The sequence below is a fragment of the Erythrobacter sp. AP23 genome (assembly GCF_001542855.1).
In the GTDB taxonomy this organism is placed as follows: Bacteria; Pseudomonadota; Alphaproteobacteria; order Sphingomonadales; family Sphingomonadaceae; genus Qipengyuania.
In genome coordinates, this window is the sequence record NZ_LNBY01000017.1 from 1 (window position 1) to 57671 (window position 57671).

Consider the following 57671-nt stretch of genomic DNA (forward strand, 5'->3'; position numbering starts at 1 on the left):
CCCCCACCCGGCCACCCACGGCACGGTATTCTATGGGTGGCCGGGTGGGGGAGTGGGCTGGTGCCGCAAGCCTTCGACGGAGGTCGAAGGCGCATCCCGCAAAGACTCGGGCTGGTGCCGCAAGCCTTCGACGGAGGTCGAAGGCGCACCCCGCAAAAAAGGCCGCTCCCCTCGGTGGGTGGGAGCGGCCTTCGTATTTCACCCGGCAGTGGGCCGGGTAAACCGTTCGGTCTTAGTCGACCTTGATCTTGGCCTGGACGCCGTCTTCGCTGACGGTGGCATCGACATCGCCGCCGTCGATGGTCAGGCTCGAGCCTTCGGGAGTGTCGTCGTCCACGACGACCGTCTCGGTCTCGACCGGCTCGACCACGGTGGTCTCGGTCACTTCGGCGGTAGCGGTCTCGTCGGTAGCGGGCGCTTCGGCTTCGCCGCAGGCGGCGAGGGCGAACGCGGCAGCGAGCGCGGGAAGTGCAAGGGCTTTCATGCCAAATCTCCTTTGTGGCAACATTGTGGCGTCAATGCGCCGGAAATTAGGCGGTTCCCGTGAAGCTCATAAAAACTTGATCATCGCAATGCGGCGTTCGCGCGGGAGGCCGTGTTCGACCTCCTGTTCGATATCCGCCGCGAGCCGGGGATACACCTCGAGGTCCGAGATCGTTTCGAAGCCGTGCCGGGCGTAGAAGGGTCCGTTCCAGGGGACATCGCCGAATGTCGTCAGCGTAACGGCGCGAAATCCGCTATTGTGCGCATCTATGGCGACGGCGCGCAGCAGGACGCTCCCGATACCTCGGCCTTGAAAATCCGGATGGACCGAAAATTCGCGGATATGCAATTCGCGGCTGAAGGGTTCGGTCGAGAGGAAGCCGACGATCCTGCCCTCGCTCTCGGCCACCAGCGAGTGGCCCTTGCCGATCATTCTGCGCTGCTCGTCGGCAGGGATCGCGTGCATTCCGGCGAGTCCCGCCAGCCCTTCGACGGTCTCGAACAGCTTTCCCGCGGCGCGTTCGATCGCGGGCAGATGTTCGGCATCCTCGGGCCTTGCGAGCCTTATCGAGAAATCGCTCATTCCTCGGTTCGAATCAGCACCGTCTCGCCGATCAGCAGGAACAGCAGGAAGGGCGCCCATGCGGCGAGGAAAGGCGGGTAGCCGCCGAAGCTGCCCATGGCGAGCGCGGCGTTGTCGACCACGAAATAGGCGAAGCCGAGCGCCATGCCGATCACCGCGCGGAGAAACAACTGGCCGGACCGCGCGAGTCCGAAGGCGGCGACGGCGCCCAGCAGCGGCATCAGGAAAGCCGACAGGGGTCCGGAGATCTTGTGCCACCATTTGGCGCGCAATTCGTCGGTCCGTCGCCCCGCACGCTCGAATTCGGCGATCGATTGGGTCAGCGTCCAGAACGGTTCGGCATCGGGATCGATCTTGGCGAGGTCGATCCGGTCGGGCGTCAGCCCTTCGCCGACCACCATGGTCTCGGGCGCGTCGGTGACCGCATTCTGCACGCGGAACCGGGTGATCCCTTCGAGCCGCCAGCCGGGCCCCGCATAGCGAGCCGCGTCGGCTTCGACCTGCTCGACGATCATTCCCTCGTCGTTGCGGCTGTACCAGGTGACCTTTCGCATCGCGATCGCCTCGCCCTGGCCGGCGAGATAGCCGGCGGTGAGGATATTGCCGTCGTCGTTGAGATAGATGTTGGCCCGCACCCCGCTTTCGGTCGGAATCGGCCCGAACTCGACCGCCTCCCATGCCTTGAGCGTCTCGGTCGCGCGGGTGACCACGCGTTCGTTGAAGGCGAAGGTGAGAAGCGAGACGATGCCCGCAGTCAGCAGCAGCGGCGCGAGCACCTGATGGGCGGACAGGCCCGCCGCCTTCATCGCGATCACTTCGCTGTTCTGGTTCAGCGCAACCAGCGTGATCAGCGTCGCCAGCAGCACCGAATAGGGGAGGAAGCGCGATATCAGCTGCGGTATCCGCAAGGCCGCATAGGTCAGCAATTCGCCCTGGCCATTACCCTCGACGGCGAGGATTTCGCCGCTGCTGGACAGCAGGTCGAGCATCAGCAGCACGAGCACCAGGACGAACAGCATCGCCGCGATCCGCAGCGCGAACATCTTCGCCAGATACACCGTCAGCGTGCGCGAGGGAAAAAAGTCGAGCTGCATGGGATTCCGTCGTTATTCCGCCGCTGCGAGGTCGATCTTCAGCCGTCTGCGACCGAACAGCCGGCCGAGGCGCTTGGTCATCTTGCCGAACCAGATTTCGAGCGCGCCGATGGCTTGCCCGCCGGGCACATAGGCGACGCGCCAATACATCCACACGATCAGGGCAGCGAACAGGAAGAACGGTCCCCACAATGCGACAATCGGATCGAGCCGGCCAAGCGCGGCGATGTCCTCCCCGTATTGGTTCACCTTGTGATAGGCGACCACCATGATGATCGAAAGGAACACGCCCAGCGCGCTGGAAGATCGTTTGGGCGGCACGCCGAGCGCCACGGCCAGCAGCGGCATCAGCGCCATCATCACCACTTCGACCAATCTGAAATTGAAGCTCGCCTGGCTGGCATCGCGCTTGTCTTCAGGCTGTTCGTCGCTCCAACCGATCCGCAGCAGTTCGGGCAGGATGTATTCGCGCTCGGCATCGCCGCGGGCGCGGAATTGCTCGACCGCGGGCAGGTCGATCGGCAAATCGTGGCGGGTGAAGGTCAGCACGCGCGGGGTCTGGCTGCCGGTATCCTGCACGATGGTGCCGTCGGTCAGCCGCAGGATGATGGTGTCCGGATTGTCGGTGGTGGCGAGGAAAGCGCCTTCCTTGGCCGAGATCGACAGCACCTGGCCCTTGTCGTTCGCGACGCGGGCGAAAATGCCCATCAGCCGGCGCCCGTCATCCTCGCTCTGTTCGATCCGCAATGCCATGCGGTCGGCCAGCGTGGTGAACTCGCCGACCTTGATCGAGGCACCCAGCGCGCCCGAGCGCAGTTCGTATTCCATCTGTTCGTAATAATAGCGGCTGACCGGCTGGATGAAGAACACCAGCGCGACGTTGATCGCCATCAGCACCGCAGTGATCGCGAAGGGCACGCGCAGCAGCCGTCCGTAGCCGAGCCCGACCGCGCGGAACACGTCGAGCTCGCTGGTCGTGCCAAGCTTGCGAAAGGCGAGCAGTATTCCAAGAAGCAGGCCGAGCGGGATGGCGAGGCTGGCATATTCTGGTACCAGTGCCACCAGCATCTTGAAGACCACGCCCACCGGACCGCCTTCGACCGCTACGAAATCGAACAGGCGCAGCATCTTGTCGAGCACGAGCAGCGACGCAGCAATGGCGAATACGGAAAGCATCGGCACGATGACGAGCCGGAATATGTACCGATCGATGCTGGGCAGGAATGAAAGCACGGTGTCGCCGGTCAATTGTTTCCGAGGGATGCCCTAGCGCGCTTTTGGCCGCAGGTCATGCCCCAATGCGAAAAGCGCCGTCACCAGAAGCGGCTTCCGGCGACACCCTTGAAGGGACCGGCTTCGCGAGAGGTGATCCAGCCGCCGTAAAAGCCGCCGGGCTGGGGTGCCGCCCGTTCCCCGTCGACCAGGCAGGTATCGAAAGGTTCGGGATAGAAGGCGATGTGTCCGGCAATGCCGCTAAAGCCGGGAGTGGGATCAGGGTAGTCCCAGCCGACCGCTTCGAGTGTCTCGCCGGCGATCCGCACGTCCCAATAGCGCGCCTGCCCCTTCCATTCGCACAGCGAGCGCCGCGTATTGGTAGACAGCAGGTCCATCGCGATATCCGCCTGCGGCAGGTAATATGTCGGCGGATGGCTCGTTTCGAGCGTGCGCCAGGCCTTGCGCGTGTCGGCCAGCGTTACGTCCCGATGGCGGATGACGATGTGCCTGTCGGTCGGTTCTGCGATCGCGGGGCGCGGATAATCCCAGACACTCTCCTGGCCCTCGGCCACCGGATCGGGTTCGGGATGGTCAGAAAATGCGATCGGCTCAGGCCTTTTCCAGCGTGCACTGCAGCGGGTGCTGGTTCTGGCGCGCGAAATCCATCACCTGGTGGACCTTGGTCTCGGCGACTTCGTAGGGGAAGATGCCGCATACGCCGACACCCTTTTGATGGACGTGCAGCATCACCCGTGTCGCCTCCTCCATATCCATCTTGAAGAAACGCTTCAGCACGATGACGACGAATTCCATCGGCGTGTAATCGTCGTTGAGCAGCAGCACCTTGTACTGGCTCGGCTTCTTCGGCTTGGCGCGCGTCTTGGTGGCGATTCCGACCTGGCCGTCGCCTTCGTTGGCGTCGTCATCGCCATCGGCGGCGCGGATCGGGAAGGGGGGCAGGGCGTGGATCATTGTTGCAGCCATTATCGTAACGCTTCGCCAAATCGCAAGGCGTCAGCGCCGAGCAATCGCATGCGCGCGTCCCGAAAGCGCAGTTTGCCTCGGGGTCAGAACGAAAAAAGGGCCGGATGGCAAAAACCATCCGGCCCACGGTGTCCAATTCGCCGAGCGGGGGAGAGAGGAGAGAGTGCCCGGCGGATTGAAGCTCGTGCGTATCGCTTACGCGGCCTTGCCGACCTTCTCGGCGGCCAGGCTCATGCGGTTCGAAACCGGAGCGAAAGCGTCGTTGGCGAGCTTCAGCATGGCTTCGGTGTTCTTCGAAGTGGTCGAAACCAGCGCGTCGAAGTTGCGACGGGCGATTTCACCCTGCAGCTGGAACAGTTCGGTCGGCGACTTGACGGCGGCGAACTTCTTGACGTCTTCCTGGACGGTCTCGGCAGCCGACTTGGCTTCCTCGACATAGGTGCGGCCCATGTCCTGCATGCCCGAGGCAAGAATCTTGCCCGATTCGACGAGGGCTTCGAGGTTGCCCTTCTGGAATTCGGCGGCGTCCTTGGTCATTTCGGTGCCCTTGTCATAAGCGGCCTTGGCGCGGGTCTGCACGTCGGCAGCCAGTTCTTTCGCCTTGGCGGTGTAATCGGTGGTGGCAGTCTTCTTGGCAGTGGCCATGATGGTGTCCTTCAACTGGGAAATCGGGGTGGTCTTGGCGGGTTTCGCCTTGGCAGCGGCCTTCTTGGGGGCAGCCTTGGTCTTCTTGGCGGCGACGGGCTTCTTGGCCGGTGCAGCCTTCTTCTTGGCGACGGTTTTCTTCGGTGCGGCTTTCTTGGCCGACGCCTTCTTCTTCGGCGTTGCCTTCTTCGGTTCGGCCGCAACGGCCTTGGCGACAGCCTCGGCCTTTACCGGCGCCGTGGTGTCCGCGTCGACGGCCTGCTCGACCTTCTTGGCGTTCACCGCATCCGCGGTCTTCTTTTCCGCAGCCTCGGCAAAGGCCTTCTCGGCGGCGGCGTCTATTTTGCTCTGGCTCTCGGCCATGGGAAACCTCGCTTTGTTGCAGTGCACAAAATAGGCATTGCATGTGCGAAGTCAAGCATTTTTTGTGCAGTGCACAATCCGGCGCGATGGACCGTGTTTTCAGTGCGTTAGCGCGTGGCGACGTAGCGTCCGGGCGCGTCTTCGATCACTTTGTCGCCCTTTCCGCCGGGCTTGCGCTTGCCCTTTGCGGGGACGGTTTCCTCGTCCTGCTCGCGCAGCCAGTCGATCCAGTCGGGCCACCAGCTACCGGGATGCTCCTTGGCGCCCTCGCGGAATTCCGTCAGCGTGCGCGGCGTACCCTCGTTGGTCCAGTACTGGTACTTGCCCGCCTCGGGCGGATTAACGACGCCCGCGATGTGTCCCGAGCCGGCCAGCACGAATTTGAGCGGGCCCTTGAAGTGCTCGGTGATCTTCCAGACGCTTTCGGCCGGCGCGATATGATCTTCCTTGCCCGCCTGCACATAGGTCGGGGTCTCGACGATCCCGAGGTCGATCGGCGTGTTGTCGACGCTCAGCGCATCGGCCTCGACCAGCTTGTTGTCGCGGTAGAGGTCGCGCAGATATTGCTGGTGCCACTTGGCCGGCAGGTTGGTCACGTCGCCGTTCCAGTGGAGCAGGTCGAACGCCGGATAGTCCTCGCCCAGCAGGTAATTGTTGACGACGTAGTTCCAGATCAGGTCGGTGCCGCGCAGCAGGTTGAAGGTGGCGGCCATGTAACGCCCGTCGAGATAGCCGTCGGCGCTCATCGCCTTGACCATGCCCAGCTGCTGGTCGTCGACGAAATTGAGCAGCTCGCCCGCCTTCTCGAAATCGACCTGTGCAGTAAAGAATGTCGCGCTCTTGACCTTGCCCTGCTCGCCGCGGCGGTGGAGGAGGGCAAGCGTCGCCGCCAGCGTGGTGCCCGCGACGCAATAGCCGATCGTGTGGACGCTCGGCACGTCGAGCCGCTCGCGGATATGGTCGATCGCATCGATCTGTCCGCGCACGTAATCGTCCCAGATCACGTCCTTCATGCTGGCATCGGCCGATTTCCAGCTCACCATGAACACGGTCACGCCCTGTTCGACCGCCCAGCGCACGAAGCTCTTCTTCGCGTTGAGATCGAGGATGTAGAAGCGGTTGATCCACGGCGGGAAGATCACCAGCGGCACCTCCAGCACCTCTCCGGTCGAAGGCGAATACTGGATCAGCTGGTAGAGCGGGGTTTCGTGGACTACCTTGCCCGGCGTCACCGCGATATTTTCGCCGAGGGTGAAGGCGCTGGCGTCGGTGTGCGAGAGCTGCCCCCGGCGCAGGTCCGCCAGCAGATGCTCCATCCCCCTGACCAGATTGTCGCCGCGCGTCTCGAGCGTGCGCTCCATCACCACCGGGTTGAGCAGCGGGAAGTTCGACGGGCTCGCCGCTTCGGTGATCGCGCGGGTGGTGAAGCGCAATTGCTCGCGCCTGTCGTCGGACAGGCCCTCCATCCGGTCGACCATCTCCGCGACGCGTTCGGCGAGGAAGAGATAGGTCTGGTGGATCAGCGCATAGGCGGGATGCGCACGCCAGCGCGGGTCGGAAAAGCGGCGATCCTTGCGTGGCAGGTCTGGATCGCCCTCGGCCTCGGGCTGTCCGTCCGCGCCCAGGCCGTACTGCCCCAGCACCTGCTGCCACAGCGCCATGCCTTCCTGCATCAGCGCCTGCTGCTGCGCGGGGTCGGCGATCGGCATCTGCCGGTACCAGTCCTCCGCCATGCGCATCCAGCGCGAGGGATCGAAATAGGGCGCCAGCGCCTGCGGATTGGCCAGCTGTTCGGTCTGGTACTGCAGCCACAGCCCCTGCAGCTTGGTTCCCACCTCGGTCCAGTGTTGCATATCCTCCGCGCTCAGCGGCGCGCCCGAGGACGCCTCGGCCAGCGGCGCGAACAACGCGCGCGCGAATTTCGCCGGGGCTTCGAACATATTGGTGAAGGGATCGGGGCCGTCGTCGGTCATTCTCGCTCCTGCCTGGTGCCAAGCGCCTGTTGGGTAGGCCATAGGATATTGCGTGGCTTCATGCACCTAGGCCGATTGCACCTGCACCGTGAATAGGTAATCAGTGTGACTTAACCAATGCTCGAAAGAGGCCGAATGTCCGACGAATTCTACCGCATCAAACGCATGCCCCCCTATGTCATCGCCGAAGTCAACGCGATGCGGCATGCCGCGCGGCAGGCCGGGCGCGACATCATCGACCTCGGCATGGGCAATCCCGACCAGCCGCCGCCCCAGCATGTGATCGACAAATTGTGCGAGGTCGCGGCGAAACCCGATGCGCATGGCTATTCGCAGTCGAAGGGCATTCCCGGCCTCAGGCGCGCCCAGGCGAATTACTACCAGCGCCGCTTCGGGGTCGAGCTGAATCCGGAAACCGAGGTGGTCGTCACCATGGGCTCGAAAGAGGGCCTGTCGTCCATGGCGACTGCGATCAGCGCGCCGGGCGACGTCATCCTCGCGCCCAGCCCGGCCTATCCGATCCACACCTACGGCTTCATCATTGCCGGCGCCACGATCCGCAGCGTGCCGACGACGCCCGACGAACAGTACTGGAAGGCGCTCGACAATGCGATGGCCTATACCGTCCCGCGCCCGACGGTGCTGGTGGTCAACTATCCCAGCAATCCGACGGCCGAGACGGTCGACCTCGCCTTCTACGAGCGGCTGGTCGAATGGGCGCGCAAGAACGAGGTCTGGGTGCTGTCCGACCTCGCCTATTCGGAACTCTATTACGACGGCAAGCCGACCCGTTCGATCCTCGAGGTGCCCGGCGCGAAGGATGTGGCGGTGGAATTCACTTCCATGTCGAAAACCTATTCCATGGCCGGCTGGCGGATCGGCTTCTGCGTCGGCAATACGCAGCTCGTCGCCGCGCTGACGCGGGTGAAGAGCTATCTCGACTACGGCGCCTTCACCCCGGTCCAGGCCGCTGCCTGCGCCGCGCTGAACGGGCCGCAGGACGTGGTCGAGCAAAACCGCCTGCGTTACCAGCAGCGGCGCGATGTGATGGTCGAGAGCTTCACGCGCGCAGGCTGGGAAATCCCCTCGCCGCCCGCCAGCATGTTCACCTGGGCGAAGCTTCCGCCCGGTTTCGAGGACATGGGCAGCCTCGAATTCTCCAAGCAATTGCTCCAGCATGCGGAAGTGGCCGTGGCGGCCGGGGTCGGTTTCGGCGAGGAGGGCGAGGGCTATGTCCGCATCGCCATGGTCGAGAACGAGCAGCGCATTCGTCAGGCGGCGCGCAATGTAAAGCGCTTCCTCGCCGAACACGCGCGCGGATAGCGCCGAAGAAACATCCGAAACGGTAGTAGTTCTACGCTACCCCCGTTCCCAAATACATGCGTTGTCTTCACCTTCGGATTCATCCGGGGGCAAGGGGCGATTCGTGACTTTTCCGACACTCCAGTGGCTATCGCGCAGTCCTTCGGTGCCGGCGCGCTGGGACTTGCGGCTCGTGAACTGGACGATGGACCATGCAACGATCCGCGCGCGGGATTGCGAACGCCTGCTCGGCGTGCTCGACTGGCGGCCGGACAGCAGGCTGCCGCAATGGCGCGAGCTTGCCGGGCGTGCCTTCGTCGTCGCGGTCGGTGTCGACGATCCGGCCGAACGCGCCGGGCTGCTCGGCCAGGGATTCGGCGATGCGCTGGGAAACCGCATCGCCTTCGTCGAACTGGGCACGCGTCTGCTGGTACTCAAGGGCGCGAACGACGCCATGCCGCGGCGGCTGGCCGCAGGACCGGTCACGCTCGACCTGTTTCACCGCGACGGATGGGTCGGGGGGCGCTGGCTGGGGCTGCACCCGCGCGAATTCAAATTGCTCTGGCGGCTCGCCGAAACGCCCGGCACGCGGGTATCGAGCGCGCGCCTTCTGCGCGAAGTCTGGCGACTGGAACATTTGCCCGAAACCAATTCGCTCGCGGTTCATGTCTCGCGCCTGCGCGCCAAGCTCGCGATCGCGGGCTGCGACTGGCTGGTGCGAACGCATCCGGAGGGCGGATATCGCCTCGTGACCTCTCCCAAGGCGGAGGAAATGCGCGCGCATTGCGCCTGACTCGTGCCGTCCCGCTGGACTTTACGCTTACGTAAGGTACCAAGGGACCAAACGACATTTCCGACGAGAGGCAGAGCCATGAATTTCAGCGACCGCGTATCCATCGATCTGGCCGACAACGGCGTGGCGCAGGTGCGCTTCACCCGCGGCGACAAGATGAATGCGCTCGACCCCACGCAGTTCGAGGCGATCACCGAGGCGGGTAATGCATTGCGCGAGATGGCGGGCCTGCGCGTGGCGGTGCTCTCGGGCGAGGGGCGCGCCTTTTGCGCCGGGCTCGATACCTCCAGCTTCGGCGGGGATCCGACGGGGTCGGGCACGCTCGCAGAACGGACGCACGGCAATGCCAATCGCTCGCAGGAAGCCGCGATGACCTGGCGCAAGTGCCCCGTGCCGGTAATCGCCGCAGTCCACGGCGTGTGTTTCGGCGGCGGTCTGCAGATCGCCAGCGGCGCCGATATCCGCGTGGTTCATCCGGCGACGCGTATGGCGGTGATGGAAATGAAGTGGGGCCTCGTGCCCGACATGGGCGGTTTTGCCCTGTGGCGCGGCCTGGTGCGCGACGATGTGCTGCGCGAGCTGACCTATACCAACCGCGAATTTTCCGGTGCCGACGCGCTCGGCCTCGGCTTTGCCACCATGGTCGAGGACGATCCGCTCGCCCGCGCCACCGCCATCGCCGAAACCATCGCCAACAAGAACCCGCAGGCCATTCGCGGTGCCAAGCGCCTGTTCAAGGTGATGCAAGAGGAAGGGGAAGACGCGATCCTGCTCGCCGAAAGCGAGGAACAGGATCAGATCATCCGCACACCCAACCAGGTCGAGGCGGTCATGGCCGAAATGCAGAAGCGCGCCCCGTCCTTCACCGACGGGTGAGTGCGCGCCGATCCACTCGAAATTGCGCCCCCAGGGAAATGGGCGCTCCAGACCGGGGTGACGGGGAGAGTAGCGCTTGGCCACGACAAAACCTGGAAATCGCAAGCTATCGCCGCTGAAGGCCGCGCTCGCCATCCTCGGGCTGTTTGCAGCGGTATCGCTGCTGGGCGGAACGGCGATCTGGTAGGTGCTCGGGCTGGCGGACGATCTCGATATCGACGGACGCGCCGCACAGGTCCGCACGGTCGAGCCCGGCTTCGGCGCAGGCTGGGGCGCCTATGGCGGCGATGCGCTGGGATCGCGCTATTCGAACGCGGCGCAGATCACGCCCGAGAACGTCGGCGATCTGGAGATCGCCTGGCAGGTCTCCACCGGCGCGCTCGAGGGACGCGATTCGGCCCGGTCGCGCACTGCCTTCCAGACCACGCCGATCCTCGCGGAAGACCGGCTGGTCCTGTGCACCCAGTTCAACGAGGTAATCGCGCTCGCCCCCGATACGGGCGAAGAAATCTGGCGCCATGATCCGCAGATCCCGATCGACGGCCGGCCCGCCAACCAGTTCACCTGCCGCGGCGTCAGCTACTGGCAGGGCGAGGGGCCCGACGATGCGCCCTGTTCCTCGCGCATATTCACCGGCACGGTCGATGCGCGGCTGATCGCGCTCGATACGCGCACCGGCGAGCCCTGCGCCGAATTCGGCGTCGGTGGGTCTGTGCGGATCGAGCCGAGCATGTCGCTGCGCTGGCCCGGCGAGTTCCAGATCACCTCGGCCCCGGCGATCGTGGGCGACGTCGTCATCACCGGCTCGGCCATCGGCGACAATCTGCGGACCGATGCACCGGTCGGGATCGTCCACGCGTTCGACGTGCGCAGCGGCGAGCCTTTGTGGACCTTCAACCCGGTGCCACGCGATCCGGACGATCCGGCGCGGGAAAGCTGGGCGGGCAATTCGGCCGACACGACCGGTCATGCCAATGTCTGGTCGACGATTTCGGTGGATGCGCAGCGCGGCCTCGTCTTCCTCCCCACCTCCAGCCCCAGCCCCGATTATTTCGGCGGCAACCGCGTGGGCGATAATCGCTATGCCAATTCGGTCGTCGCACTCGATGGCCGGACGGGCGAGGTGGCATGGCATTTCCAGACAGTGCACCACGATCTGTGGGATTACGACGTGCCCGCGCAACCCGGGCTCTACCAGGTCTGGAAAGACGGCCGCGCGCATGATGTCGTCGCGCAGGTTACCAAGACGGGTCATGTCTTCGTGCTCGACCGCGAGACGGGCGAGCCCTTCCTCCCGGTCGTGGAGCGGCCGGTCCCGCAGGGCGGCGTGGAAGGCGAAGTGCTGTCACCCACCCAGCCGTTTCCCGTCCGCACACCGCCGCTGGTCCGCAACACGCTCGATCCCTGGGATGCCTTCGGGGTGACGCTGTGGGACCGCTGGGCCTGTGCCAATGCCATCTCCGACCTGCGCCGCGAAGGCCTCTACACGCCGCCGAGCGAGCGGGGCACGCTGGCCTATCCCTTCACCGGGGGCGGGGCGAACTGGGGCAGCGCTGCCTTCGATCCGGGCCGCAACCTGCTGGTGGTCAACATGAACAACGTCGCCGCCTTCGTGCGCCTGACCAGGCGTCCGGACGAAGGCGAGGAGGTCGATGCGATCGAGGATGGCGCCGAATTCGCCCCGATGGAGGGCTCGCCCTATGTCATGCACCGTGCACCGCTGCTCTCGCCGCTCGGCCTGCCGTGCTCGCCGCCGCCCTGGGGCGTGCTCGCGGCGGTGGACCTCGCAAGCGGCGAGATCGTCTGGCGGCGGACTCTCGGCACGACCGAGGACCTCGCGCCGGGTGGTATTGCGCTCGACATCGGGACGCCCAGCCTCGGCGGGCCGGTCGTGACTGCCTCCGGTCTCGTGTTCATCGGTGCGACGATGGACGATTACCTGCGCGCCTTCGACGTCGAGACGGGGCGCGAATTGTGGAAGGGCAGGCTGCCTGCGGGCGGGCAGGCGACGCCGATGACCTACCGATATGGCGGCAGGCAATATGTCGTCATCGCCGCGGGCGGGCACAGCACTGCCGGGACCCGCATCGGCGACAGCCTGGCCGCCTTCGCCTTGCCCGAATAGGCCGGCGTTCGGTCCGCCCGCTGGGTTTGGGCACTTTCCTACAGACTGCCATCCGCCCTAACATCGGGACGTTCTTTGAAGATCGTCTATCCGGCGTGTATCGCCGACCTCGCCCGCCCGCCGGAAAAGGTCACAGGTGCTGCAGAGCGTTTCGGCGCATATGTCTGTAATCGCAGCCGAATTGCGGAAGGTCACGGTTTCCGAAAGCCGCGTCGGCGGTCCAGGTTCAGCCGAACACCGCCACGCATTGCATCCCGTCGAGCACCTGCCGGCCGTCGGCGTTCCACAACCTCAGCCGTTCGCTGGAATAGCCGTGCGCGGCATGCTGGCTGGCATTCTCGCTCATCCACCAGCCGTCGCGCGTCTGCGGTGCCGGCTCGAGCAGGTTGAACGACCAGTTGATCGAGCTGATCGGCCCCTGCCGCTGCATCGCGCGCATTGCGCCGGGCGGGAGGACATCGCCGAGCAGGATCAGCTCGCTTATGGGGTCGAGCCCTTCGCGATCCGTCAGCCGTGCCCAGCGGCGCACCACGGGCTCGCCAGGGCCCTGCAGCTCCTGTGCACGGCGGATCTCGAAATTGTTCTGGATGAAGGCCGGGCCCTGGCCCTTCATCGCGATCTCCGCTTCCTCGGGCGGTCCGGGCCAGTCGGCAACCGGTGCGGCATCGTGCACTGCGTTCGCCTCGCGCTCGGTGCCGAACAGCCAGAAGGCGGTGAGCGTGCATTTGCCTTCCGACCACAGCTCGCTGCGCACCTGCGCGACATTGCGCCCCTGCCGCACGATTGCGCGCTTCAGCTCGACCTCCGGCCCGGTCGGCGCGACGAAGGCCACCTGCGCGGCGCGTAGCGGCGGCAGGTCGGGAAAGGCGCGGGTCGCCGCGGTGTAGGCGATCAGGGCCGAGGCACCGCCGTATAGCGTCCTCCCCTGCATCCAGTTGTCGAGGCCGGAAAAGCGGGTTTCCCCGCCCTTGGCGGTGATCGGATCGAGAAGGCTGGCAATGCTCATGAAGGCGGTCATTGCCTCTGTCGTGCCGTGCGTCCAGACTGACGTTACGTAAGGCATGAAGTGACGATTGCCTTTAGGGCAGAGAATCGCTAGTGCGCCGCTTCCTTCCCGAGAGGGTGGGCGAGGCCCGATGGCGGAGTGGTTACGCAGAGGACTGCAAATCCTTGCACGCCGGTTCGATTCCGGCTCGGGCCTCCACTTCTCGCTGGTCGGCGAAGAGTGCCGCTTTAGCTCAGTTGGTAGAGCACATCATTCGTAATGATGGGGTCACGTGTTCGAGTCACGTAAGCGGCACCATTTTCCCAAGTGTCCGGAATTTACATGACATTTCCGTCGCGGAAGTGTTACGCAGACCCCCTGCCATAGAGAAGAGGCCCGATTCCAAGGGTCCGTCGGATCGCTGAGAATTTCGGCTAGCGCGCCCCGCAGGCGCGCGGTTGGGGGGCGATCCAGATGGGCATTTGCCAGCACGACAACGACGAGATTGCGCGCGGTCCGAGGGCCGCCTTCCTTGGCATACAGGCCATGCTGCTGGCGGGGGGTGCGGCAGTTGCTGTACCATCGGTTGCATACGCGCAAGCGGTGCCGAGCCGGACCGAGCTGACCCCGCCGCAGGCACGCGAGCCGGTCCGACCGCCGACCACGCTGACGATCGATGGCGGCATGGAACGCTCTCCCTGCGCGCTCGACGCGCCCGATCTTGCGGACATCAAGGTCACGCTCAACTCGGTGCGCTTCGTCGGTGCGGAAAAGGCGCCCGATGTCGCGCTGGATGGGGCCTATCAGAGCTACCTTGGGCGCGAGCTGCCGATCTCCGTGCTGTGCGACGTGCGCGCGGCGGCCAACCAGCGATTGCAGCGGGCAGGCTATCTCGCGACGGTCGAGATTCCGGCGCAGCGCCTGTCGAATGGCGATGCCGAGATGCGCATCGTGTTCGGCCGCGTGACCGCGCTGCGCGTGCGCGGCGATGCCGGGCCGTCGGAACGGCTGGTCGCCGGCTATCTCGAGCCGATCACGCAGGATGCCGTGTTCAACACGAGGCGGGCCGAGCGCTACCTGCTGCTGGCCGACGACTTGCCCGGCGTCGACGTTCGCCTTTCGCTGCGTCCGGCGGCGGACGGTGCACCCGGCGACCTGGTGGGTGACATCGCGGTGATCCGGCGTCGCGGCACGCTCGACTTCAATGTGCAGAACTATGGCGCCAAATCGCTGGGGCGGTTCGGCGGGCTTCTGCGCGGCGAGGTTTACGACATCACCGGCCTCGGCGATCGCACCAGCGTCGCGCTGTTCTCGACCGCGGACTTCGAAGAACAGCAGACCGTCCAGCTCGGGCACGATTTCGCGATCGGCGGCGAAGGGCTGCGGATGTTCGGCCAGTTCACCTACAGCTGGACCGATCCCGATCTCGACCTGCCGGGCCTGGACGTCGAGTCCGAAACGCTCTTCGCCACGCTCGGTCTGGCCTATCCGCTCCAGCGCAGCCGCAGCGCCTCGCACGTGCTCAGTGGCGGGTTCGATTTCGTCGACCAGGACCTGACGGTGAACGATTTGCGCCTAACTCGCGACCGGGTGCGGACCGTCTTCCTGCGGCTCGACTCGTCCTATGTCGACGCCGACAGCATTTCGGGCACTAACGGGTACACGGCCTTCGAGCCCCGCCTCGGCGCTTTCGGTGCCGTGGAAGTGCGCCAGGGCATCGACGTGTTCGATGCCAGCCCCGACTGTCGCCCCAATCCCGGAGGCTGCATTGCGGCAGGCATCGCACCCAACCGGATCGAGGCCGACCCCACCCCGCTGATGGTGCGGGTCGAAGGCCAGGCCGACTATCGCCCGCTGCCGGCATTGCGCTTCTCGCTCGGAATGAGCGCGCAATTCACCGGCGACCCACTCCCGGCGTTCGAAGAATTTGCCGGTGGAACCTATTCGATCGGACGCGGCTATGACCCGGGCAGCATCCTGGGCGACAATGGCTACGCGCTCTCCTTCGAGATCGGCTACGGCTCGTTGGCACCGGCCGGTCCGCGCGCAGTGGCGTGGGAGGGCTATCTCTTCACCGACATGGCCTGGGTGTGGAACGAGGATCCGAGCCGCGCCCCGCTCAATCCCGACCGGCTGTGGTCCGCAGGGGCGGGCGTCCGCTTTGCCTATGGCAGCGCGATGCAGGCCGATGTGACGCTGGCCGTGCCGCTCGAAAAGCCGGACTTCGCCGCCGATCGCGGAGACGTTCGGCTGCTCTTCTCGCTCACCACCCGCCTGCTACCCTGGAGGTTCTGACATGGCCCGCTCTCCCCTTTGCCGCACTCCCCTGCTGCTTGGCGGGGCGGCGCTCGCCATGGCCACCGTGCTGGCCCTCCCGGCACCCGCCGGGGCCGATGCGTTCAACGCCTCGCCCGTCTTCGTGCGCGGCAGCGGCAATGTCGACCGTTCGGTCGCGAACACCGACACGATCACGATCACCTCTTCGACTGCCGTCCTCGACTGGACGCCCTTCGAGGACAATTCCGGCAATGCGCTGACCTTCCTGCCGAACGGGAACACGGCCTATTTCCAGGACGCGCCGGGGCAGGGCGGCTTTGCGTTGCTCAACCGGATCCTGCCGTCGACCAACGGCAATATCGTGGTGTTCGAAGGATCGGTGATCTCGCGCCTGCAGGATGCCAGCGGCGGATTCTCGAGCGGCGGGACGGTGGCATTCTACTCGCCGACCGGGATCCTCGTCGGGAGCACGGCGGTGTTCGATGTCGGGCAACTGCTCCTGACCACGCTCGACCCCGACCTCGACAGTTTCGAGAGCTATGTGGCTGGCGGTACGCTGAGACTGGCTGGCCCATCTGGCTCCACCGCCGCCGTCGACATTGCCGCGGGCGCTCAGTTTTCGGCGAGCGCCGAGGGCAGCTATCTAGCCGTCGCGGCACCGCAGATCATCATGCGGGGCACGGCCTATATCAACGGGTCGACAGCCTATGCGGCGGGCGAACAGGTTAATCTCACCTATAACAACGGGCTGTTCGACATCCAGATTCCCGTCGGTACGAGTGTCGGAACGCCGATCGATCACAGCGGAACCACCGGCGGGCCTTCGAGCATGGGCTCGGGCGACAATCACATGATCTACGCGGTCGCCAAGGCGCAGACCGATCCGATCTCCATGCTGCTGCGCGGTAATCTGGGGTTCGATGCCGCGACCACGGCCGGCATCGACAATGGCGATATCATCCTGTCGGCCGGCTATGACGTCTTCGGACGCAACGTCTTCACCGGGCCGGTGGCCAGCGCTGCGACCGCGGAGTCGATCTCTATCCTCGGTGGATCGAACCTGAGTTCCAGCGTGTTTGCAGGCGCCACGGGCGGCTTCAACGCGGATACGGGGGCAGGCACTATCGGTTTCGCCGACGATCTGACGATCCGCGCGGCCCGCTCCATTTCCCTCACGGCGCGAAACGGAAACGATCTTACCGTCGCCGGAAACTCAAGCTTTCAGGCCAAGGGTACAATCGCTCCTTCGGGCGATGTGACGGGGGGAGAGATCACGCTTACCGGGCGCGATGCGGCTACCCTTGCTTTCGCTGGCAATCTTTCGGCCTTCGCCACTCCGGACCAACGCGATGGGACATCGACCGGTGGCACGATCGCGCTGATCGCCGATGGCGGGACCGTCTCGGTCGGTGGAGATGTCGACCTGTTCGCACAGGCCAACAACCACTTCCCCAGCGGGACGCTTGGCGACGGGTTCGGCGGCACGACCCGTCTGCTTGCCCAAAACGATGGCCTGATCGACCTGCGTGGCGGCTTGCAGATGAATACCAACGCCTTCGGCAATGGCCTCGCTGGGCGAACCGCCACGGCGGGAACCAGCGAAATTTTGGCACGCAGCGGCGGTCGGATCGATGTGGCGGGTGATGCGCTGATGCAGGCATCGGGATTTGGCGGCGATGCGGACGGTTCGCTCGGTGTGATCGATGGCGGCGCCGGGATTGGTGGGCTGGTGCAGGTTCGGGCCGATGGAGGCAGCATCGCCTTTGGCGGCACTGTGTCCATGCAGGCAGAAGGATACGGCGGCGACGGCGCGAGTTTCTTTGGCGCGGGACCGGGCGATGGTGGCGGGATCGGCCGCGGAGGCCTGGTGCTGATCAACTCCATCGATGGGTCCATTACGATTGCGGACACGACCACGCTTCTCGCAAGTGGTCGCGGTGGCCGTGGCGGTTCCGGAGGCGCGGGCTTCGGGGGGCGCGCGCAGGTCCTTGCTAATGGCACCGGAAGGGTGAACCTGGTCGATCTCTCCGCCTCCGCGCATGGATTGGGCGGTGACGGTTCTGCGGAGGATGGTCGCGGGGGCGACGGCGAGGGTGGCCAGTCCGTAATCTTCACTGAGGGCGCGGGCGACATCCGCCTGAGCGGAAGTGCGAACCTTCAGGCCAACAGCTTCGGTGGCGATGGCCATGCAGGGGGAAATGCGACGGGCGGCAATGCAGGTCTCTACGCCGTAGCCGGCTCGATCGCCGTCGATGGCAATGCGTACGTTTCCACGCAGGCGTTCGGCGGCGACGCGACTATCGGTTTTGGTGGCAATGGCGGGGATGCGCTCGGAGGCACCTCCTACCTTCTGGCAGATGGATCACCGACGGAAAGTGCAAGCGTGACGATCGGCGGGAATGCCGACGTCTACGCTAGCGGTTACGGCGGCGATGGGGGAGCAGGCGATGGTTCGACGATAGCCGCAGGTAATGGCGGGACCGGAACCGGCGGTACTTATCAGGGGGCGCCGGGCACCGGCGGAGCCTTCGCTCTTGCCGGGCGTGACGGGGGCATCCTGAGCGTCGCGGGTACGACCTTTCTCCAGTCGTCCGGATACGGCGGTCGTGGCGGAGCGGGCGGGACCGGCCAGATGGGTGGTGCAGGTGGTTCGGGAATTGCCGGCACAACTCAGGCGGGCACCTATAGGGCATTTGGCGATGGCTCGCTCGGCGACGGGCAGGCCATTTTCGATGCACTCACCCTGACTGCCAGCGGTTTCGGTGGGCAAGGTGGAACAGGCGGATCAGGGCAGGGCATCGGCGGTATCGGCCGAGGCGGGTTCGCCGGCGTCTTTGCCGTGGATTCGTGGGTCGATGCCGCGCGCATCTCGACGACGGCAAGCGGATTCGGTGGCTTCGGCTCGACCGGCGGCGACGGCTTCGGTGGCAATGCCGGCGTGGCAGTAACCTCGGGCATGATGACCGCCGCCAGCCTTTTCGCCTCGGCCGGCGGCAGCGGTGGTGGAGCCACGACGGGACAGGGAGGTACCGGTACCGGTGGGGAAACCTCGATCGATACCGATGTGGACACGAATTCGATCCTGAATGTGACCGGCGACATCGATTACTCCGCATTCGGCTCGGGAGGATCCTCCGAATTGGGCAATGGCGGGATCGGGCGAGGCGGAACGGCCCGCCTTGCCAATGCCCGCACCGGAAGCCTTACGGTCGGCGGTCGCATCGCCTTGTCGGCGGGGAGTAGCGGTGGATCGGGGGTTGTCGGCGGCGATGCCTTTGCCGGAAATGCGCTGTTCGAGGTCGAGGAGAATTCCACGACAGATATCGGTTCGCTTGATCTGTTCGCAAACGCTTCCGGCGGTTCGGGCACCGTTACGGCTGGAATGGCCGTTGCGGGCGATGCACGCCTGTTTGTGAACGGCGGCGCGTTCACCGCGCAAGGCAATGTGGATATCTTCGCCGACGCCTTCGGCGGAACGGGCCTCGACGGGGCGAATGGCGGGGCTGCCTATGGCGGGATCGCGAGCATCCAGATCGATGGCGGCGATGCGACCATCGGCGATGGGCTGATCGTCTTTGCCGGAGGCTTCGGCGGCTCGGCGCAAGGGCCGGGCGGCGATGGAGGCGACGGCTTCGGCGGAGCGGCCCTGGTGTCCGTGGGGGGCAACGCCAACCAGTTGGGCAGTCTCACGGTCGATGGCACGCTCAGCATGCTCAGCGATGGCTATGGCGGTCGCGGGGGCGATGGCGACGGCACCATTGCGGCGGGCAAGGGCGGGCTTGGCCAGGGCGGTCGCGATGCCGTCGCCAGCCTGGTCGACGGCGAGCAGGGAACGGGTGCCTATGTCTTCGTCAGCTCCGACTATGGGCGCCTGTCCATCCCGGGCGGGGCGAACATAACCGCGCTCGGTCAAGGTGGAGAGGGTGGCAATGCGCCCGAAGGAAGCACCGGGGGGCGCGGCGGCGACGCGATCGGCGGCGACGTATTGGTCGGTCTCGTCGGACCAATGGCGGGCGGACCGCGACTTGGCTCTGCGGTATTCGGCACGCTGAATGTTGCCAGTCGGGCAGATGCCGGTTCGGGCGGAACGGACGACACGGGGCGCTACACCGGCGTGGGCGGCAATGCCTTTGGCGGCAACATCCTGGTCGCCAGCCGCGGATCGGGCCTGTCTGCCGGTTCGATCGGCATTTTCGACACCAGCGTAGGCGGAGCTGGAAGCACCGGCGGGAATGCTACCGGCGGCCAGGCCGGCATGGCGACGAGCGATGGCGGGACGATCGATGTGGGCGACTATCACGCCGCGTCGGTTGCCTATGGCGGTCTCGGACAATCCGGCCCGGGCGGCAATGCGATAGGCGGGATCGCCTTTCTCGGCTTCCAGGGTGGCACGACCAGTATCTCGGGATCGGCCACTGTCGACGCCAGCGGTTATGGCGGCGAGTCGATCGAGGGCGATGGCGGCGATGGGACGGGCGGCACGGCCGATATCGCCATCTTCAGTGCGAGTGTGGGCAGTGGCAGCGTGACCGGACCGGTCAACATTTCCGCCAACGGACTTGGTGGCAGCACGCAATCGACGAGCGGCGAAGGCGGGACAGGAACGGGTGGGCTCGCCTATGTGCGCAGCCAGGCAGGAGGAAGCATCAGCTTCGGCAGCGTCTCGCTTTCCGCCAACGGGACGGCCGGTGTCGATGCGGATGGTGCGCCCTCGGGCGATGCCATCGGCGGTCTGGTTCAGGTGCTCGCAGATGGCGGAGGTCTGTTCACCGCCGACTTCCTGCAGATCGATGCCAGCGGTACGGGCACCGCAGGATCGTTCCAGATTATCGCCAATGGCGGCACGATCGAGCTCGACGAAGTCGATGCCAGTGCCGTCGGCGCACAGGCCGGCGATGCTTCACTGATCCGCGCCGCTGGCGGGACGATCCCGATAAGCGGGTCGGCCCGGTTCACGCTGACGGGCGATTTCGACATCGTCACGGCAAACGGCGGATTGATCGGCGGCCCGAGCCTCGCTGCGCCTTCTGCCCGGATCGACATTTCCACCGAAGGTACCGTCACGATCGATGGCGACGATGACGACCGGATCAGCTTCGGCGGTGAGACGCTGGCCATCCGATCGCGCGAGCTCGATATCCTGTCGGGCGCGCGGATCGGGGCGCAATTGCTGCAATTGAACGTCGTCGGGAACGACCATCGGACGGTGATCGGGGGCAGCGGCGACACGGCGGGATACACGCTGACCCAGGACGAGCTCGGCCGCATCGATGCTGGCGCAACCACATTCGCAACATCCCTCGATGGCTCGGCATCCGATGACCTCCTGTTCCGCGACACGACGATTTCCGGTTCCCTCGACGAGGGGGTTTCCGAACTCGAGATCAGTGCCAGGGTGGTGCGCGTGGAAGGGATGGTGACCTATCGGGACGCCGCCGACACCGACTATCTCGGTATTTTCGCCGACCGGCTTGAAATCGTGACACCGGGCGGAATCCAGATCCTCGGTCCGAACGATCGATATACCGGCACGTTCGAATTCGAAGGCGGCAATTTCTGGATGGCCGACGCCGACACTATCGCGCTGCTGCAGGGAGATGTCGCCTTCGAGGGACGCAACGACCTGCTCGCGACATCGGCACCGGGCAGCGACGATCCGCTTGGCTATCTGAGGGCCGGTGACGTCGAGATCGATATCTGGGAATCCTTCCTCGTGCGCAACACCGGCTCCGCCGCAGAGCCCGGCGGCATCACCGTGACGGGATCGCTGACCGTCGATGGTGATGGCGACGAGTCCGAAGTCCCGCTCGATGTGTTTGCCTATGGACGTCGGCAGAATGAAGACGGGTCCTTCACGACCGGCGCCGACTTCTTTGCACTGGTCGATTTTGAAGGTGGGGAAGATGAGGAAGGCGAGATCAACTACTCCGATGATGCGCAATTCAACAATTGCGGCATCAATTCCGGAGAGTGCACGGTGGTCGAAGAGCCGGACGAGCGCGAGGAAGTGCTCGAAGAGGTCGAAGAAGAAGCGCCGGCTGCCGCCGTGACCACGACAGAGCCGGTCGCCTCCGCGCCGATCGAGCAAAGTGAGCAGGACAGCAATGTCGAGTTCGGTGCCGACTTCCCGGGTCTGCTCAGCGCGTCGTTCATCGCCGAACAGGATACGATCGACGACCCGGTGGCGAGTGGCGGAGACATCGCGCTCTACGGTTCCGGCGATGGGGGCGACGACGATGCCGAAGAAGACGGTGCTGCCGAGGAGGATACCGATGCGCAATAAGACCCGCTGCGCCCTCTGTGCCTTTGTAGCCGCCTCACTGGCCCTGTTCGATCCGGCCCATCCGGTATCGGGTCAGGAGAGGGAACGTGCGATCAGCTATAGCGATACCTTCCCGATCGGGGCCAACGGGCTGTGCGAGGCGCAGATCATGCCGCCGCAGGCCGATTCCGGCCTGTTCGACCGCAGCTATGCGATCGTCTGCCGCGACGCTGCGGCGCCGGTGGGTACGCTGTGGGTGATCCGCGATGCTGAGGGAAGCGATGTCGGGGCGCGCTTTCTCCCGTCGGCCGAATGCCTCGTGGGGGACGTCACGGCCGTGCCCGAGATACTCGCCGCAAGCGCAAGCTACGCCTGTACCGATAGCGATCTCGGAACCCGGCGGGTTCTCGTGGCCGGTGAGGCCGGCGGTAGGCTTTATGCGGGCGAGGCAATCGCGGCATATGCGGACGCGGTAAGGCTGGGGATCGCCACGCTGGTCAACGACCGGCCGGTGCAGGGGGATGTCGAGATTCCGCTCACCGAGACCGGCGATGCAGCAGCCTTTGCCCGGGCGCAGGCCCGCGCGCTCGCCTCGGATGCCGTCATCGTCGAGGCCTATCGCCGCAGCAACAGCGGCGATTTTGCCGAAGCGGCGGAGTTCTTCGCGCAAACCGCCGCCACCACTGAGGGGAGCGATGCGGCCGAAGCCCGCCTCAACGCGGCCCTGCTCCAGTCGAACCTCGGCAATTTCGCCGAAGCGGCGCGGGGATTTTCAATTGCGAGGGGGCAGGTCGCAGGCGATCCGGTGCTGTCGCGACTGCTGCGCAATTACGAGGCTATCGATGCGCTCAATGCTGGCGCGCCGCAGGTCGCGCTCGATATTCTCGAACGGCCCTTGCAGTCGGGTGCGACCTCTCGCGACGCGCTTGAATCGCTGGAGATCACCGACGCACTGGCGGCGCGCCTGTCGGCCGAGCAGGCGAGCGCGCTCGATTCCGTCGGTGGATTGACGGGGCTCGAACGGGCCGATCTGCTCGATGGTCAGACGGCCTATCTCAAAGCCACCGCGCTGCGGTTGATGGGACGCAGGGCCGAGGCGGAAAGCCATCTGACCGACGCCGACACGAGGCTCGCACGCGTGCGCAACGGGACGGTGCGTTCGATCCTCTGGTTGAGGGCGCAGGTCATGGGCGAATTGGCCGATCTGGCAGAGGAGAGAGGCGATAGCGCCGCTGCCGAGGCCTATCACGCAGAAGCGATCGGCGTGCTCGCGGCCAACTATCCCAATTCACGGGCCCTCCTCAGCAGCAAGGCGCAGTTCGCCGGATTTCTCGCCCGCAGCGGTCGGACCGGCGACGCGCTGGCGACTTATCGCGAGCTGGTCGACAAGGCGGAAGGCAAGCCCGCGCCCTCGTTGCGGCGCCTGCTCGTCCCCTATTTCAACCTGCTGACCGATGGCGGCGTGGCCGGCAGCGACGCGGCGGCCGACATCTTCCTCGCCAGCCAGCTGCTGCAACGCCCGGGCCTCGCCCAGACGCAGGCCGTACTCGCCCGTGAACTGTCGGGCGGGAGCGACGAGGCCTCGCAATTGTTCCGCAAGGCGGTCAATGTCGGGCGGTCGGTCGAACAGGCGCGCAATCGTGTCGCACTGCTCGAAGGCCGCGCCGCGAGCGATCCACTGGCTGCCGAACGCCTGGCCACCCAGCGCGCAACGCTCGAAAAGCTCGAGGCGCAGCAGCTGGCGATTCAGGACAGGCTGGGTGAATATCCCCGCTTTCGTGCGGTCTCGGATGGGCGCGTTACGTTGGACGAACTGCAGCAGACGCTCCAGCCCGGCGAAGCCTATCTCAAGCTGGCCACGCTGAACGGTGCGACCTTCGTCATCTACGCCACGCCCGACATGGCCCGCGCCTACCGTGCCGGGATCGATCCCGAAGCGCTGGAGGCCGAAGTCGACGAACTGCGCGCGACCATCGCCTATGTCGAGAATGGCCAGACGCTCACCTTCCCCTTCGACATCGAGAAATCGCGCGCGCTTTACGAGGCATTGCTCGAACCCATCGACGGAGAGCTAGGTTCGGTCGAGCATCTGATCTTCGAACCCGATGGTGCGATGCTGCGCCTGCCGGTCAATCTACTCGTGGCCGACGACCAAAGCGTCGAGCGTTACGCCGAGCGGATCGCGCGGGGCGGCGACGAATATGATTTCACCGGCACCAACTGGCTCGGCCGCAAGGTGCGGATCACCACCACCGTTTCGCCAAGCGCGTTTCGCGATGTGCGGCAGGCGCCGCGGTCATCGGCCTCGCGCGAATACATCGGCTTCGGCGAGAATACGCCCTTGGGCGAGGAGCGCGGCACGCTGGGGACGCGCTCGGCGCTGGCGGGCGGGTCGGACTGCCTCTGGGCTCCGGCAATCTGGGATTATCCGATCAAGGCCGACGAGCTCTACACCGCCTCGCGCAGCCTGGGCGCGAGCGCTGCCGAAGAGCGGATCGTCACCGGCGATACCTTTACTGATAGCGCAGTGTTGGGAATGGACGATCTGGACGAGTACCGGATCCTTCATTTCGCGACGCACGGCCTCGTCACGGCACCGCAGCCCGAATGTCCGCCCCGGCCCGCCCTGCTCACCTCCTTCGGGGGCGACCAGTCCGATGGGCTGCTGTCCTTCGCGGAGATTTTCGACCTCAGGATCGATGCCGATCTGGTGATCCTCTCCGCCTGCGACACGGCGGGCGCGGCCACACGCGGCGCATCGCGCGAGGCGGGCGTTTCGGGGGGAGGCTTCGCGCTCGATGGTCTGGTCCGCGCCTTCGTCGGCGCCGGCGGACGCACGGTGGTCGCCAGCCACTGGCCCGTGCCTGACGATTACGATGCCACCAATCGACTGATCGATGGGTTCTTCGCCGCCCCTGGGGGAACCCCGCTGGCCGAGGCCATGCGCCGCTCGCAGGGCGCCCTGATGGATCAGGCGGAAACCTCGCACCCGTTCTACTGGTCGGCCTTCGCGATCGTCGGCGATGGCGGCGCGCAGCTGCGCAACTAGGCCGGGATATCCGGCGCGCGCCGCCGACGCCTATTTGAGCGGGAGGATCTTACCGATGATGTATTCGGCGGCCTCCTCTGCGGTCATCTCGACCGTGTTGACGCGGATTTCGGGGTCCTCGGGCGCTTCATAGGGGCTGTCGATTCCGGTGAAGTTCTGCAGCTTGCCCTCGCGCGCCTTCTTGTAGAGGCCCTTGACGTCGCGCGCCTCGGCAACTTCCAGCGGCGTGTCGACGTGGATCTCGATGAACTCGCCACCATCGATCATGTCGCGCACCAGCTGGCGATCGGCGCGGAACGGGCTGATGAAGGCGGTCAGCACGATCAGCCCGGCATCGGTCATCAGCTTGGCGACCTCCCCGATCCGGCGGATATTCTCGATCCGGTCGCTTTCGGTGAAGCCCAGATCCTTGTTGAGCCCGTGGCGGACGTTGTCGCCGTCGAGCAGGAAGGTGTGCCGGTTCATCAGCGCCAGCTTCTTTTCGACCTCGTTGGCGATGGTCGATTTGCCCGAGCCCGACAGGCCGGTGAACCACAGCACGCGCGGCGTCTGGTTCTTCATCTCGGCATGGTGTTTGCGCGAGATATCGGTCGGCTGCCAGTGGACGTTCTGGCTGCGACGCAGGCTGAAATGCAGCATCCCCGCGCCAACCGTGTGATGGGTGATCTTGTCGATCAGGATGAACCCGCCGAGCACGCGATTGTCCTCATAGGGATCGAACACGATGCGCTTGTCGGTGGTAATCTCGCACACGCCGATCTGGTTGAGATGGAGCGTCTTGCAGGCGAGATGCGACCCCGAGCCCGCCGGATTGTTGACGTCGATCTCGTACTTGGGATGCGCCACGGTCACGCTGACGGTCTGCGTGCCGAGCTTGAGCCAGTAGGCGCGGCCCACGACCAGCGGCTCGTCGTCCATCCATACGATGGTGCTCTCGAACTGGTCGGCGACTTCGGGCGGGCTGTCGGCGGAGGCCAGCACGTCGCCGCGCGAGCAGTCGATCTCGTCCTCGAGCGTGATCGTCACCGACTGGCCGGCGACCGCTTCATCGAGGTCGCCATCCATCGTGACGACGGACCTGACTTTGCTGGTCTTGCCCGACGGCAGCGAGCGCAGCATGTCGCCCGGCTTGACGGTGCCGGTGGCGATCTGGCCCGCAAATCCGCGGAAGTCGAGATTAGGACGATTGACCCATTGCACCGGCATCCGGAAGGGCTTCGCCTGGTTGGCGGTGTTGTTGACCTCAATCGCTTCGAGATGGTCGATCAGCACCGGGCCGTCATACCAGCCGGTGTTGTCCGAACGCGTGGTGATGTTGTCGCCGGCAAGGCCCGACATCGGGATGGCGGTAAAGCTTTCGATGCCGATGCTCTTCGCGAAGGCCTCGTAATCGGCGACGATCGCGTCATATTTTTCCTGGTCGTAGTCGATCAGGTCCATCTTGTTCACGGCAAGCACCAGATTCGTGATGCCGAGCTGGTGGCACAGGAAACTGTGGCGCTTGGTCTGCACCAGCACGCCCTTGCGCGCATCGATCAGGATTACGGCGGCGTCCGCGGTCGAGGCACCGGTCACCATGTTGCGCGTATACTGCTCATGCCCTGGGCAGTCGGCGACGATGAACTTGCGCTTCTCGGTCGCGAAAAAGCGATAGGCGACGTCGATCGTTATGCCCTGTTCGCGCTCGGCGGCAAGGCCATCGACGAGGAGGGCGAAGTCGATTTCCTGCCCCTGCGTGCCAATCTTCTTGCTGTCGTTCTCGAGCGCAGCCAGCTGGTCCTCGAAGATCATCTTCGAATCGTAGAGCAGGCGGCCGATCAGCGTCGATTTGCCATCATCCACGCTGCCGCAGGTGATGAAGCGCAGCATCGACTTGTTCTGGTGCTGCTCGAGATAAGCCTCGATATCCTCGGCGATCAGGGCGTCGGTCTTGTAGATCGGGTCGGTCATCAGAAGTAGCCCTCCTGCTTCTTCTTCTCCATCGACGCGTCGCCCGCGTCCTTGTCGATCACGCGGCCCTGGCGCTCGCTGGTGGTGGTGAGTAGCATTTCCTGCACCACTTCCTGCAAGGTGGACGCCTCGCTTTCCACGGCGCCGGTCAGCGGGAAGCAGCCCAGCGTGCGGAAGCGGATCGAGCGGGTGGTGATCTCCGGGCGATAGCCCATGGCCTTCTCGAGCCGGTCGATATCGTCGGCCATGAAAAGGCCGCCATCGTGCTCGTAGGTCGGGCGCTTGGCGCTGAAATAGAGCGGCACGATCTCGATGTTCTCGGCCATGATGTACTGCCAGATGTCGAGCTCGGTCCAGTTGGACAGCGGGAAGACGCGGATGCTCTCACGCTTCTTCTTGCGCGCGTTGTAGAGGTTCCACAGCTCGGGACGCTGGTTCTTCGGGTCCCAGCCATGCGTGGCGGTGCGGAAGGAAAAGATGCGCTCCTTCGCGCGGCTCTTCTCCTCGTCGCGGCGTGCACCGCCGAAGGCCGCGTCGAACCCGTGCTTGTCGAGCGCCTGCTTGAGCCCCTCGGTCTTCCACATGTCGGTGTGCAGCGGGCCGTGGTCGAACGGGTTGATCCCGCGCTCGGCGGCTTCCGGGTTCTGATGGACGATCAGTTCCATCCCCGCATCTTCTGCGGCCTTGGCGCGCAGCTTGTACATTTCCTGGAACTTCCACGTCGTATCGACATGCATCAGCGGGAACGGCGGGGGCGAGGGGTAGAAGGCCTTTTTGGCAAGGTGCAGCATCACGGCGCTGTCCTTGCCGATCGAATAGAGCATCACCGGCTTGTCCGCCTCGGCGGCGACTTCGCGCATGATGTGGATGCTTTCGGCCTCGAGCCGCTGCAGATGGGTCAGGGTCCTGGCGTCGGTCATTGGGTGGCTCCGCTATTCTTCGCAATGAAATAGGTCGGCGTGGCGCATATGGACCTCCCAAATGGGAGGTGATAGAAAAAGTTGCATGCGTATTCCCAATCTCGGCGAGACCGATCTGCTGGTGCCGCTGCATTCGGGCGTGTTCGAACAACCCATGTGGCAGACCTTCCTGCGCCAGCTGAGGCGGGTGTGCGAGGCGCAAGGCGTGTCGATCCGGCTCGAAAGTGCGGGCGAAGGCGGCGACGTCACGCTGGCGGAGGGAAACACGTTCGCTCTTGCCAAGGCCGATATGCGCGAAGGGAGGGTCTATTCGGGCGAGGAATTGGGCACCGGGCATGTATCGCTGCGCGCCGTTCGGCTCGGGAACGAGGGCCTTGCGCTCACGCTGGTGGTCCTGTCTCCCGGCGCGCCCGGGGCCGAGATTGCCAGCCTGATTTCGGCGCTCGTGCCGCATCTGCGTGTCGCGTTGCAGGTGCTTGCCTCGCTCGAGCGCGAGCGCAGCCGCGCCTCGGTCAGCGCAGAGGCCTTTCGCCGAATGAATTTCGGCTGGATCGCACTCGACGAACGCTGCCGCATCGTCGATCTCGATGCGCAGGCCGAGCGGCTCCTCGCGCGCTCGGGCGCCTTGCGCCGCGGACCTTACGACCGGCTGGTCCCGGCCCTGCCCGCGATCGACCGCCAGCTGACCGCGCTCGTCAAGGCCATGGCGGGGGACCGGCGCCATCGCCCCCGCGCGATCAATCTCAGCCAGGATCCGTGGACCGACATCCTCGTTGCGCCCGTGCGGATCGAGGCGCTCGCCGGAAAGGATAAGGCGGTGGCAGTGGTCTATCTGCGTGGCGACCGCTCCTCTAGTGCCGACCGGCACGAACAATTGGTCGATGTCTTCGACCTGACGCCCGCCGAAGCGCGGCTCGCCTGGTCGCTCGCGCAGGGGCTCTCGATTGCGCAGGCGGCGAAAGCGCATGGGCTGACCGTGGAGACCGCGCGCTATTATTCGAAGAAAATCTACGCCAAGACTGGCGCGCGGGGACAGGTGGACCTGGTGCGCAATATCCTTACCGGGGTGCTGGCGCTGGCCTGACAATTATCAGGCATTGCGAGGAGCCGCAGGCGACGCGGCAATCTATGGCGCCGGGCGGGCTGCGGGCTCCGGTGATGGATTGCTTCGCGGCTTCGCCGCTCGCAATGACTTCGATCTAGTCGGTGCGGGCGGTCAAATCGGGCCAGAAATTGTCGGCGCCGCGTGCGATGACTCTGCTGCCGAGTTTCGCGCTCCAATAGGCGTCGTTGCCGTGTTCGGAGCGCCATTGCCACAGGCGGCGGGTGAGGTGTTGCAGGCTGTATTCCTGCGTGAAGCCGATGGCCCCGTGGACCTGGTGCGCGATCGCCGTGCCGACTTCGACCGCCCGGTTCGCGCGCAGCTTGGCGGCCGCAATCTCGAAATCGGCGGCTCCGCGATCGAGCGCCTGCGCGGCTCCCATCGCCGCACAATTGGCGGCAGCCGCCTCGCAGGCGAAAGTGGCAAGGCTCTGCTGCACCGCCTGGAACCTGCCCAACGGCCGACCGAACTGCTGGCGCTCGTTGACGTAACCGACCGACAGCGCGAGCGCCGCGTCGAGCGCTCCGGCTATCTGGCAAGAGCGTGCGAAAGCCATCGCAAGTTCGCGGTCAACGCCCTCGGCCCGCTGGATCACCAGCGCTGGGAGGTCGATGCCGAGCGCGTGATATCCGGAAAGCCGGAAGACGGTCAGTGCATCGAGCCAGTCGCCGCCGAAGCCGCCCTCGGCCTCGGACACCAGCAGCAGCGGCAGGCCGAGTTCCTCGAGGCGTGAAAGGTCGCGCTCCTCGCTTGCGTTCGGGCCGAGTTCTGCGAACAGCGGATCGGCCATTTCCGCCAGCATGCGGCGGGTGTCGCTCATCCCAAGGTCCGTCATCGAAGCCCCAGCCCCCTTGCGATGATGCCCTTGATGATCTCGCGCGTTCCCCCGCGCAGCGAAAAACTGGGGCTGACCTGGAGCAGGTAGAAGCAGACCGCGTGCAGAACCTCGGCTTCGGCATCGCCGAAATCGACCGCCGCCTGCACCAGCTGCGGGATCGCCTGCTCGTAGGAATTGCCGAGGTCCTTGACGATGGTCGCCTCCAGCGCCGGATCCTCTCCGCGCGCCAGCTTGGCCGCGACCGAGGCGCTCATCAGGCGCAGGGTCCATGCCTCCGCCGCCAGCCGCCCGACCAATTGCGCCAGTGCCGGATCGTCCTTCGCGCCGGCATAGCGCACCAGTTCGAGGAACAGCACCATGGAGGACAGGTATCGTTCCGGCCCCGAGCGTTCGAGCGAGAGTTCGGCCGTTGCCTGTTTCCATCCTTCGCTCTCCACGCCGAGCAGGGCGCTAGCCGGCAGGCGCACGTCCTCGAAGAACACCTCGTTGAATTCATGCGCGCCGGTAAGGTCGACGATCGGCTGCACGCTGACGCCGGGCGCATCCATAGGGATGACGAATTGCGAGAGGCCCGCCTGCCGCTCGCTTCCCTCTTCGCTGCGGACCAGCGCGATCATGAAATGGCTGACATGCGCGCCGGTGGTCCAGACCTTCTGACCATCGATGACCCACTCGTCCCCGTCGCGCCGCGCGGAGGTGCGCACCGAGGCGAGATCGGAGCCCGAGCCCGGTTCGCTGAGTCCGATGCAGGCATAGGCCTCGCCGCGCGCGATCGCGGGCACCCAGCGGCGCTTCAATTCCTCGTTGCCGAGCCGCAGCAACAAAGGCGCGCTCTGCCGGTCGGCGATCCAGTGCGCGCCGACCGGGGCACCCGCCGCCAGCAGTTCCTCGATCACCACGTAACGTTCCAGCTGGCTGCGTTGGTGCCCGCCGTACTCCTTGGGCCAGGTCATGCCGAGCAGTCCCGCTTCGCCCAGTTTACGGCTGAAAGCGGGGTCGGCCTTGGTCCAGCTGTTGGCGCGGCGGACGGGATCGCTCTCCCCGTGCTCCGCTACCAGCGTACGCACCTGCTCGCGCAGGGCAGGCGCAGTATCGGGCCAGTCGACCGTTTCGGTGACGAAGGTCTGCAAGGGCTCTCCTCTCTCGCGCACTGCTCTCGCCAATCTCACGCCGCAGCGCAAGACCCGTTGCATCGAGCAACGAATCCCGACAGTGTATGAGGCAAGAGACGAATCCCCAGATTTGCGCGAGGAGAGAGCAGATGACCGACTACAAGAACCTGATCGACGGCGAGATGGTCGATAATGGCGAATGGCTCGAGGTCCTGAACCCGGCCAACGAGCAGGTCGTCGGCCGCGTGCCCGCTTGCGGCAAGGACGAGCTCGACCGCGCAGTCGCCGCCGCCCGCCGCGCCTTCAAGGAGTGGAAGAAAACGAGCGCAGAGAAACGCCAGAAGGTCGTTCAGGGCATCGCCGCCGCGATCAAGGAGAACGCCGACGAGCTCTATCGCCTGCTCACCACCGAGCAGGGCAAGCCGCATGCACAGGCGCAGCAGGAGATTTACGGCGCTGCGGGCCTCGCCGCCGCGCAGTCGACGCTGACGCTCGACGATGTAGTCAATCAGGATGACGACACGCGCCTCTCGCGCACCCGCCGCGTGCCGGTGGGCGTGGTCGGCGGTATCGTGCCGTGGAACTTCCCGGTCATGATGGCGATCCAGAAGATCGTCCCTGCGCTGGTCGCGGGCTGCACCATCGTGCTCAAGCCCTCGCCCTTCACCCCGCTCACCACGCTGCGGATTGCAGAGTTGATCAAGGACGTCGTACCCGCCGGGACAGTCAATATCATTACCGGCGAGGACAGTCTCGGCCCGATGATTACCGAGCATCCGGATATCGACAAGATCACCTTCACCGGCTCGACCGCTACGGGGAAGAAGATCATGGAAGGCGCGAGCGGGGACCTGAAGCGCATCACGCTGGAACTCGGCGGTAATGATGCCTCGATCGTGCTGCCCGATGCCGATGTCGAGAAAGTGGCCGAACAGCTCTTCTGGTCGAGCTTCTCCAACGCCGGCCAGGTCTGCATCGCGGCCAAGCGCGTCTACATCCACAAGGACATTTACGACGATCTGTCGAAGGCGATCGCCGAATATGCCAAGACCGTGGTCGTGGGCGACGGTTCGCAGCAGGGCACGGGCGTCGGTCCGATCCAGAACAAGAAGCAATACGAGCGCGTGCTCGAGCTGATCCAGGACGCCAAGGACAATGGCTACAAGTTCCTGACCGGCGGGGACAAGGACCCCTCGGGCACGGGCTATTATGTGCCGATCACCATTCTCGACAATCCGCCCGAGGATGCGCGGATCGTGGCCGAGGAACAGTTCGGCCCGGTCATGCCGCTGCTCAAGTTCGACAGCGTTGATGAAGTCATAGAACGGGCGAACAATTCGGAATACGGCCTCGCGGGCGCGGTCTGGACCAAGGACACCGACAGGGGCGTCGAGATTGCCGAACAGCTCGAAACCGGAACGGTATGGATCAACGAATTCATGCATTTGTCGCCCTTTGCGCCCTTCGGCGGGCACAAGCAGTCGGGCTTCGGCGCCGAATACGGCTTGGATGGGTTGAAGGAATTCACCTATCCGCAGGTCATCACGGTCAAGCGCGACGCGGCCGTCTGATCACGCGTCCTGATCCGGGCGGGGCGGGCCGAAGCCCCCTCCGCCCGGGGTCAGGATCACGAAGGCATCGCCGGGCTGCATTTCGGCCGACCCTGTCGCGCTGATTTCCTCGCGCGTGCCATCTGCGCGTTCGACCCAGTTGCGACCAGGAGAGGCGTCCTCGCCTCCGCAGATACCGCGCGGTGCCACTTCACGCCGGTTGGCGAGCATGTTGGCGCGCATCGGCTCGAGGAAGGTGATCCGCCGCTCCACTCCGTCGCCGCCCGTGAAGGTGCCTTCGCCGCCAGAGCCGTGGCGAATGGCGAAGCGGTCGAGCCTGACGGGCAGCCGCGTTTCGAGGATTTCCGGATCGGTCAGCCGCGAATTGGTCATGTGCGTCTGCACCGCGCTGGTGCCGGGATGGTCGATCCCTGCGCCCGAACCGCCGCAGATCGTCTCGTAATACTGGTGCGCCGCGTTGCCGAAGGTGAAGTTGTTCATCGTCCCCTGCGCTGGCGCGAGGCGGCCGGTCGCTGCGAAGAGCGCGTCGGTCACCACCTGGCTGGTCTCGACATTGCCCGCGACCACCGCCGCGCCCGGGTAGGGATTGAGCATGGAGCCTTCGGGCACGACCAGCTCGACCGGGCGCAGGCAGCCGTCGTTCATCGGGATCGCATCGTCGATCAGCGTGCGCACGACATAGAGCGCGGCGGCGCGGGTGATCGATTTGGGCGCGTTGAAATTGCCGGGAAGCTGGTCGCTGGTGCCGGTAAAGTCGAACACTGCGGAGCGCGCCTCGCGGTCGATGCGGATGGCGACTTTCACAGTTGCGCCATTGTCCATCGGATAGGCGAAGCTGCCGTCGTCTAGCTTGCCGAGCAGCCGACGTACGCTTTCCTCCGCATTGGCGAGAACGTGGTCCATATATGCGCTGACGACCGCGGCCCCTTGGTCGCGCGCGGCGGCATGAAGCAATTCCTGCCCACGCGTGCAGGCTGCAAGCTGGGCGCGCAGGTCGGAGATATTGCGGTCGGGATTGCGCGCCGGGTAGGTGGCCGAGGCGAGAAGTTCGCGCATTTCTGCCTCGCGGAAGTGCCCCTCGTCCACTAGCAGCACATTATCGATGAGGACGCCTTCCTCCTCGATTGTGCGGCTTTCGGGCGGCATGGATCCGGGCGCAATCCCGCCGATGTCGGAATGGTGCCCGCGCGCGGCGACGAAGGCATCGGGCTCGCTAGCATTGTCGCCGAAGAACACAGGCACGATGACCGTGATGTCGGGGAGGTGCGTGCCGCCCCGGAAGGGATCGTTGAGGACATAGGCGTCGCCTCGCCGGAACCCGCGCCCGCCGCGCTGGTCGCCCCGCGCCTCGATCACTCGCGCGATGCTGTCGCCCATGCTGCCGAGGTGCACCGGGATATGCGGCGCATTGGCGATCAACGCGCCGCTCGCATCGAACAGCGCGCAGGAAAAATCGAGCCGCTCCTTGATGTTGACCGAGGTCGCGGTCGACTGGAGGACGACGCCCATCTCCTCGGCGATGGCCATGAAGAGATTGTTGAAGATCTCTAGCCTGACGGGATCGACTTCCGTCCCCGCCGCTCGTTCGCGGGTAAGCGGAACCGCTCGGGTGAGGACGAGGCCGCCGTCCTCGGCGAGCCGTCCCTGCCAGCCCTCCTCGACCACGGTGGTAGAGGAGGGGTCGATGATCAGCAGCGGTCCGTCGCGGGTTTCGCCTTGGGCCATCGCGGCACGTTCGAGCGTGGGCCAGTGGCCCGATGCTGTGCCGCTGGCGGCGATGGGTTCGGCCTCGAGCGCTCCTAGTCCGCCCGAAGTGCCGCTCGCCTCGACGCTCAGCGCCTCGACGATGATCGGTGCCTCGGCGTCGGAATAGCCGTAACGCTGGCGGTGGAGCGTCCGGAACTGGCGGTCCATTTCGGCCATGTCAGTGCAATGGATGGCAAGCAGGCTGTCGCTGCCCTCGAACCTTAGCCGGGCGCGGGCTTCGAGCGTGATGGCGTGTTGATCGATGCCCTGTTCGAGCAATGCTTCCCGCGCTTCGCTTTCGAGCGCGCCAAGCTCTTCCGAGAACCCGGCTTCGAGCCCCCGCACAATGCTCACCTCGCGGATCGCCTTCACCGGAGCGAGGCCGATCCCGTAGGCCGAGAGGATGCCCGCGAGCGGGTGGACGAGCACGGTCTCCATCCCCAGCGCATCGGCCACGCGGCAAGCGTGCTGACCTCCCGCGCCCCCGAAGCAGGCAAGCGCGTAGCTTGTAACATCGTGCCCGCGCGCAACGCTGATTTTGCGGATAGCGTTGGCCATGGAATCGACCGCGATTTCGAGAAAGCCCTCGGCGATTTCTTCGAGCGATTTGGACGCGTTCAGCGCTGCCGCGACCTCTTCCAGCCGCTTTCGTGAGCGGCCCGGGTCGAGCGGCTGGTCGCCGCTTGCCCCGAAGACGCTCGGGAAGAAGGCCGGGTCGATGCGGCCGAGGAACAGGTTGCAGTCGGTCACCGTCAGCGGGCCGCCCTTGCGGTAGCAGGCAGGTCCCGGATCGGCGCCTGCGCTTTCCGGCCCGACGCGGAAGCGTCCACCGTCATATTGGCAGATCGATCCGCCACCCGCCGCCACTGTGTGAATCTGCATCATCGGCGCCGCGACTCGCACGCCCGCCACCACGCTGTCGCCGGTCAGCTCGTATTCGCCCGCATAATGCGCGACGTCGGTGCTGGTCCCGCCCATATCAAAGCCGATCAGCTTGCGATGGCCCAGTGGCTCGCTCGCCGCGACCATCCCGACCACGCCGCCCGCCGGTCCGGACAGGATCGCATCTTTCCCTCGAAACGCGCCGACCTCGGCCAGCCCGCCGTTCGACTGCATGAAGCGCAGCGTGCCGACCTCGGGAAGACCCGCCTGCAGCCCGTCGGTGTAGCGCCGCAGCACGGGCGAGAGATAGGCATCGACCACCGTTGTATCGCCTCTCGGAACGAGGCGGATCAGCGGGGAGACTTCGTGGCTCACGCTGACCTGCGCGAAACCAAGCTCGCGGGCGATCGCGGCGAGCCGTTCTTCGTGCTCGCGGTATTTCCAGCCGTGCATGAGCACGATGGCGAGTGTGTCGAAGCCTTCGTCGCGCAGAGTGGAGAATGCCACGCGTGCCGCATCCTCGTCGAGCCGGAGCAGGACCTTTCCATCGGCGGAGACCCGCTCTTCGATCTCGATAACTCGCGAAGGGAGCTGCTCGGGCAGGACGATATGGCGCGCGAAAATCTCGGGCCGCGCCTGATTGCCGATCCGCAGCGCATCGCCGAAGCCACGGGTGATGGCGAGTGCCACGCGTTCGCCTTTGCGCTCTAGCAGCGCATTGGTGGCGACCGTGGTACCGATACGCATCTCGGCGATCGGTCCATCGCCATGGCTAGTCATCAGGCGCCGCACGGCCTCGCTTGCGGCGTCCCGGTAGTGGCCTGGATTTTCGGACAGCAGCTTGTCGGTCACGAGGCGACCCTCGGGTGTCACCGCGACGACGTCGGTGAATGTTCCGCCCCGATCGACGGCAAAGCGCCAAGCGCCCGTTCCAGCCCCATTATCCATGCCGACGCGCTTCGCACGCGCGGCGGGCAAGATCAAACCGATCATGAGGCTGGAGCGGCAATGCGCCCATCCGTTCTTGCTCCGACCAATTGCCAAATCGGCTGTTAACCATTTTTCGCTAGCCCCTTGGAGCGCGGCGGGAGGGGGTCTCGTCGCTGAACGGAATTGGGGTCGCTTATGCACCAACCGAACCGTCGGCCGCTCGAACAAGCTTCGAACCTGGCCAGTACTTCCGATTGGACGCGAGGCTATGTAGCGCCCGGTTTCGAGCCCGTGGCCCATGCTTTTGCCGCCGCCATCGAGGCTCAGGCCGCACTCGGGGCAGCCTGCTCCATCATCTATCGCGGTGACTGCGTGGTGGACCTGCAGGGTGGCTGGCGCTCGAAGAGCCGGACGCAAGAATGGCAGGGCGACGATATCGCGCTTGTCTATTCGCTCACCAAGGGGCTTACGGGAATGGCCTGCGCCGTCGCCGTGTCGCGCGGCCTGTTCGGCTACGAAGAGCGGGTGGTCGACATCTGGCCCGAATTCGGCACGCACGGGAAAAATGCGGTGACCGTCGGCGAGTCGTTGTCCGAACAGGCGGGCCTTGCCGCGATCGACTTCAAGCTCACACGCGGCAACATCGGCGACGAAGAGGCCATCTGCGCCGCAATCGCCGCGCAGAAGCCCAATTGGGCGCCCGGCACGCATAGCGGCAATCATGCCTATACGCTGGGCTGGATCGCGAGCGAGCTGATCCACCGGCGCGACCCGCGCGGCCGCCGCCTGCCGCAATTCTTCGCCGAAGAGATCGCTCGGCCGCTGGGAGCGGATGTCTATCTGGGTCTGCCGGAGGATTTCGATCGCAGCCGGATCGCCCGGATCAAAGGGTTCGGCATGGCGGATCTCTTCATTCACCACACCACCATGCCCTGGCCGCTGACGATCAAGATGTGCCTGCCGGGGACGTTGGCCTTCCGCACGCTCAACAACCCGCTGATCCTCGAAGGGCCGGGCGCGCTCGACTGCGAGGACTTCTGGCGTGTGGGTCAGGGTGCGGCAGGCGGGATGGCTTCCGCGCGGGGCTTGGCGACCCTGTACCAGGCCTTTGCCGAGGGTGGCGAAAAGCTCGGGATTTTGCCGCAGGTGATGGACGCCCTGCGGCAGGGCCATGCCTATCCTTCGAAGGGCCTGAAAGACCAGGTCCTGACCGCCGACATGTATTATTCGCACGGTTTCGAAAAGCCTTTCGCCGAGTGGGAATACGCCCGCACCCGCAGCGCTTTCGGCAGCTTCGCGGTGGGCGGCTCGCTCGCGTTCGCCGACCCTGAAGACGGCGTCGCCTACGCTTGGATCACCAACCAACTCGGCACCGGGAAATGGGACGATCCGCGCGAAAAGATCGTGCGCGACGCCTTCTACGCCTGCCTGGAGACAATCGCATGAGTATTGCCCAGATCGTCCTCTCGGACCTGCACCTCGGCGCGCGCGACAGCCTGCTGACGCATGTGAACGCCAGCGGCGAGATTGCCGAAGGTCCTTCGGAAGTACTGTCTGCCTTTGCCAATGGCCTGCGCGAAACCCTTGGCGATGGCGAGAAGCCGCAGCTGGTCCTGCTCGGCGATGCGCTCGACCTTGGCCTTTCGCCCTTCGGCGACGTCTCGCAGAGCTTCCTCCAGCTGGTCGACGCCTTTTTTCCCGAAGACGGGCGTGAGCTGTTCCGTCGCGACATCGTCTACATCGCGGGCAATCACGATCACCATTTGTGGCGCATGGCGCAGGATCATCAGTTCGTGATGGCTCTGCAATCGGGCCGCATTCCGCGCGATATCGAACAGATCACGCCGATCATGGGACAACCGACCATCGGCTGCCGCTTGATGGAATCACTTCTCGCGCATCGGCCTCATATGGCAGGCGCGACTGTCCGGATCGCCTATCCCAACTGGGGTCTCGCCGACGCCGCCACGGGCCGCGCGGTGATCATGCATCACGGGCACTATCTCGACGGCATGTATCGCGCGCTGTCGACGCTGCGCGGCTTTCTCGAGGATAGCGAGGCGCGTCCCGCGACCATGGAACAGCTCGAGGCGGAAAACGGGCCGTGGATCGACTTTCTCTGGTCCGATCTGGGCAGCGCAGGAGACATGGGCGACGAGGCCGGGTCGCTTTACGCGACGATGCTGAGCGCCGGAGCGAGTCACGATTTCGCCGAGAGCATCGCCCGGCGAGCCACCGGAGGGCTTAATTCGAAGCTGGGCATCAATCCGAAGATGCAGCTCAAATACGGCATCACGCTCGACAATCTGATCCGCGCCGGGGTCGATCTGTCCGCAGGCCGGGCCGCGGAACGGCAGCGCGATGGCTACGGCCATGTGCTCGGCGAGGAGGAGGTCGAAGACATCGGCTGGTATCTCTCCACCCCTGTGGCGTCGCAATTGCACGACGAACTGGGAGAACTGCCGCGCGAACTGAATTTCGTGTTCGGCCATACGCACAAGCCGTTTCAGGATGAGCTGACCGTCGATGGGTTCGAATTGCCCGTCGGCGTTTTCAATACCGGCGGGTGGGTGCTCGACGAGCCCACGCTGATGCCGGTGCAGGGCTGCGCCGCGATGCTCGTATCCGACGATCTGGAAGTCGCATCCCTGCGGCTTTTCAACGATCCGACCGACGGCACGATGGCGCCCGTGCGGGTCGAGGGCAGCGGGCGCGTCTCGCGCCTGGCCGAGGAAGCCGGCGCGGCGGTCGACAATGCGGCCAGCCACTGGGGCGATTTCTCGCGCACGGTTCATGCGCGCATCGTCGAGGAAGCGGATAAACGCGTGCGCCGCATGCTCGACCGATCCAACGAAGGCCATCGGGAGGCGGCGGAATGACCATGCAAAAGCGCATTGCGAAGGGACTCGACAAGGCCAAATCCCACTACACCGTGCTCGTCATCGGGTCGGGCTATGGCGCGGGCGTCGCCGCTTCGCGGCTGGCGCGCGCCGGGCAGGATGTCGCGGTTCTCGAGCGCGGTAAGGAGCTGTTGCCGGGCGAGTATCCAAACAAGATCTCCGAGGCTCAAGGAGCAATGCAGATCAACGCCGAGGGCGGCCGCATAGGCGAACCCGACGCGCTGTTCGAAGTGCATGTCAACGATGGTCAATATGCGCTCGTCGGCTGCGGGCTCGGCGGCACATCGCTGATCAATGCCAATGTCTCGCTGGAACTCGACAAGCGTCTACTCGATCAGGCGCACTGGCCTGCCGCCTTCCGGGGCAACCCGCCGGAAATCGACGCCTATTACGAGCGCGCGCGCGAAATGCTCGCACCCAATCCCTATCCCGACGGCCATCCCAAGCTGGGCAAGCTCGAGGCGCTGGAACATTCGGCCAAGGCGATGGGGCAACGCTTCTACAAGACGCCGATCAACGTCACCTTCGAAGACAAGACCAACCGGTTCGGCGTTCCGCAGCCCGCCTGTACCAATTGCGGCGACTGCGTTTCAGGGTGCAACGTGGGCGCCAAGAACACCACGCTGATGAATTATCTGCCCGACGCGGCGAACCACGGAGCGGACATTTTCACCCAGGCTAAAGTGCTGTGGGTCGAACGCGCTGGCGACAAATGGCGTGTCCATCTCGAACCCAATGGCAAGCACGCTGCCAAGGGGCCTGCCAGCATCACGGCAGACCATGTCATCCTGGGTGCGGGCGCGATCGGGTCGACCGAAATCCTGCTGCGCTCGCGCGAGAAGGGGCTCGATCTGTCCGACCGGTTGGGCGCGAATTTCTCGGGTAATGGCGATGCGCTGGGCTTTGCCTATGACAGCTATCTGAAGGCGGAAAAGCAGGGCGACGAGCTCACCGCCAAACCGCTCTACGCCATTGGGGTCGGCGCGTCCGATGTCGCGCAGGAGGCCTATCCCGGCCCCTGCATCACCGGCGTGATCGACATGCGTTCGAGCGACGATCCGACCGAGGGACTGGTGATCGAGGAAGGCGTCGCCCCCGGCATCATCGCCAGCGCCCTCGCGCCGGCCTTTTTCTTCGGCGAGGCGCTCGCCGATGGCTTCACGCGCTTCGGCATGGATCAGGTCAAGCCGCGCCTGATGGATGCCAAGGCGATCGGCGAAGCCGTGCAGACCGACCCCGGGAGCATTGCCGAATGGGCTTACAAGGGACCGATGGCGCGGACGCAGACCTACCTCGTGATGAGCGTCGACGATTCCGGGGGACGGCTGGCGCTCGACGATGACCGGATCGCGATTCACTGGAAGAGTGCGGGCGAACAGCGCACCTTCCGCCGCGACGACGATCGTATGCGCGAGGCGGCCCAGACGATCGATGCGCAGTATTTCTCCGACCCGCTGTGGGGTGATCCCTTCGGCAAGAAGCTCATCACCGTGCACCCGATCGGCGGCTGCGGCATGGGCAACGATGCCGTGAGCGGTGTGGTCGACGACAGTTGCCGCGTGTTCGCGGGGGCTGCCGGCAGCGATGTGCACGAGGGGCTCTATGTCTGCGACGGTGCGGCGCTGCCGGGTGCGGTGGGCGTCAATCCCCTGCTGACCATCACCGCTGTCGCTGAGCGCGCGATCGAAAAGCTGGCCGCAAGGCAGGGCTGGAGCATCGACTATACTCTGGGCGCGGAAGGTCCGCTGCCGGAACCGGTCGCCGAGGAAAAACCCGATGCCGAGCCTGCGCAGGTCCTCGCGCAGCGGGGCGATGCGCTCAAGCTGGGTGTCGCCAAATGGGTTGCGGGCCATGCCCTCGCACCCGTCGCGAACGGGATAGAGGAGGTTGCGGACCATTTCGAGAACGGAGCGATCGACAAGGCCAAGGCGGCCATACGCAAGCTGATCCGCGATCATCCCGAAGCGATGAGCCCGGGGCTGTCCTTCACCGAAACCATGGCCGGACATATCAGTGCGACCGGTTGCCATCACCGCCCGTGCGACCATGCCGAGCGTATTCGCGACGACTATGCCAATGGCGAGGCCTGGGGGCGCGTCGAGGATAGTGCCTGCAGTTTCCTGCTGACGGTGACGACCGACAACCTTCATCGCATGATCGAGGACAAGCAGCATCGTTCGCGCATCACCGGCGAGGTGACCCTGAGCGCCGTATCACCCGATCCGCTGCCGGTGCGCGAGGGCACCTTCCGCCTGCTGGTGGCCGATCCGGATGCCGCCGAAAGCTGGAAGATGCTTTACGACATGGTGCTCGACGGGTCCGACGGGCCGATCCACTTCCATGGGTTCAAGACGCTCGAGCAGCGCGGCAAATCCGATCCCTGGACCGACCTCACCACGCTTTTCGTCACCCTGCGCCACGGCGAGGACGAGAACGGGACGCTGATCGGTCGCGGCGTGCTCAAGCTCGGCATCGACGAATTCATGCGTCAGCTGACGACTATCGAAGTCCACGACAGCAATACGTTGATCGGCCACATCGTGAACCTGATTCCGCAGGCGAGGAAAGCGATCGAGACCTATTTCGTCGCCAAATATGCCGGATTCTTCGCAATGACGGTGTTCCGTGCCTATGGCGGAATGCTGGCGACGCTCAACGATTTCCCGGCCAAGGATGCCGATGACCTCGTCCCGCGCGAGATGCGTCTGCCGCCTGCGGAGCGGCATATCGTCCCGACCGCGGATGGCGCGAAGATCGGTCTCACCCGCTATCGCGGGGGACCGCGCGGGCCGCTGGTTCTCGCGCCCGGTTTTTCGGTTCGCGCGTCGAGCTTCGCTACCCCGACAGTGGAGGAAAACCTCGCCGAAAGCCTGGTCGCGCAAGGTTACGATGTGTGGCTGTTCGACTATCGCGCGAGCGCGGATTCGGGCAACGACACCCAGAATCCGCCGGCCTTCACCATCGACGATATCGCGCGGCACGACTGGCCCGCGGCCATCGCCAAGATCCGCGCCGTTTCGGGTGCCGAGAGCGTGCAGGCGATCGCGCATTGCGTCGGGTCGATGAGCCTTCTGATGGGTATCGGTGCGGGCTGGGTGTCGAGCGTGCGCTCGATGGTATCCTCGCAACTGACGCTGCATCCGGTGACCGACTGGCTCAACTACATGAAGGCCGATCTTGGCGTCGCAGGTGTGCTCGGGCAAGTATCGCTGCTCGACGGCCACCTCGATTTCGCCAGCCAGGGGACCGAGGCGGACTACGAGATCGATGCGATCGCGTATCAGATTCCCGTCCCCGAAGGGCAGGCCTGCAAGAACCCGACCTGCCGCCGCGTGTTCGGCGTGTTCGGACCAAGCTGGGACCACGCCCAGCTCGGCCACGAAACGCATGTCGCACTCGGCAGCATGTTCAGCCGCGTGCCTCTCAAACCGTTCGAGCAATTGCAGGAGATCATGCGCCGCGGGCTTGCCGTCGACACTGGCGGTCGGCCGATCTACACATCGGACGAAGCCGCGAAACGTCTAGCATTGCCGATCAGCTTCCTGTCGGGGGCGACCAATAAGATATTCTACCCTGAAAGCGGTCAGCGCACCCGCGTTTGGCTGCAGGACCGGAACGGCCGCGATCTTTACCGGCAGCACATCATCCCGGGCTACGGACACATGGACCTGTTCATCGGTCGCAATGCCCATCGCGACATATCTCCACTGATTCTGAAACAACTGGCATGGCTCGACGGCGCGGCGCTATCTGGCTCCGGCAATGAGTCGTCAGTCATTCGCCATGGAAGGATTTAGCAGGGCGGTGGCTATGGACGAGCGCGATGCGAATTTCCCGACACTCCATTGCGCGACAGGCCAAGTCATTCGGACGTCAGCAAGCGGCTTAAATGGGTATGAAGCGAATTGTCCCAGAGCTTCATGCCGACCTTTGCCGGTAAAGCGGGAAAGAACCGCTCTCATGCAAACTCAGGGTGACAGGGAGCGGCTCGATGTGTGTGCTCCACCATTAGATCACCAGATCCTTATTGCAGTAAGTAGTGTTTTGCATACTTATTGTGTCAGAGTTGTCGGTTTCTTGGGGGAATTATGGAAGCCCACTTAGATCAGCACGTCATCGATTCCATCGGGCATGGAGTGATATTTGCTGATACGACGGAGACGATCACATACGCCAACAGATATTTCCGTGAAATCACAGGATATTCGAACTCCGAGATAGTCGGAAGGAATTGCCGCTTCCTTCAGGGAGAGGACACCTGCCCCGAGGCCAAGAAGCGCATCAAGCAAGCCATTGAGAACGGCCAACAGTTCGATGGCCAGATACTCAATTACCGAAAGAATGGCGAAGCCTTCTGGAACGACTTGTCGATTACCCCGCAGTTCGATGCCGATCGCGAGTTGACCGGCTTCGTGGGAATAATGCGCGACGTTACCGAACGCCAGATGCACCGACAGCGCATAGAAAAACTAGAACAACACTTGCGACTGATTTTCGAGAAGATTCCGGCGGGAATGGTGGTCCACCGGGCGGACGGCACGATCGAAAGCGTCAATCCGGAAGGTCGCAGATTGCTCGACCTTCCGTCCTCCGGCGACATCGACGGGCTGAGGTTCGAGGATCTGAACCTCTTCGCAGAGGACGGGTCACGTCTCGGCGTTGACGATTGCCTCGCCAGCATGGTGGCAGCGACGGGTCAGGAGATGCGCGATCTGATCGCAAGCATCGTCCATAAGGCTTCAGGTCAAAAGATCTGGCTCAAGTGCAGCGTGTTTCCGACACATGAAGAATCTGGCGAGCTATCGGCCGTTGTGCTGAGCTTTAGCGATATCACGCATGAGTACGAATCCGAGCGCGAGCGCCAACGCTTCGAACTCGCAGCGCAGGTGACCAAGAGCATCGTTTTCGACTGGGATCTCCTTACCGGGGAATATTGGGCCAACCGTAACTTCAAAACCATTTTCGGGTTCGAGCCTCCAAAGGAAAGAAATCCGTCGGATCCGCCGCACTACGTGTTCGAGGAGGATAGGAACGACTATCAGCTAGCTTTGTCTCTCGCGTTGGAGCAGCAACGGTCTAGATTGGACCGGGAATTTCGTTTCGTGAAGCCGGACGGATCCTTGGGCGTCGTGCGCTCCGAATTGATGGTACATTATGACGACGATGGGCAAGCAGTCCGGATTATCGGATTGAAACGAGACCTGACCGAACTGCGACGGCAAGAGGAAAGGCTGGCCGAGTCCGAAGAGCGCATGCGCATCGTGGCCGAGTTGTCCAGCGACCTGCTGTGGGAACTCGATCCAGAAACAGATGTCGTCTGGAGGGCAAGGGACGGGGTGGAACGGCTCGGGCTCGATCCGGCGCTGGCGCCGTGTTCGGGGGGCGCGTGGTACGATCTCATTCTTCCCGAAGATCGCGAGCGTGTGGTGGCGAGCTTTCGCCAAGCGATCGAGAATGGCGCGGGCCGCTGGAGAGAGGAATACCGGATCGAAAGGGCGGATAAATCGGCCCTGCAGGTTGCGGACACCGCTGCCATCATCCGCGAGGAAGGCGGCAAGCCAACGAAAGTGGTCGGAGCCGTTCGCGACATCACCGAAAGCCGCCGCCTGGACGAGTTCCTCCGCGAGAAACAATCGCTTGAGTCGCTGGGCAAGCTGACGGGAGGGGTCGCGCACGATTTCAACAATATGCTCATGATAATCATGGGCAATACCGAGATCCTGATGGATAATGTCGAAGATCCAGAGACCCGTGAGCTTCTCGATCTCATTCAATCGGCCGCTCGCAGCGGGGCCGAACTAACCAGCCATCTCCTGGCCTTCGCCCGTCAACAGCCCCTGGCACCGCAGCATGTGGACATCGCCGATCAGATGGATCAGGTCGCCAAGTTGATTCGATACGGCCTGCCGGAGGACATCAGCCTCAAGATCGATCTGACCGAAGACAATCTCTATGTCGAAGCCGACCCCCATCAGCTCGATAATGCCCTCGTCAATTTGGCTGTAAATGCGCGCGATGCAATGCCCGATGGTGGAAGGCTGACCGTTGAAGTGTCCTCCCGTAGCGTCGACGCGGGCCCGCTCCATGCCGTTTTGGCACCGGGCGAATACGTCCGGATCACGATGAGCGATACGGGGCCGGGCATGACACCCGAAATCGCCTCACGCGTTTTCGAACCCTTCTTCACCACCAAGGAAAGGGGCGAGGGAACGGGTCTCGGACTGAGCATGGTCTATGGATTCGCCAAACAATCGGGGGGGCATGCGTTCATCGAAAGCTCACCCGGCGAAGGGACCTCGGCGAGTATCTTTCTGCCGCGGATATCCAAGGTCCGGTTCGATGCGGAAAGCGACCAGGACGACACCTCATTCCCGCTACCAGAGGGGAAAATCCTGATCGTCGAAGATGAAGAACAGGTCCGCCATTACGTGGAGCGAATCTTCGAGAGCGAGGGGCTAACCGTTCTCAGCGCATCCAACGCCATCGAGGCTCTTGAATTGCTGGAAGATCACCACGACGTGGACTTGCTCGTCACCGATATTGTCATGCCCGGCGGAATGAACGGGCTGCAACTGGCGGAAACGGCACGTCGGCGGCTACCGGGGCTCAAGGTGCTGCTGACTTCGGGGAATGCCAGCATGGGCACGCTTCGGGAAGGCTTCGATCGACTGAAGGATACTCTGTTGCCCAAGCCTTATACGCGCGAGGCGCTTGCCCGGGCGGTTTCCCGAGTAATGAGCAAGCCAGAGGCCCGCTGAGCACTTGAGCACAGCTACTGCGCCGGCTGGCTTTCTCGAATAGCAACGCAAACTCGACCGCGTTCCGCACGCCGAGCTTCTTGAAGATACTCGCTCTATGTGTCTCAACGGTGCGCGGGCTGATGTCCAGAATGCGCGCAATCTCCTTATTGCTATGACCATCGGCGATCTGGGCCGCGATATCCCTCTCTCGCGAAGTCAACGAGGCAATCTGCGATCTGATATGTTCGACTTCGTCGATCCTGCGGCGAAGCTCGGCGGATCGAGCGATATGTTCGCCGATCTTCCGAGCGAACCGCTTGATCGAGACCGGTTTCTCGACGAAATCGACGGCCCCGGCATTCATGGCGTCGACCGCAAGGCTGATTTCGCCGTGAGACGTCAAAATCACGACGGGAATTGCTTGCGCCGCGGGAGGAATCCTGTCGAGAACGCTCAGGCCATCCATCTCGGGCATGCGCATATCGAGGATGACGCAATCCGGCAGCTCGAACTCCAGACTTTCGAGGAAATCCGCACCGCTGCGAAATGGGCGGCAGGTAAACCCATGGCGTTCCAGACCCCGAACCAGAGTCTGCCTTACTCCCGATTCGTCATCGACGATCGCCACGCGAGGCTTGGATTGTGGCTCCTCGGAGGGGAGTTCCGGTTCTGAGGACGATCTTTCCTCCACCTGAGTGTCGCCGTCCTGTAAGGAAGAGGCAATCAATGCGGCCGCTTCGTCGGCAGGCATGGGGCGTCCGGTCCAGTACCCCTGCAATTGGTCGCATCCTGCCTCCTGCAAAATCTGGGCGACGGTTTCCGTTTCCACCCGTTCCGCGGTGCACACGATGTCCGTCCGTTTAGCCAACTTGACGACGGCGCGCACGATTTCGGCCGCCCGCGCCTCGTGCTCCATTCGCGCGACGAAGCTCCCGTCGATCTTGATTTCCGAGAACGGGTAATCGGACAGCTGTTTGAGTGAAGAGAAACCGATTCCGAAGTCGTCGATAGCGATACCATATCCTGCGACACGCAGTTTGGTGAAGGACTTCAAAACGGCCTCATCTTCGGGCAGGCCCGACCGTTCGGTAACTTCGAAAACGACCTGGGACGCCTCCAGGCCGTGCGCCTGGCGAAGTTGCTCGATCTTTTCGATCATGCCCGCCTGCTGGAAGAACTCCGGTTCGATATTGATCGAGATGATCTGATTGCCAGGCAGTTCCATCGATGCCCAGGCGAAGCCCAGCTCAATCACGGTCGCCGTGAATTCGTTGATTCTTCCGAGACTTTGCAGCCTGGCGATGCAGTGTTCGGTTGGCAGGATGTCTCCTGCCGCATTGCGGAATCGTGCGAGCACCTCGAACCCGGCCAAATCCCGCGATTGCGACCAGACTTTCGGCTGAAAGTAAGGTTCCAGTGTCGCTTCGATCTGGGCGAATTCTTCGCGCGAACAGGTCAATGCTTCGGACGGTTCCGAAATCGGATCGCCGTCCTTGGTAAATGCATCTGCCTTGAGCAGGCGTTCGAAATCGGCGTAGCTGAAGGGCTTCGGGAGGAGGCCGCCAATCCTGGCCCCGCTGTTGCCGAGCAACTTCCCCGCCGCTTCGAGGACCGGCGCATCGGCGCCGCTGGTGAGAAAAACGCGACCGTCGAACCGCAGGCTCTGCAATTCCTCGACGATGTCGATACCCCCGATGTCGGGCATGTGCAGATCGAGCAGAACGTCGGGAGACGACGCCATGTCCTTCAGTTCGGAAAAGAAGGCGCGGGGCTCGGCGAAGCCGTGAGCTTGAAATCCAGCCCTCACTGCGAACCGCTCGAACAGCGCAACCGCCTGAGGATTGTCGTCTAGAATGAATAATTGACGCACATCACCTTCCGCAAGGGTGACCGCGCCGCTATCACTCTTGCAGCTATAACGCAATCGCCGCTTGGCCGCCTGAGCGTGCATAACCTCATGGGAATTGGGACACCTTTTGCAGGGACCGGTGTCGTCGCTTACCTAGATCGTAGTTATTTGCGGCGTGTTCCAGTCGAGGCCGCCGGCGAACTTCAGGTACTATTCGTCAGCGATGCGAGAGTGGGAATGGACATCGGCTTGTCGAGGGCGAAGCCCGCCTGATCGCCGTCCGTCCAGCGAACGGTTGCGTTTTCGAAAACCGCTCCGCCAATTTCGAGTGTCGAGAGGCAGCCCGTGGGGACGGGTTCGGGCGTGGTGATGCAGAACCCCTTTTGCGCAATGTTTCTGGCGCTTCCGACGATACACCGCCCGCCGAAGTATACGGCTGCGGTTTCTTCGAACGGAATGCGAACCGAACGATACGGGAAAGCGTCGGACGGGGCGATCTCGCAGGGCAATTCATTCTCCAGACCAAAGCGCGTCCCATCGACCCAGACGACGTTTGCCGTGACAAACGGACGGCTGCCCCAGCGATATCGAACGGTCTCGCCTTTCGTAATCGGAATTTCGCCATCGAAGCCGCACCCGTAATCCGAGCAGTCCTTCATCGTCGCAGCGTAGGCCTTCCCCGCGATCTCGATGCAGGCGGGCCTGAAAGTTCGGATACTACGCTCGATCCGCCGCCGATCATGCTGCGGATAGCATTGCAATTGCGATTGGTCCTGCATGTGTGAACTCCCCTTACTGCCCAGCACAATGGTCAGCCTGATTACTGTGGGGGGATTAAGCAAAACCCAAATTGGTCGGTGGATTAACTCTATCGGTAGAGAAGGGAAACATTAACCATGACCAGACGACAAAGGGGCGGCCGCATCGCGCAGGCCGGGTAAGCCTAGCAAGGCAACCCGCCGGTCGGCTCGGACCGGACACCCCTCAATTGCTCGCTCGAAAATGCGTGACCAGCAGATCCGCGATCTTCGGCAGAAGCTGCTTCGGCAGCGCATGTCCGAGTTCGCCGATCTCCACGTGACGCGCTGTCGGGATCAGGTCGGCTATGTGCTGCCCATGCGGTGGCGGATTGAGCGGGTCCTGCCCGCCCTGGATCACGAGCGTCGGAACGTCGACCTGCGACAATTCGGCACCGCGGTGAAGCGGAACCGGCTCTGCGCGTGCGTGGGCAGTCGCGGGGGCCACCGTATCCGCATGGCGGATGGCTGCGCGTTCGCGGCGAGCGAAATCATCGGCATCGAAGCCTGCGATCTCCCCGTTCAGGGTGCGCCAGACCTCGACCCGCCGGGCGACCTCTTCCGCCTCGGTCTCGCCCGGCGTGAACATGGCAGCCAGCTGCCGGACGACGTCCGGTGCCGGCCCGGGTAGCGGGCCTGGCGACGTCTCCCCGTTCATGGCCCGCATGTAAGCGTCGGCGAAATCGACATCGAGTGCTGCCGTCAGCATCAGCGTGAGCGAGCGCAGCCGCTCGGGCGCTTCGATCGCGAGAAGCTGGCCGATCGTGCCGCCCAACGACAGCCCGACCACATGCGCCCGGTCGATGCCATGCGCATCGAGGACGGTAAGCGCGTCGTCGGCAAGGTCCGCAATGGCATAAGGCGCCTCATCGAAGTCGCGAGTGGTCGAGCGCCCGGTGTCACGATGATCGTAGCGAATGACCCCAAAGCCGCCTTGGACAAGGCGCGAGACTAGTGCGTCCGGCCACATGGATCCGGGCGCATTGGCCCCGGCCACCAGCAGAACGGCATGATCGCCGATCTCGCCGAATGCTTCGCTCCACAGTTCGATGTTGCCATTTTGCGCAGTCTTGGTGCTGGGTTTCATGGGTCCCTCGTCCTCTCGCTTCTCTGGATTGGGGCGTATCTTCTCGAGGCCTTGCCGATGAGGCGAATGGCCATCAGCCGGTCTGCATTTCCCGTCCTGCGCGGCTGGTGATCGAGAAGTATTCGGGCAACAATTCGGCGAGTTTGGCCCTGCCAGCATCGAGCAGAACCGCCTCGAGCGCGCGCGCATCATCTTCCACTGCGCCGATCCCGATGTACCCTTCGCGTTTCAGGCCCTTCAGCGTCGTCGTCAATACCGGGCGCGATATGTCGATCCTTTCGCGGATTTCGGGGCCGGTCAATCGTCCACCTTCGCGCTCCAGCACGATGAGGATGAGAAACCGGGTCTGCGACAGGCCGTGCCGCGAGAAGAGCTGTTCCAGATCGCGCAGCAGAAAGCTGGCGTGTTGCAGCGTTTCAAGCGCGCGCCGCGTGGCCGGCTTGTCCATTTCGGGATAGCGGCTGGCATAGGCCGACATGATCGCATCGCTGGGCAATTCTTTCAGAAGGAACATCGCCAGCGCTCACCCTTGAGTCCCCGCCATCATGGCGATGAGGGTATCGCTGCTGATGCCCGCGCCGAAATGGTGCAGCACATGCTCCTCGAAATAGGCGTTCTGGTGGTCCTCGAAGGCGCCCACCCCATCGGTCACGACATAGGCGTTGTAGCCGAGATCATGCGCTTGGCGCAGCGAGGATTCGACGCAGACATGCGTCGCGAAGCCAAGGAAAACGACCGTGTTGATGTCGTTATTGCGCAGAAAGGCATCGAGCGTGGAATTGGTGAGCACGCTCGCCCCGCTGCGGCCGACGGTCACGAATTCGTCGGTTCGGGGCGTGAAGGCGACCGGGAAATTCGAACCGTCGCCGGTCCAGGTGCCGGCATTCTGGATCGCCCGACGCAGGCCGAGGGCATCTTCGACCGGGCCGAAGATCCGGTAGGCGCGATCACCGCGCAGATCGAGGGGGGCGTGAGCAACCGTCCAGCGCGCCTCGCGTGCGGCCTGGAGCACGCGCGCGCCATTTTCGATTGCCGATTGAAACTGCGCTTCGTCCCTGACCAGCAATTCCCTCAGCGTACCGTCGGGTGCGACCCACTCGTTCTGGAATTCGATGAAGACGAGCGCTGTCCGCTCCTTGTCTAGCGATGGCGGATTTGCGGGCGCTTCGGCAACTGCGGACACGGCGAAACCTCCAAGAGAGATGATAAACAGGAACGAGCGAACGGAACGAAGAAGGGTCATCGGTTGCTCCCTTTATGTTAGCTACCTAACGATAAATTCAGGGGTGGGTTCCTGTCAACCGCGCTTTGAGACCATAGGGAAAGGATCGCTAAATCAGGGGGGAAGGCGGTCCGTGGTGTCAATGCGACGCTAGAAGGATCGCCATCAATCGACATTCGCACCAGGCGGTCCGGCCTTCCATCGCTCTACCAGAAAATCGATGAACGCCCGCGTCTTGCGCGCAAGGATCGGCCGGTCGGGGAAGACGATCCAAACGTGCGCAGGCTGGGGTCTAAACGCCGGCAAGACCTCGACCAGCCGTTCGCTCCTCAAATCCTCGTCGACCAGAAACCCGGCGAGCAGCGCGATCCCGGCACCATCCAGCGCGGCTTGGCGCAGCATCACGGCGTTGTCGGCGGCGAGCTTGGGGCGGACGGGAATCTCGACCTCGCGGGACGATTCCGACAATTTCCAGACCGGACCCGCCGCCAGGGGACTGAAATGCAGGAGGTCGTGCTTTGCCAAGTCCGACGGGACATTCACTTCAGGGGCGCGGGCCAGATATTCGGGAGCCGCACACAAGTACCTTGGGATCTCGGCCAGGCGACGCGCTTTCAGGCCAGCCCCGCTCGCGAACACACCGATGCGGATCGCGGCATCGAACCGGTCTTCGACCAGGTCGATGTAATCGTCCGATACGCTCAATTCCAATTCGATACCCGGATGCGCGCGCCTGAAATCGGCCAGCAACGGTCCGATCGCGATCTGACCGAACGAAGTCGGCAGGGCCAGGCGCAAGACGCCCGTGGGCTCGGCCGAAAATCGCGCGACCATGGCCTCCGCGTCGGCCAGGCGCGACAGCAGATCCTGCGCATGCGGCAAGAGCGCGGCGCCCGCCTCGGTGAGCGTCACCGATCTGGTGTGCCTGTGAAACAGGGGAGTGCCAAGCGAGGCCTCGAGCGCCTTTATCCGTCGACTGAGGACCGAGGGGTGCAATTGCAGCGCCTCCGCGGCGCGCGCGAAGCTCAGGTTCGCCGCAACGGCACAAAACTCCGTCAGGGCTTGGGTGGAAAGCGAGGAGGGCATTGATGCCTCTTATGCAATTATTGGTGCCCAAACACCACTTTATTTCCACAATGGCACCCATCCATATTGGAGGCAGCCATTCACGCAAGGACCGAAGCATGCGCAATTCAGCTCCGATGGATCGTCCCGCCAAGCGACTCGACCCGTCCGCCCGACGTGCTCTCACAGCTTGTCTTCCCGCAGCGCTGTTCATGCTGGCGGCGCCACCAAGTGCTCATGCACGCGATGGTTCCTCGCCTGATTACGGCGCAAATACCGGCACGGCTTTCGCCGCCATGGAGCATTCCCTGCGTGCCGCGATCGACACAAAACATACCATCACGCTCCCGCCCCGGGTCGAATGGCCCAATGGCATCGCTTTCGATGGCGAGGGTCGCTTGCTCGTCGGCGCAATCACCGCGCCGGTCATCGCCCGGTTCGAGAGCGGCGCCTGGACGGAGATAGACGTGGCGGCTCCCGGCATCTTCTCGGTGACGAGCCTGACCCATGATCCCCGACGCAATCTCGTCTGGGGCACTTCGCCGGCATTTCTCGACGAAGATTCCGACCAGCAGCACGGCCTATATGCGCTTGAGGGCGAGGAGCTCGGGCTGGTCAGGTTTCTGCGACTGCCCGACGACGGTTTCGCCAATGACACCGAAATGGCCTTCGATGGCCGGTTGCTCGTGACCGACAGCGTGAACGGCCGAATTCTGGCCTATGATTGGGAGCGCGATGCCTTCGAGGTCCTGGTGGAGGACGAGCGTCTGAAGCCGCTCAACCGTGTTGGCGCGGCGGGGGTCGCCGTGGATCCGCAAGGGCGCGTCTATGTGGCCAATTTCGAGACGGGAGCATTGCTCATTCTGGCCGACGGTGCGCTGCGCCCGATCGCACTGGCCCGCCCACTCGAGAACCCGGACGGGCTTGCGCTGACAGAGGACGGCGCCCTGCTGGTGGCGGAAGGCGCAGTGCAAAGCGGCAATGGGCGACTACTGCGCATTCCCGAGCCATCCGCGCCGGGGCCCCGCCCGGTCGAAACGGCAAGCGAGCGTATCGAATCGCCGGTGAATCTGGCGGTTGGCCCGGACGGTGTGGCCTATGTCACCGAATCCCGCATCCGGCGGAAGATCGGACCCGATCCGACCGAGGCAAGGCCGTATGATTTTCGCGTCATCGTGAGCGAGCTGGCGGCGGACGCCGGGCAAAGCTCCGAGTGATCGCTCGAACGAGCGAAGCCTGCTCTTATCGCCGGGACCGAGCCGCCGACAAATGCTCCCTCGCCGCCTGCCATAGATTTTCGACCAGGTCGCCGGCCGGACCTTCGCCCGCCAATCCGCCCGACTGGCCTGACCATGCCTGCATACGATCGATATCGTCATCGTCGCGTGCTGCGGCGGTCATGGGCTGGGTCAGGAGGCGTTGCCAGGGATAGGCTGCCGGTTGCGGCGCATCGGGCCGAGCGGCAGTGCGGGCGAAGGCCGTATCGATGGCGCGCCCGGCCCGGCCCGTAAAGGCTCGCGTGAGGATCGTTTCCTCGGGCAATGCCCGGCCGATCGCATCCTTCCAGGAAGAAGGGATGGCGCTTTCGGTGCAGCGCAGAAAGCCGGTGCCGATCTGGACGGCGGACGCGCCGAGCATGAAGGCGGCGGCAATTCCGCGACCATCGGCAATGCCGCCGGTTGCCACGACCGGCACGTCCACAGCATCGACGATACTGGGCAGGAGCGACGACAGGCCCACCTGGGTCGCCTCTGCCGCGCTTTGATCGAAAGTGCCGCGATGGCCACCGGCCTCCATCCCTTGCGCCACTATGACGTCGGCGCCCGCCTGCGCCGCTTCTTTCGCTTCGGCGACCGTCGTCACGCTTGCCATCCAGGGAATGCCGGCCGCCTTCAACTTCGCTACGAATTCGGCAGGAAAGACGCCCATGATCGAAGAGATTGCCGCGGGCCGTCCCGCGAGCATGGCTTCGCATTGCGCAGCGAAGTCTGGCAGCGGTGACGGCAGAGGGTCCGGTGCAGGCGTATCGCACCAGCGCGACAGAAAATGGCGCCATTCCGCTTCGCGATCCGGTTCCGGGCGCGGCGCCGTTTCCGGGATCCAGACATTGAGCTGGAAGGCGCTGCCAGCCGCCGAGCGCACTTCATCGGCCCATGCCGCGATCTGCTCGGGCTGCATCATGAGGCATCCGGCTGCGCCCCATCCGCCCGCCTTCATGATCGCGATCGACAAGGCGGGCGGACATGCGCCGGCCATCGGGGCCAGCATTACCGGGAACTGGCCACCGAAACGTTCGCAAAAGCGATTGCCGCGTGTGATGGGATCGACATCCATGAGGGCAGATGCGCGGATCGTCGGCCCGTCGTCAACCGCGCTGCCCGGGAATGGTGTACCCGCCGTCGACCAGGATCGCCTGACCGGTGATATTCGACGCTCGGTCGGAAAGCAGGAAGGCGGCCAATTGCGCGGCTTCCTCCGGCGTTCCCATCCGGCCGATGGGGTGGGCCTTGCCGAAGGCGTCCAGCACCGCCTCGTCATGGTCGAAGGCAATGCGCGTCATCTCGGTATCGATGCCGCCGGGATTGATGTTGTTTATCCGGATCCCGAGCGGTGCGAGCTCCAGTGCGGCGGCGCGCAGCAACCCGTCCATGCCGGCTTTGCTCGCGGAGTATACGGTAGATCCGGGCAGCGCGCCGAAGGCGAGCCATGACGAGGTGTTGACGATCGCGCCGCCGCCCTGGTCTTTCATTGTCCGAGCCTGCGCGCGCATCGACATCCAGATGGATTTCAGGTTGGTGTCGAGCGTGGAGTCCCAGTCCGCTTCGGACTGCTCCAGCATCGGTGAAAAATTGCCGATCGTCCCCGCATTATTGAAGGCGAAATCGAAGCGCCCGAAAGCGTTCGCAGTTTCCGTCACGATCCGCTCGTGATCTTCGGATCGTGTCACATCGGCGATCACGGCGATGGCTTCGCCGCCCGCGTCCTCGATACTCTCGACCAATTCCTCGAGCCGGTCCCTGCGCCGCGCAACCAGTGCCACCTTCGCGCCTTCGCGGGCGAACAGCTTGCCTGCTGCCGCACCGATGCCGGAGCTGGCACCGATGATTGCCCCGCACTTGTTCTCTAGTAACGCCATCGCTCTATCGTCCCTTTGCTGATGATGGCTTGGACATATTGCGCAATGGAGGCTTGATTAGGGGCCGAGACTGCATTGCCTGTTTCCGGCATGGCAATATTGCGATCCACGCTCGCTTCTGGACGGACCAGCGAGGTCTCGAGAAACCGGGCGGGCCCCGATTGTCCCGACAGACTTGCGACCGGCTCAGCGGCCCGGATTCGCGCGAGCCAAGCGAGGCGCTCTACACTGGCTTGGAAGGCCGCGAACGGGGCTTATTGGCTCACTCGGCTACGTTCGAACCGGCGGCGCATTCGGGAAGCACTTCCGGGGACCGCCTATCCAGTTGGGCGATAACCTCCTCATATCCGTATCGGGGCGACCAGTTCAGCTCTCGCCGGGCCTTGCCGGACGAGTAGACCCGGTCGATGGATCGGGGCAGAGGCCAGTTGCGGGCCTCGAACTCCGCATGGAGCGTTGGCATGCGCTGCCTGATGACTTCCTGTGCGTCGCGTTTCAGTGCGTCGCAGTCGTCCTTGTGAAAAGGCGTATCGCCCGAGACGTTGAACACCTCGAAATTTCGGCCTCGATGGTTCGCCGCCGTGACATGGGCCGATGCTACGTCTCGCGCGTCCACCCCGCGGTGCAGCCGGTATGCGGCCATGACCGGGGCCGGTTCCGGAAAGCACCGTGACATCCTGATCACGCGGACATCGAAGTTCTTGCCGGCCTGCGATCTCGCGACCCCCTCGGCCTGGAGCTTCGTACGATGATAGATCGTGCGGGGCAGGGGGTCTGTTTCCTCCGTCACCCAGACCGCGCTTTGGTCGTCTTGCGAGGCATGGCCGTACAAGGCAGTGGTGCTGGTGAGAATGAAGGTCCGCACCCCGGATGATCTCGCGATGTCGAGCGCCATGAGCGTTCCTTCGACGTTGATCCGCTCGAATTCACGGTCCGCAACTAGGCCGACATGGGGCGCGTGAAGCGCCGCGACATGGAACACCGCCGCGGCCCCGTCGAAGCCTTTCTTCAGGGCATCCTCGTCCAGCAGATCCGCCACGATCGTCGTCGCGGAACTGGGGCTGCGATCGATACTTGCGACGTCGTCGCCCGTTTCGCAAACCAGCCTATGAATGGCCCGGCCGATGCGCCCGCTGCTTCCGGTGATGGCAAATTTCGGCATCTGGAGGGTTCCCAATTTGCATCGAAGTCCAATCCGCCAAGCGGATAAGCGAATGCCGACGATTGCAAAACCTTGATGATCGACGCCCTTGCCCAAGAGAGGGTTCTGTTGCGCGAGGCGCTTTCTTCCTTCGGCCCGGCCTTGTCTGCCATGCGCACGGATCACCCCTGCACGCCGATCAATCGGGCCATAGCGGGCGCAGCGCCTCCGGAATGGCCGCTCGTATGCGCGCCGCCCGTTCGGGCCCAAGCTTACTTTCCCAGAGCCAGAATACGTCCGAGACGAGAGACGGAACCCGGAAATGATGCGCCTTTACACGTTGGTAAACGCGTTCCTGAAAGATCTCGGCATCGACCACGTCCTTCGGCTCTGCGGCAAGCGACCACCCTTCGAGGAAGATGCCTCGCTCGAGCGCCGGGAACTGGTTGGCGATCTCCACCACATCTTCTGCGGGCAGGCATTTGCGCAGTTCATGCATTACCGCTTTCATCTGCGGCCCGGATTGATGCGTGGTGCGCACTCCCATGCGTTCGGCCAGATCGCGGCACCATTCGACATGAAGGTCGCTGGCGCGTTCGACATCGTAGGGGTGGGCCAAGACTTTTCCTCTTCCCGATAGTTGCAGCCAGTCCAGGCGAGGGCCGGGTCAGCGCATGCGCTCGGTCGCGGTCTGTGGGCGACACAATCGCGGCCCGCCGCCACGCATGCGCGGGCGAAGAGCCGGTCGCAATACGCGCTTTCACGTCCGATCCCCAGCCCATTCGCGCATGCCTTCGAACCGGCGCGCAAGCGCCCGCAACGCTTCCACGTGGGCCAGGGGATTCTCGTCGGGTGCGAACGACACGGAAAGGTGGCCGCGCGGAAGATCGACGATCAGCCGGTTGGAATGTTCGTATCCGACCAGCACGAAGCGCGTCCCGCCTTGGTCCGGATTGGCGCGCGATCCGGCCAGCGTCAGCAGCGACGGATTGACGAAAAGCTCTTCGTATCGATCGCTGCTCGCACAGGATGCATTGCCCGGTTCTTTTCGCTCGAGCGAGTGCAAATCCTCATCCTCGAGAATGGCGACACACCTAATACCGGGACTGACATCGAAAAATTCGGAGAACACCTTCGCGGATAGGGCATGGGAGGGCGAGGCGGAGCGATCTTGCCGCAACGGCTTCGGCTCCGGCGAACCGGTCGGCACGACACGGCACGGATAGTGGCGGAGATAATGATCGCCGACATAGAGCGTGGCAAGATAGTGTAACGCCGATCGCGCGCCATTGCGGATAGTCTGCAGCAGGCCTTTCGGGGATTCCCAGCTCATGAGCGATCGGTGATCGTTGCGATCACTCCGTCCCGGAAGGAGAAATCCGTGGTCCCGCCGAGGGCGATCTTTTCCCCGGCCCGAGGGCCTCCGGGCAGGTCGCGCGCGAGGGTGCCGCGATAGGAAATCGTCGCCCGCAGGCCTGTCGTTTCGTCGTCCCTGAATTCGCTCAGGCTCCGCAGCGTCTGGTGACGCTCCGCGAACATGGCTGCACCGGCCTCCGCGAGTTTGCGAAACGCCTCCAACCCGGTCGCGCGATGCGTGGTCTGCCCTCCGGCGATGTTCCTGAATTCTACGTCGACATGCAGTGGCTTCAGCATCGCCCCGACGTCGAACGCGTT

39 protein-coding genes, 2 tRNA genes and 1 pseudogene (1 of these 42 running past the window's edge) are annotated in these 57671 nt (G+C 64.2%); 16 read left to right on the forward strand and 26 right to left on the reverse strand.

What is annotated here, in order from left to right; translation table 11 throughout:
* Nucleotides 1-232 precede the first annotated feature (232 nt).
* The 8 genes from ASS64_RS09960 to ASS64_RS09995 all read right to left on the reverse strand — a co-directional run bounded on the left by ASS64_RS09960 (nucleotide 233) and on the right by ASS64_RS09995 (nucleotide 7340).
* Nucleotides 233-484: a hypothetical protein gene (locus tag ASS64_RS09960; protein WP_067693644.1), complete on the reverse strand. Its 252-nt coding sequence runs from the start codon at nucleotides 482-484 to the stop codon at nucleotides 233-235.
* A 66-nt stretch (nucleotides 485-550) separates the two neighbouring features.
* On the reverse strand, nucleotides 551-1066 hold the full coding sequence (locus ASS64_RS09965) for a GNAT family N-acetyltransferase (protein ID WP_067693647.1): 516 nt from the start codon (nucleotides 1064-1066) through the stop codon (nucleotides 551-553).
* Nucleotides 1063-2160, reverse strand: a complete 1098-nt coding sequence (lptG, locus tag ASS64_RS09970; protein ID WP_067693650.1) for an LPS export ABC transporter permease LptG — start codon at nucleotides 2158-2160, stop codon at nucleotides 1063-1065. Before lptG ends, ASS64_RS09965 begins: the two co-directional genes overlap by 4 nt.
* A 12-nt stretch (nucleotides 2161-2172) precedes the next feature.
* Nucleotides 2173-3393 (reverse strand): LptF/LptG family permease, encoded by a 1221-nt coding sequence (locus ASS64_RS09975; RefSeq protein WP_083508355.1) that lies wholly within the window; start codon nucleotides 3391-3393, stop codon nucleotides 2173-2175.
* A gap of 80 nt (nucleotides 3394-3473) precedes the next feature.
* On the reverse strand, nucleotides 3474-3947 hold the full coding sequence (locus ASS64_RS09980) for a DUF427 domain-containing protein (protein ID WP_083508293.1): 474 nt from the start codon (nucleotides 3945-3947) through the stop codon (nucleotides 3474-3476).
* A 37-nt stretch (nucleotides 3948-3984) separates the two neighbouring features.
* Nucleotides 3985-4359: an ATP-dependent Clp protease adapter ClpS gene (gene clpS, locus ASS64_RS09985; RefSeq protein ID WP_234002376.1), complete on the reverse strand. Its 375-nt coding sequence runs from the start codon at nucleotides 4357-4359 to the stop codon at nucleotides 3985-3987.
* A 195-nt stretch (nucleotides 4360-4554) separates the two neighbouring features.
* A complete protein-coding gene (locus tag ASS64_RS09990; protein WP_067693656.1) occupies nucleotides 4555-5367 on the reverse strand; it encodes a phasin family protein in 813 nt (270 codons plus the stop codon).
* 107 nt (nucleotides 5368-5474) lie between these two features.
* Entirely contained in the window at nucleotides 5475-7340 is a 1866-nt protein-coding gene (locus ASS64_RS09995; protein WP_067693659.1) for an alpha/beta hydrolase, read from the reverse strand.
* Nucleotides 7341-7475: 135 nt separating this feature from the next.
* Between ASS64_RS09995 and ASS64_RS10000 the strand changes: the two genes are divergently transcribed.
* From ASS64_RS10000 to ASS64_RS10015, 4 genes are all read left to right on the forward strand, one after another.
* Entirely contained in the window at nucleotides 7476-8663 is a 1188-nt protein-coding gene (locus ASS64_RS10000; RefSeq protein WP_067693662.1) for an LL-diaminopimelate aminotransferase, read from the forward strand.
* 103 nt (nucleotides 8664-8766) lie between these two features.
* Nucleotides 8767-9435, forward strand: coding sequence for a winged helix-turn-helix domain-containing protein (locus ASS64_RS10005; protein WP_157075157.1), 669 nt, complete (start codon nucleotides 8767-8769; stop codon nucleotides 9433-9435).
* 78 nt (nucleotides 9436-9513) lie between these two features.
* Nucleotides 9514-10311 (forward strand): crotonase/enoyl-CoA hydratase family protein, encoded by a 798-nt coding sequence (locus tag ASS64_RS10010; RefSeq protein WP_067693668.1) that lies wholly within the window; start codon nucleotides 9514-9516, stop codon nucleotides 10309-10311.
* Nucleotides 10312-10498: 187 nt separating this feature from the next.
* A complete protein-coding gene (locus ASS64_RS10015; protein WP_198147692.1) occupies nucleotides 10499-12436 on the forward strand; it encodes a pyrroloquinoline quinone-dependent dehydrogenase in 1938 nt (645 codons plus the stop codon).
* 226 nt (nucleotides 12437-12662) lie between these two features.
* Here ASS64_RS10015 and ASS64_RS10020 read toward each other — a convergent pair whose 3' ends face one another.
* Nucleotides 12663-13499, reverse strand: a complete 837-nt coding sequence (locus ASS64_RS10020) for an acyl-CoA thioesterase (RefSeq protein WP_369815369.1) — start codon at nucleotides 13497-13499, stop codon at nucleotides 12663-12665.
* Between the two features lie 67 nt (nucleotides 13500-13566).
* Between ASS64_RS10020 and ASS64_RS10025 the strand changes: the two genes are divergently transcribed.
* The 5 genes from ASS64_RS10025 (at nucleotide 13567) to ASS64_RS10045 (ending at nucleotide 25009) form a co-directional block, all read left to right on the forward strand.
* Nucleotides 13567-13640: transfer RNA gene (locus tag ASS64_RS10025), tRNA-Cys, on the forward strand.
* 23 nt (nucleotides 13641-13663) lie between these two features.
* Nucleotides 13664-13739, forward strand: a tRNA-Thr gene (locus tag ASS64_RS10030).
* 156 nt (nucleotides 13740-13895) lie between these two features.
* Entirely contained in the window at nucleotides 13896-15716 is a 1821-nt protein-coding gene (locus ASS64_RS10035; RefSeq protein ID WP_067693675.1) for a ShlB/FhaC/HecB family hemolysin secretion/activation protein, read from the forward strand.
* A 1-nt stretch (nucleotide 15717) separates the two neighbouring features.
* The gene (locus ASS64_RS17085; protein WP_157075158.1) at nucleotides 15718-21981 is read left to right on the forward strand and encodes a hypothetical protein; all 6264 of its coding nucleotides are present in this window, start codon (nucleotides 15718-15720) and stop codon (nucleotides 21979-21981) included.
* Nucleotides 21971-25009: a CHAT domain-containing protein gene (locus ASS64_RS10045; RefSeq protein ID WP_067695159.1), complete on the forward strand. Its 3039-nt coding sequence runs from the start codon at nucleotides 21971-21973 to the stop codon at nucleotides 25007-25009. The genes ASS64_RS17085 and ASS64_RS10045 overlap by 11 nt, the downstream gene beginning before the upstream one ends.
* Before the next feature lie 30 nt (nucleotides 25010-25039).
* Here ASS64_RS10045 and cysN read toward each other — a convergent pair whose 3' ends face one another.
* Nucleotides 25040-26959: a sulfate adenylyltransferase subunit CysN gene (gene cysN, locus ASS64_RS10050; RefSeq protein WP_067693681.1), complete on the reverse strand. Its 1920-nt coding sequence runs from the start codon at nucleotides 26957-26959 to the stop codon at nucleotides 25040-25042.
* Nucleotides 26959-27879: a sulfate adenylyltransferase subunit CysD gene (gene cysD, locus ASS64_RS10055; RefSeq protein ID WP_067693683.1), complete on the reverse strand. Its 921-nt coding sequence runs from the start codon at nucleotides 27877-27879 to the stop codon at nucleotides 26959-26961. The genes cysN and cysD overlap by 1 nt, the downstream gene beginning before the upstream one ends.
* Nucleotides 27880-27964: 85 nt before the next feature.
* Between cysD and ASS64_RS10060 the strand changes: the two genes are divergently transcribed.
* Entirely contained in the window at nucleotides 27965-28963 is a 999-nt protein-coding gene (locus ASS64_RS10060) for a helix-turn-helix transcriptional regulator (RefSeq protein WP_067693687.1), read from the forward strand.
* Between the two features lie 115 nt (nucleotides 28964-29078).
* Here the strand turns inward: ASS64_RS10060 and ASS64_RS10065 are convergent, their stop codons facing one another.
* Nucleotides 29079-29801: an acyl-CoA dehydrogenase family protein gene (locus ASS64_RS10065; RefSeq protein ID WP_067693690.1), complete on the reverse strand. Its 723-nt coding sequence runs from the start codon at nucleotides 29799-29801 to the stop codon at nucleotides 29079-29081.
* An 11-nt stretch (nucleotides 29802-29812) separates the two neighbouring features.
* Nucleotides 29813-30949, reverse strand: coding sequence for an acyl-CoA dehydrogenase family protein (locus ASS64_RS10070; protein WP_067693693.1), 1137 nt, complete (start codon nucleotides 30947-30949; stop codon nucleotides 29813-29815).
* Between the two features lie 131 nt (nucleotides 30950-31080).
* On the opposite strand from ASS64_RS10070, the gene ASS64_RS10075 reads away from it, so the two are divergent.
* The gene (locus ASS64_RS10075; RefSeq protein WP_067693695.1) at nucleotides 31081-32502 is read left to right on the forward strand and encodes an aldehyde dehydrogenase family protein; all 1422 of its coding nucleotides are present in this window, start codon (nucleotides 31081-31083) and stop codon (nucleotides 32500-32502) included.
* On the opposite strand, the gene ASS64_RS10080 is transcribed toward ASS64_RS10075, so the two are convergent.
* Nucleotides 32503-36078, reverse strand: coding sequence for a hydantoinase B/oxoprolinase family protein (locus ASS64_RS10080; protein ID WP_067695162.1), 3576 nt, complete (start codon nucleotides 36076-36078; stop codon nucleotides 32503-32505).
* 273 nt (nucleotides 36079-36351) lie between these two features.
* Here ASS64_RS10080 and ASS64_RS10085 point away from each other — a divergent pair, with 273 nt between their 5' ends.
* The 4 genes from ASS64_RS10085 to ASS64_RS16955 all read left to right on the forward strand — a co-directional run bounded on the left by ASS64_RS10085 (nucleotide 36352) and on the right by ASS64_RS16955 (nucleotide 45718).
* Entirely contained in the window at nucleotides 36352-37506 is a 1155-nt protein-coding gene (locus ASS64_RS10085; RefSeq protein WP_234002377.1) for a serine hydrolase, read from the forward strand.
* Nucleotides 37503-38939 (forward strand): metallophosphoesterase, encoded by a 1437-nt coding sequence (locus ASS64_RS10090; protein WP_067693698.1) that lies wholly within the window; start codon nucleotides 37503-37505, stop codon nucleotides 38937-38939. Before ASS64_RS10085 ends, ASS64_RS10090 begins: the two co-directional genes overlap by 4 nt.
* A complete protein-coding gene (locus ASS64_RS10095; protein WP_067693701.1) occupies nucleotides 38936-42757 on the forward strand; it encodes a GMC oxidoreductase in 3822 nt (1273 codons plus the stop codon). Before ASS64_RS10090 ends, ASS64_RS10095 begins: the two co-directional genes overlap by 4 nt.
* Nucleotides 42758-43015: 258 nt before the next feature.
* The gene (locus tag ASS64_RS16955; RefSeq protein WP_157075159.1) at nucleotides 43016-45718 is read left to right on the forward strand and encodes a PAS domain-containing sensor histidine kinase; all 2703 of its coding nucleotides are present in this window, start codon (nucleotides 43016-43018) and stop codon (nucleotides 45716-45718) included.
* Between the two features lie 55 nt (nucleotides 45719-45773).
* On the opposite strand, the pseudogene ASS64_RS16410 reads toward ASS64_RS16955, so the two are convergent.
* From ASS64_RS16410 to ASS64_RS10140, 6 genes and pseudogenes are all read right to left on the reverse strand, one after another.
* Nucleotides 45774-47651: pseudogene (locus ASS64_RS16410) on the reverse strand (EAL domain-containing protein); the annotation flags it as partial.
* A 101-nt stretch (nucleotides 47652-47752) separates the two neighbouring features.
* Nucleotides 47753-48328, reverse strand: a complete 576-nt coding sequence (locus ASS64_RS10120) for a PilZ domain-containing protein (RefSeq protein ID WP_067693715.1) — start codon at nucleotides 48326-48328, stop codon at nucleotides 47753-47755.
* A 205-nt stretch (nucleotides 48329-48533) separates the two neighbouring features.
* Nucleotides 48534-49433, reverse strand: a complete 900-nt coding sequence (locus ASS64_RS10125; protein WP_067693718.1) for an alpha/beta fold hydrolase — start codon at nucleotides 49431-49433, stop codon at nucleotides 48534-48536.
* A 73-nt stretch (nucleotides 49434-49506) separates the two neighbouring features.
* The gene (locus tag ASS64_RS10130) at nucleotides 49507-49947 is read right to left on the reverse strand and encodes a MarR family winged helix-turn-helix transcriptional regulator (protein WP_067693720.1); all 441 of its coding nucleotides are present in this window, start codon (nucleotides 49945-49947) and stop codon (nucleotides 49507-49509) included.
* 9 nt (nucleotides 49948-49956) lie between these two features.
* Nucleotides 49957-50676: an isochorismatase family cysteine hydrolase gene (locus tag ASS64_RS10135; protein WP_083508298.1), complete on the reverse strand. Its 720-nt coding sequence runs from the start codon at nucleotides 50674-50676 to the stop codon at nucleotides 49957-49959.
* Between the two features lie 144 nt (nucleotides 50677-50820).
* Nucleotides 50821-51741: a LysR family transcriptional regulator gene (locus ASS64_RS10140; protein ID WP_067693724.1), complete on the reverse strand. Its 921-nt coding sequence runs from the start codon at nucleotides 51739-51741 to the stop codon at nucleotides 50821-50823.
* 98 nt (nucleotides 51742-51839) lie between these two features.
* Here ASS64_RS10140 and ASS64_RS10145 point away from each other — a divergent pair, with 98 nt between their 5' ends.
* The gene (locus ASS64_RS10145; RefSeq protein WP_157075160.1) at nucleotides 51840-52937 is read left to right on the forward strand and encodes a hypothetical protein; all 1098 of its coding nucleotides are present in this window, start codon (nucleotides 51840-51842) and stop codon (nucleotides 52935-52937) included.
* A 25-nt stretch (nucleotides 52938-52962) separates the two neighbouring features.
* Here ASS64_RS10145 and ASS64_RS10150 read toward each other — a convergent pair whose 3' ends face one another.
* From ASS64_RS10150 to ASS64_RS10175, 6 genes are all read right to left on the reverse strand, one after another.
* Nucleotides 52963-54054: a nitronate monooxygenase family protein gene (locus tag ASS64_RS10150; RefSeq protein ID WP_067693729.1), complete on the reverse strand. Its 1092-nt coding sequence runs from the start codon at nucleotides 54052-54054 to the stop codon at nucleotides 52963-52965.
* A gap of 31 nt (nucleotides 54055-54085) precedes the next feature.
* Nucleotides 54086-54856 (reverse strand): SDR family NAD(P)-dependent oxidoreductase, encoded by a 771-nt coding sequence (locus tag ASS64_RS10155; protein WP_067693732.1) that lies wholly within the window; start codon nucleotides 54854-54856, stop codon nucleotides 54086-54088.
* Nucleotides 54857-55118: 262 nt separating this feature from the next.
* Complete coding sequence (locus tag ASS64_RS10160; RefSeq protein WP_067693735.1) at nucleotides 55119-56018, reverse strand: NAD(P)-dependent oxidoreductase; 900 nt, start codon at nucleotides 56016-56018, stop codon at nucleotides 55119-55121.
* A gap of 178 nt (nucleotides 56019-56196) precedes the next feature.
* Nucleotides 56197-56616, reverse strand: a complete 420-nt coding sequence (locus ASS64_RS10165; RefSeq protein WP_067693738.1) for a DUF2267 domain-containing protein — start codon at nucleotides 56614-56616, stop codon at nucleotides 56197-56199.
* Nucleotides 56617-56757: 141 nt separating this feature from the next.
* On the reverse strand, nucleotides 56758-57330 hold the full coding sequence (locus ASS64_RS10170; RefSeq protein WP_067693741.1) for a hypothetical protein: 573 nt from the start codon (nucleotides 57328-57330) through the stop codon (nucleotides 56758-56760).
* Nucleotides 57327-57671 carry the 3' portion of a nuclear transport factor 2 family protein gene (locus tag ASS64_RS10175; RefSeq protein WP_067693744.1) on the reverse strand. Its footprint extends 51 nt past the window's final position, so 345 of the gene's 396 nt are visible here — the last part of the coding sequence; the start codon falls outside the window, past its right edge — the gene reads right to left on this strand; the stop codon is at nucleotides 57327-57329. Before ASS64_RS10175 ends, ASS64_RS10170 begins: the two co-directional genes overlap by 4 nt.

Excerpts from the sequence above, each read along its gene's own strand:
- ASS64_RS09965 (WP_067693647.1), bottom strand. The coding sequence starts at position 1,066 with ATGAGCGATTTCTCGATAAGGCTCGCAAGGCCCGAGGATGCCGAACAT.
- ASS64_RS10080 (WP_067695162.1), bottom strand. The coding sequence starts at position 36,078 with ATGGATAATGGGGCTGGAACGGGCGCTTGGCGCTTTGCCGTCGATCGG.
- ASS64_RS10120 (WP_067693715.1), bottom strand. The coding sequence starts at position 48,328 with ATGCAGGACCAATCGCAATTGCAATGCTATCCGCAGCATGATCGGCGG.
- ASS64_RS10090 (WP_067693698.1), top strand. The coding sequence starts at position 37,503 with ATGAGTATTGCCCAGATCGTCCTCTCGGACCTGCACCTCGGCGCGCGC.
- ASS64_RS10065 (WP_067693690.1), bottom strand. The coding sequence starts at position 29,801 with ATGAGCGACACCCGCCGCATGCTGGCGGAAATGGCCGATCCGCTGTTC.
- ASS64_RS10140 (WP_067693724.1), bottom strand. The coding sequence starts at position 51,741 with ATGCCCTCCTCGCTTTCCACCCAAGCCCTGACGGAGTTTTGTGCCGTT.
- cysD (WP_067693683.1), bottom strand. The coding sequence starts at position 27,879 with ATGACCGACGCCAGGACCCTGACCCATCTGCAGCGGCTCGAGGCCGAA.
- ASS64_RS10170 (WP_067693741.1), bottom strand. The coding sequence starts at position 57,330 with ATGAGCTGGGAATCCCCGAAAGGCCTGCTGCAGACTATCCGCAATGGC.
- ASS64_RS10045 (WP_067695159.1), top strand. The coding sequence starts at position 21,971 with ATGCGCAATAAGACCCGCTGCGCCCTCTGTGCCTTTGTAGCCGCCTCA.
- ASS64_RS10130 (WP_067693720.1), bottom strand. The coding sequence starts at position 49,947 with ATGTTCCTTCTGAAAGAATTGCCCAGCGATGCGATCATGTCGGCCTAT.
- ASS64_RS10020 (WP_369815369.1), bottom strand. The coding sequence starts at position 13,499 with ATGCCTTACGTAACGTCAGTCTGGACGCACGGCACGACAGAGGCAATG.
- ASS64_RS09995 (WP_067693659.1), bottom strand. The coding sequence starts at position 7,340 with ATGACCGACGACGGCCCCGATCCCTTCACCAATATGTTCGAAGCCCCG.
- clpS (WP_234002376.1), bottom strand. The coding sequence starts at position 4,359 with ATGGCTGCAACAATGATCCACGCCCTGCCCCCCTTCCCGATCCGCGCC.
- ASS64_RS10035 (WP_067693675.1), top strand. The coding sequence starts at position 13,896 with ATGGGCATTTGCCAGCACGACAACGACGAGATTGCGCGCGGTCCGAGG.
- ASS64_RS09990 (WP_067693656.1), bottom strand. The coding sequence starts at position 5,367 with ATGGCCGAGAGCCAGAGCAAAATAGACGCCGCCGCCGAGAAGGCCTTT.
- ASS64_RS10000 (WP_067693662.1), top strand. The coding sequence starts at position 7,476 with ATGTCCGACGAATTCTACCGCATCAAACGCATGCCCCCCTATGTCATC.
- ASS64_RS09960 (WP_067693644.1), bottom strand. The coding sequence starts at position 484 with ATGAAAGCCCTTGCACTTCCCGCGCTCGCTGCCGCGTTCGCCCTCGCC.
- ASS64_RS17085 (WP_157075158.1), top strand. The coding sequence starts at position 15,718 with ATGGCCCGCTCTCCCCTTTGCCGCACTCCCCTGCTGCTTGGCGGGGCG.
- ASS64_RS10075 (WP_067693695.1), top strand. The coding sequence starts at position 31,081 with ATGACCGACTACAAGAACCTGATCGACGGCGAGATGGTCGATAATGGC.
- lptG (WP_067693650.1), bottom strand. The coding sequence starts at position 2,160 with ATGCAGCTCGACTTTTTTCCCTCGCGCACGCTGACGGTGTATCTGGCG.
- ASS64_RS10155 (WP_067693732.1), bottom strand. The coding sequence starts at position 54,856 with ATGGCGTTACTAGAGAACAAGTGCGGGGCAATCATCGGTGCCAGCTCC.
- ASS64_RS10125 (WP_067693718.1), bottom strand. The coding sequence starts at position 49,433 with ATGAAACCCAGCACCAAGACTGCGCAAAATGGCAACATCGAACTGTGG.
- ASS64_RS10145 (WP_157075160.1), top strand. The coding sequence starts at position 51,840 with ATGCGCAATTCAGCTCCGATGGATCGTCCCGCCAAGCGACTCGACCCG.
- ASS64_RS10095 (WP_067693701.1), top strand. The coding sequence starts at position 38,936 with ATGACCATGCAAAAGCGCATTGCGAAGGGACTCGACAAGGCCAAATCC.
- ASS64_RS10150 (WP_067693729.1), bottom strand. The coding sequence starts at position 54,054 with ATGGATGTCGATCCCATCACACGCGGCAATCGCTTTTGCGAACGTTTC.
- ASS64_RS10060 (WP_067693687.1), top strand. The coding sequence starts at position 27,965 with ATGCGTATTCCCAATCTCGGCGAGACCGATCTGCTGGTGCCGCTGCAT.
- cysN (WP_067693681.1), bottom strand. The coding sequence starts at position 26,959 with ATGACCGACCCGATCTACAAGACCGACGCCCTGATCGCCGAGGATATC.
- ASS64_RS10160 (WP_067693735.1), bottom strand. The coding sequence starts at position 56,018 with ATGCCGAAATTTGCCATCACCGGAAGCAGCGGGCGCATCGGCCGGGCC.
- ASS64_RS10135 (WP_083508298.1), bottom strand. The coding sequence starts at position 50,676 with ATGACCCTTCTTCGTTCCGTTCGCTCGTTCCTGTTTATCATCTCTCTT.
- ASS64_RS10010 (WP_067693668.1), top strand. The coding sequence starts at position 9,514 with ATGAATTTCAGCGACCGCGTATCCATCGATCTGGCCGACAACGGCGTG.